We start from the raw sequence: 54926 nt of genomic DNA on the forward strand, positions 1-54926 counted from the left end.
GCGGTTTAGTTTCTAGTCAGCAAAGCGTATAGTTCTATTTAAAAAGAACTTCACCAGACATCTCAGCAGGAATCGCTGTATCTGTTAGAGCTAGCATAGTTGGAGCTAGGTCAGACAGTTTACCGCCTTCTTTAAACTCAACCGCTTTGCTACCTACGTAGATTAGAGGTACTGGAAGGTTAGTGTGAGCTGTGTGAACGCCGCCTGTTTCAGGGTCGATCATCATTTCAGCGTTACCGTGGTCAGCAGTGATAAGTAGTTGGCCATCAACTTCTTTGATTGCGTCAACCACTTTACCGATACACTCATCTAGAGATTCAACTGCTTTAACTGCCGCATCGTATACGCCAGTGTGGCCAACCATGTCACAGTTAGGGTAGTTACAAACGATAGCGTCGTATTTACCAGACTTGATAGCAGCAACTAATTTTTCAGTTAGTTCAGGAGCGCTCATTTCAGGTTGTAGATCGTAAGTCGCTACTTTTGGAGAAGCAACTAGTTGACGTTCTTCACCTTCAAACTCGTCTTCAATGCCGCCATTGAAGAAGAAAGTAACGTGTGCGTATTTTTCAGTTTCAGAAATACGTAGTTGAGTTTTACCTTCTTTAGATAACCACTCACCGTATGTGTTTTCTAGAGACGCAGGAGCGAATGCACAAAGAAGAGGGATATTTGCTGCGTATTGAGTCAGCATAACAAAATCGATTGCTGGGAATACGTTACGAGCAAAACCATCGAAATCAGGAACGAATGCACGTGTAATTTCACGAGCACGGTCAGCACGGTAGTTCATGAAGATAACAGCATCACCATCAACGATAGCTGCTGATTCTTCGCCTTCCGCTTTGATTTCAGTTGCTTGAACAAACTCATCGTTCTCTTCACGAGCGTAAGCCGCTTCAAGACCTTCAACTGCTGTTGCAAAAGTAAATTCAGCTTTTGCTTCCGTCATTAGTTCGTAAGACTTTTGTACGCGATCCCAGTTGTTGTCACGGTCCATTGCGTAGTAACGACCAATTAGAGAGGCAACACGGCCTTTACCTAGTTTAGCGAATAGCTCTTGGAAGTTTTTCAGAGAGTTTTCAGCTGAACGTGGTGGTGTATCACGACCGTCTAGGAAGCAGTGTAGGTAGATTTTCTCTGCGCCACGCTCTGCTGCCATTTCAACTGCAGCGTAGATGTGATCTTCATGAGAGTGAACGCCACCTGGAGACATAAGTCCCATGATGTGAACGGCTTTGTCTGCTTTAACTGCTTTGTCGATAGCGTTTACAAGTGTTTCGTTTTGTTGGAACTCACCATCAGAAATTGCTTTAGTGATACGAGTAAGGTCTTGATATACAACACGACCAGCGCCGATGTTAGTGTGACCTACTTCAGAGTTACCCATTTGACCATCAGGTAGACCAACGTCCATACCAGATGCTGAAATTAGCGTGTTTGGTTGATTAGCCATTAGGCCATCAAGAACTGGAGTTTTTGCGTTTGTAATTGCGTTATCTGCTTGAGTTTCACGGTGACCGTAACCATCAAGAATAACTAGAGCCATAGGCTTCTTAGCTGACATAAAGGTGTTCCTCGTCAATAACTTAATAAATTCGAATAAATAACTTTGTGTAATTTTACTACAAAGTTTGAAAATGGGCCATAGTGGAGCGAGGAAGAGCAGGATTAAGGTTTCAGGAAGAGCGTAAAGCAAGATCAGAGTTCAGAGGTGAATGGTGGCTACAGTGATCGCAATACAGTTCCTCCCCTTGATAGATGCATTGTTGAGATTAGAGATGTTGATATAAGGGGAGGTTAGGAGGGGTTGTTAGTGATGAGCTAGGTTTCAGGGCGCTGCGCTTGCAGGTTTCAGGGGGACTCGCTTTTGATCTTCCTGATTTGACCCCAATAAAGTGGACACTCGATCACGAGGATTGAGTGACATGAAAATCAAATCACAACGAAAGTTTTCTAATGAGTTCAAAAGAAACGCAGTTCAACAGTCATTAGACTCTCCAGATACAGTAAAATCAGTGGCGATCTCTATTGGGATCGCTCCTCAGCTATTGGTAAAATGGAGAAGCCAGATGACATCTAAAAAACACACAGTAGCGCCCATTCCTAATAAAGGCCCTGAAAAATCGCTAAAAGAACTAGAGCGTGAGGTTGTCGAACTTAAAAAACGCTTAGCAGATGCGGAGTTGGAGAACGATATCTTAAAAAAGGCGACGGCCTACTTCGAAAGACGAAGAGAATAAGATTTGAGTTTATTTCCAAGTACTCAAGCCCAGTAAGGCCGGTAGTAAAACTTTGTCGCTATCTTGATGTGTCCACTTCAGGGTATTATAAGTGGTTAAATAGAGAGCCTACGCTTCGCGATAGATATAACGCTGAATTGAAGTGTTTTTTAAAAGACGAAAGCGAACGTCAACACTGTGTCCCTGGCTATAGAAAACTCTATGAAGCCGCTATCTCTTATGGTTTTATTTGTAATAAGAAACGGATCCAACGTCTGCTTCAAAGTCTTGGTTATCGTTCCAGAGCGAGTAAGAAGAGGCATGGGTGTGCGCCTAAGCAGAAATTAGGCTTTCCAGCTTTTAATTTACTGGACCGAAAGTTTTCAGTATCACAGCCAAACAGGGTTTGGACTTCAGACATTACTCAGGTCCGATGTAGTGAGGGTTGGCAGTACTTATGTGTTGTATTAGACCTTTACTCAAGAAAGGTCATCAGTTGGTCGACGAGTAGGATTAACAACGCAGAGCTTGTAGTTCGTAGTTTAAAGAAGGCTTGGGAAAGACGTAGACCTGATGGTAGTCAATTGATGTTTCATTCAGACCAAGGAGTTCAGTATACGTCAGAGATGACGATGCGTTGGTTGTACAAGAGAGGAATAACAATCAGTATGTCCCGTAAAGGAAACTGTTGGGATAATGCTTGTTCAGAGAGTTTCTTTGCTCAGTATAAAAAGGAATGGATAAGCTGTTTAGGGCAACTATCAAGAGAAGAGATGACAATGCAAAGTCGACTTTATATCGATGGCTATTATAATCCGATAAGAAGGCATGGGACTCTAGGAGGAAAGAGCCCCATAGATTTTGAGTTAAGTAACTAAAACCCCGTGTCTACTTTTAAGGGGTCATATCATCCTTAAACCTTAAACCTTAAACCTGAACCCTGCTCTTCCTAACTCTTCGCATCTCCTCGCTCCTTGAGCGCAGCGTCCTCGAACCTGATTCTTGTTCTCGCATACCAAAACGCACTAATACCACCCATCACATTTCCCATTGCAATCCCGATAAATAATCCTTCCATTCCATAAATTTGGCTGCCAACCCATGCGGTTGGTAATGTAAAAACAAACAACCTCATAAAACTCCAACTGAAAGAATATAACGGTTTTTTCATTGCATTTAAGCTACTTACTAGCACCATAACGATACCTTGAAAGCCGTAGCTAAATGGAACGCAAATAAGGTACATCCACAAACCGTGTTGAACTGCATCGTCTTGACTAAATAAGTGAGAGATCGGAATGCTAAGTGGAACAATCAGGATATAAAGAAAGAGCTGAAAGGCGACAGAGAACTTAATAGCTAGAAATATTGCTTCTTTGACACGTTCAGGTTGTTTTGCACCTAAGTTCTGAGCCACTAATGGGCTTAGTGATGACGTTAATGCCATGATAACCAGCAGCATTAATGATTCGACTCGTTGTGCAGCACCATAAGAAGCGACAGCAACGGTCCCTTGACTCGCAAGCATCATCATTAAAATCGCCCCCGATATTGGGTTTAGAGCGTTAGATAATGCGGCAGGGGAACCGATAGTTAAGATCTGTTTCCAATCAGAAATAAGTGTATTTTTATTTGGTAGAGCAAGCAGTTTTACTTTATGAGTGAGTACATAGAATGAAGCGATAAGAGCACCAAACCAACTGATCGCACTTGCAATAGCTGCACCTTGAATTCCAAGCTCAGGGAAGGGGCCATAACCAAAAATAAGTAGCGGATCGAGAATGCCGTTAATTAGCCCTGCTAGCATCATAATTTTGGCTGGGGTTTTGGTATCACCTGTGGCTCTAATTGCGCTATTACTCGACATCGGAATAACGAGTAAAGGTATGGTTAAGTACCAAATAGACATGTATTCATCAATAAGAGGAAGTAATTTGTCTTCAGCTCCGAGAAGGGTAAAGAGTAGGTCGATGGTGAAGAACCCGAGAACACAAGCAATCAGAATTAAGCTGATGGCTAAGATTAACCCATGAGTCGTTAATTCTGCAGCATGTTTGCTATGGCCTTCACCAAGTAAATGACCTATGGATGCTGACAAACCAACACCAATCCCCATGGTGATGCAGTTTACTGCAAAGGTGACGGGGAAAGTAAAACTCACTGCTGCTAAAGCATCGGTGCCGAGTAAGGAGATAAAAAAGGTATCCACCAAGTTGAATAGCAGAATGGCGACCATACCAAAAACCATAGGCGTCGTGAGTTTACGAAGCACGTCGCTGATAGGTTGAGTTAGTAAACCGTGTTTATCTAGCATGGTTTTCTCGTGTGGTGGTGGGATGGCTAGTGTATAGGAAATAGGGGCGAGATTCGAGGGATTAGGGACTAGGAAGAGCAGGATTCAGGTTTTAGGTTTCAGGAAAAGCAGAGCAGAGTTCAGAACGTTTCGCTTGCAGATTTCAGAGGTGAACACGGTGACTATAGCGATCACAATACGGTTCCTCCCCTTGATAGATACATTGTTGAGATTGAAAATGTTGATATAAGGGGAGGTTAGGAGGGGGTGGTAGTGATGAGCTAGGCTTCAGGCCGCTACGCTTGCAGGTTTCAGGGGAACTCGCTTTTGATCTTCCTGAAACCTGAAACCTGAAACCTGAAACCTCCTTTCTTCTTCAAAAAATTAGCGCTAGAGCCCTTGCAATCAATCCCCTACATCCCCATTAATAAATCAAAGCCAAATTATGGCACCTTATTCTTAAATGGAAAATTATCAGGAGAGACGTCCCATGAATATCCGTCCTTTACATGACCGTGTAATCGTTGAACGCCAAGAAGTTGAATCAAAATCTGCAGGTGGCATTGTACTAACTGGTTCTGCTGCTGAAAAATCAACTCGCGGTACGGTTTTAGCTGTTGGCAAAGGTCGTATTTTAGAAAACGGTACGGTTCAGCCTTTAGACGTAAAAGTAGGTGATTCAGTTATTTTTGCTGAAGGTTACGGTACTAAATCTGAAAAGATTGATGGTAAAGAAGTTCTGATCATGTCTGAAAATGACATCATGGCTATTGTTGAATAATAAGCACTCGTTGAGTAATTCGTTTTTCGAATTTTATTAACTAAATAAATTAAAAGATTTTTAAAAGGAAAATAAAGATGGCTGCTAAAGACGTTAAATTTGGTAACGACGCACGAATCAAAATGCTAGAAGGTGTAAACGTTCTGGCTGACGCAGTAAAAGTAACATTAGGCCCTAAAGGTCGTAACGTTGTTTTAGATAAATCATTTGGCGCACCAACTATCACTAAAGATGGTGTTTCTGTTGCTCGTGAAATTGAACTTGAAGATAAGTTCCAAAACATGGGTGCACAAATGGTTAAAGAAGTGGCATCTCAAGCAAACGATGCGGCTGGTGACGGCACAACAACAGCAACAGTTCTTGCTCAAGCTATCATTACTGAAGGTCTAAAAGCGGTTGCTGCTGGTATGAACCCAATGGATCTTAAACGTGGTATTGACAAAGCGGTTGTAGCTGCTGTTGAAGAGCTAAAAGCGCTTTCTGTTCCTTGTGCTGATACTAAAGCGATTGCACAAGTAGGTACTATCTCTGCAAACTCTGACTCAACAGTGGGTAACCTAATTGCAGAAGCGATGGATAAAGTAGGCCGTGATGGTGTTATCACAGTTGAAGAAGGCCAAGCGCTGCAAGACGAGCTAGACGTTGTTGAAGGTATGCAGTTTGACCGCGGTTACCTATCTCCATATTTCGTAAACAACCAAGAAGCGGGTTCTGTAGATCTAGAAAGCCCATTCATCTTGCTTGTTGATAAAAAAGTATCAAACATTCGTGAACTACTTCCAACTTTAGAAGCAGTAGCAAAAGCATCACGTCCTCTTCTTATCATCGCTGAAGATGTAGAAGGTGAAGCACTTGCAACTCTAGTTGTGAACAACATGCGTGGTATCGTTAAAGTTGCTGCTGTTAAGGCGCCTGGTTTTGGTGACCGTCGTAAAGCAATGCTACAAGATATCGCTGTTCTGACTGCAGGTTCTGTAATTTCAGAAGAGATTGGTCTAGAGCTTGAAAAAGTCGTTCTTGAAGATCTTGGTCAAGCTAAGCGTGTAACTATCACAAAAGAAACAACAACTATCATCGATGGTTCTGGTGAAGAGACAATCATCCAAGGCCGTGTTTCTCAAATTCGTCAACAAATCGAAGACGCAACATCTGATTACGATAAAGAAAAACTTCAAGAGCGTGTAGCTAAGCTAGCTGGCGGTGTTGCAGTAATCAAAGTAGGTGCTGCTACTGAAGTTGAGATGAAAGAGAAGAAAGACCGTGTTGAAGATGCACTTCACGCAACTCGCGCAGCGGTTGAAGAAGGCGTTGTAGCTGGTGGTGGTGTTGCACTTATCCGTGTTGCTTCTAAAGTAGCTGGTCTTGTTGGTGATAACGAAGAACAAAACGTAGGTATCCGTGTAGCACTTCGTGCAATGGAAGCACCTATTCGTCAAATCACTAAGAATGCGGGTGAAGAAGATTCAGTTGTTGCTAATAACGTTAAAGCGGGTGAAGGTAGCTACGGTTACAACGCTGCAACTGGTGAATACGGCGACATGATTGAGATGGGTATTCTTGACCCAACTAAAGTAACGCGTTCTGCACTTCAGTTTGCTGCATCTGTTGCGGGTCTTATGATCACAACTGAAGCGATGGTAACTGATAAGCCACAAGACTCAGGTTCTGCAATGCCAGATATGGGTGGCATGGGCGGAATGGGTGGTATGGGCGGCATGATGTAAGCCATCCCCATAAACCAATTCGCTTGATAGCGTAATGTGTTTGAAGAGCCGAGGCAGAGATGTCTCGGTTTTTTTGTGCTTTGAAACTAGAAGCTATACGCTGCGCTAACTAGAGACTATAAAAGCGAGTATTATTAGCGCGACAATGAATTAGGTTTCAGGAAGAGCCGGTTTTAGAGATGATCGCTGTGATAACAGCGATCACAATACGATTCCTCCCCTTGATTGATGTACTGTTGAGATTGGAGGTGTTGATATAAGGGGAGGTTAGGAGGGGTTGTTAGTGATGAAGTGTAGTTTATCTATATCATTAAATATGGTGCAACCAACCCCCTCTAACTCCCCCTTTTATTAATTATGCTGCTCTCATAATTCCAGTAATTAAGGGGGAGAATCGTTCTTTGTCGCTGTAATTTTAGCGATCATCATCCCGTTCCTTCCCTTGAATGATTATTTATTGAGATTGATGATGGTGATATAAGGGGAGGATAGGAGGGGGTTGTAACTAAATATACTTTTTTATACAAAGAAGCACATTTTCACAGTTATCTAAAACATCTTGATTAGTAAATCTAACAACTCTTATTCCTAAGTTTTTTATAAACAAGTTTCTAATTTCATCATACTTCTGAGCTTCAATAGAAAAATGGCTATCACCATCAAGTTCAATGACTAACTTTCTTTCACTACAAAAGAAGTCAACAACATACTTTCCAATTCCATGTTGCCTTCTAAATTTAACTCCTAATTGCTTCTTTCTTAAATAGAACCATAATTTTTTCTCTGCACTTGGCATATCATTTCGTAAGTTTTGTCGTAGTGTGCAGTATTTCTTCTGATTAAAAATATTCGGCATATTGATTACTTATAGAAAAATTAGTATCAATAAACAGTAAGGGATAAGAAATCAATAGGATGAAAAAATCAGAGTAATTGCGATCATATTCAAAGTTACTTATTAACAACCCCTCCTAACCTCCCCTTATATCAACATAGTCAATCACAATAAATTATTACTCAAGGGGAGGAACAGTATCGTGATAGCTGTAATTACAGCGACCACCTCTGAATCCTGCAAGGGAGCTTGCGACCGATCTGAAACCTGCTCTTAAAACAAAAAAAACCGCAGATGTTTTCACATCCACGGTTTCAAATTATTCACGGAACCAAGTTTTCCTCGTCCCTAGAGCGAAGTGTCCTCGTTCCTAGAATTTATAATTAAGCTTTTGCTTCAGCTGCTGCTTTAGCGATAGCTGCAAAGCTTTTCGCGTCAAGAGCTGCACCGCCAACTAGAGCACCATCGATGTCTGGTTGTGCGAAGTAAGCTGCAGCGTTTTCAGGCTTAACAGAACCGCCGTATTGGATAACAACGTTCTTAGCAACTTCTTCAGATTTCTCAGCAATGTGAGCACGGATTTGAGCGTGGATGCGTTGTGCATCTTCAGCTGTAGCAGCTTTACCAGTACCGATAGCCCAGATTGGTTCGTAAGCGATGATTGCGCCGTTTAGAGCGTCAACGCCTTGAGTGTTGATAACTGCGTCGATTTGACGTGCACATACTGCAACAGTTTCACCAGCTTCGTTTTGAGCTTCAGATTCACCGATACAAAGAACAGGAGTAAGACCGTTTTCTTTTAGGAAAGCGAATTTCTTAGCAACGAACTCGTCTGATTCGTTGTGGTATTCACGACGCTCAGAGTGACCGATGATGATGTGAGTTGCACCGAACTCTTTAAGCATAGCTGGAGACATGTCGCCAGTGAATGCACCGCTGTTGTTTAGATCAGTGTTTTGAGCACCTAGGATGATTGCGCTACCAGCTTCAGTAAGCGTACGCTCAGCAAGGTCTACAAATAGTGCAGGTGGAGCAACTGCTACGTCTACGCCTGTAACGCCTTCAAGTTCAGCGTTAAGACCGTTTAGTAGTTCAACAACCATTTCTTTGCTGCCGTTTAGTTTCCAGTTACCCATAACTACAGGATGACGCATAGGATTCTCTCCAATTCAAATTAATGTAAAAAACTTGCGTAAAAATATAACAGATTTTGCGACAGATTTAGTGTCTAAAATCATTTTTATACCTCATTTTAGTGCTTTTATTTCGGAATGCGAAAAATTATGAGCTGTAATGTAGAAATAAATGGCCGATTTTAAGTGTGATTACTTAGGCACTTTTCTATTGAGGAGATTGTAACTAATTCACTTTCACTGAATGATGGAAAAGTAATCATTTTTGGTACATTAAAAGGACGTTGTTATGCCGCACTTAGTTATGGAATATTCAAATTCAGCAGAAGATAGGCTTAATATGCAGGGCTTATTAGAAGACTTGCATCAAGTGGCTATTGCCTCAGGACTGTTTTCAGCAAAAGATGTGAAATCAAGAGCGGTAAGAGTGCATTCTTGGCTTGTTGGAGAGCAGGGAAATAGTGTCGACTTTATTCATATTACGTTAGAGCTATTAGAAGGAAGAAGCTCTGAGCAGAAGAGAGAGTTAAGTCGTGCATTAATGGATGTGCTTGCTGAACAGGCCAGCCACATTGATAGCTTAACTATCAACGTGCGTGACATGGAACATGAGAGTTTTCAAAAAATAGGTTAGAGCTTTCGTCTTACCTAATGCTTCGTATTATTTGAGGGGCGAGAAGTGGCATTAGGAAATTGAATAATATCTGCAGCTTGATGCTCATCAATGGGTTTGTTGAGTGAATCAGCAAAGCGAACGAATTGCTTTCCAAGCTCTCGCCCTAGAAGAATATTTACATGATTTGGGTTATTGCCTCGCTCAATAATGCGTTCAATATGACTTTGCTGTGCAAGCAGGGGTCCTTGATGTTCTTCCGGAACACTTTCAATAAACTCCATACTTAGTTGATGACGTAATGCTTCCAGTTGTTCTGGATCTTTTTCTGCTAATGCTTTTAGCTCATCAAATGAGGGGATGGATAGGTTGCGATGTGATTGCGGCATAAACTGATTCCTTGTTTTTGCTTTTATAGATTCAGCTTAGTTGAAGTTTTCAGGTTTTGAGAAAGTAGAGCTGGGGGGATTTAATGGGAGTCTCTTTTTTGAGATGAGGGGGTAGGGACGAGGGGCGAGAACGGACTTCGTCCTGCGAGAAGCGAGTGAAGGCAAGAGCAAGGTTTCAGGACGCTGCGCTTACGGCTTCAGGTTCACTCGTTTTTACTTTTCCTGAAACCAAATCCTCGCTTTGGCTCTTATAGAAGCGTATTGTCTCTAGCTTTACAGCGATCACCCCTGAACCCTGCAAGGGAGCTTGCGACCGATCTGAAACCTGAACTCTTTAAAATAAAAAACCGCAGATGCTTTCACACCCACGGTTTCAAATTTATCACAGACCTCGGCTCTTCCTCGCTCCTTAAGCGAAGCGTCCTCGCCTCTCGCGCCTGCTCTTCAATAAGCGTTCTAGCTAGCGAAACGTATAGTCTCTAGCCTTACAGCGATCACCTCTGAACCCTGCAAGGGAGCTTGCGACCGATCTGAAACCTGAACTCTCTTAAAACAAAAAACCGCAGATGTTTTCACTCCTACGGTTTCAAAATAATTCACAGAACTTAGCTCTTCCTTATCCCTCGAGCGAAGCGTCCTCGCCTCTCGCGCCTGCTCTTCAATAAGCGTTCTAGCTAGCGAAGCCTATTGTCTTCTAGCCTCATAGCGATCAGCCCTGAATCCTGCAAGGGAGCTTGCGACCGATCTGAAACCTGAACTCTTTAAAACAAAAAACCGCAGATGCTTTCACTCCTACGGTTTCAAAATAATTCACAGAACTTAGCTCTTCCTTATCCCTCGAGCGAAGCGTCCTCGTCTCTAGTCCCTGCTCTTAAAGAATAATATCTCTAATCTCAGCGTCTTTACGCTCTAAGTAGTGAATTGACTTAATACGACGAATCGTACGACAACGACCACGGATAAGTAGCGTTTCAGTTGTCGCAATATTACCTTGGCGAGTAATGCCTTCTAGTAGATCACCTTTTGTGATACCAGTAGCTGCAAAAACAACATCATCACTGCGTGCCATGTCTGTCATTTTTAAGATAACGTTCGCTTTTACGCCCATTTCTTCACAACGTTTAAGCTCGGCTTCACCGTGGATACGGTTTTCTTCTGTATCGCCTTTCACTTCATGACGAGGAAGAAGACGTGCTTGCATGTCGCCATCTAATGCACGAATAACTGCAGCAGAAACAACACCTTCAGGTGCTCCACCGATACAGTACATCACGTCCACTTCGCTATCAGGCATACAGGTTAGAATAGAAGCCGCAACATCACCATCTGGCACAGCAAATACACGAACGCCCATCTTCTGCATGTTTGCAATTACTTCATCATGACGAGGTTTAGCCAGTGTTGTCACAACAAGCGTTTCTAACGGTTTACCTAATGCTTTTGCAATATTTACTAGGTTGTCTTCTAGAGAAAGACTTAAATCAATTGCCCCTTTTGCACCAGGACCAACAACCAATTTTTCCATGTACATATCAGGTGCTTTTAAGAAACTGCCTTTTTCACCAGCAGCCAATACAGCAAGAGCGTTTGATTGACCCATCGCAGTCATGCGAGTACCTTCGATTGGATCAACCGCGATATCAACAGCATCGCCACCTGTACCTACGTTTTCACCGATGTATAGCATAGGTGCATCATCGATCTCACCTTCACCAATAACAATCTCACCACTGATATCAGTTTTGTTCAGAAGAGTACGCATTACTTCAACAGCTGCACCGTCAGCAGCGTTTTTATCGCCACGGCCAAGCCATTTGTAACCAGCCAGTGCGGCACCTTCAGTAACTCGAGAAAAAGCCATTGCTAAATCGCGTTTCATAATTGCTCCGAATAAATCGATGAATAAGTAAAAATCGAGGGGATTTTAGCATAACAAAAAGGGAAACGTTTGCTTTTTCCCGCGAGAATGAAATTTTTTCAGCGAAGAATAAAAATATCAAGGAGCTAAAGGTGTGGTTTAATTCAAATAACGAAGGTAAATACCTAGTTTTGGTATGTAGTTCGTTTTAATCTTAAGAAAGTACGTCAGATGTTGGTAAAAACTGCTGCTTTTTTGTTCATATGATGCAATTTAATGAATAACACTATGGCAGAATTACAATTGCTGAGTAGAATAGAAAACAAGTTTGTAGTGAGTAATAAATTCGCTACATATTCAATGAAGAATATAGTTAAGGTGGCAGGAATGTCTTTAGAAATATTAGAACAACTAGAAGCTAAAGTTCAGATGGCAGTAGATACAATCGCACTGCTACAAATGGAAGTTGAAGAATTAAAAGAAACGAACGCAGCGCTAACTCAAGATCTTGAGCAAGCAAACAACGGTCGTTCAGAAGTAGAACAAGAAGCTCAACGTGCACGTGATGAGCAAGCTCAATTTGAAGCTCGCATCCGTGGCCTACTTGGTAAAATGGACGAAGTAGAGTAATAGAGCAGGGACGAGAGGCGAGGACGCTTCGCTCGAGGAGCGAGGGAGAGCTAAGTTCTGTGAATTATTTTGAAACCGTAGGTGTGGAAGCATCTGCGGTTTTTTTTAACTAGAGACTAGAGCGCTTCGCTTCTATAAGAGCAAAAAGCGAGGGTTCAGGTCTCAGGTTTCAGGAAGAGAAAAAGCGAGTACTCCTGAAACCTGCAAGCGCAGCGCCCTGAAACCTAGATATCACTACACCAACTATACTCGCTCTTATAGTTTCTAGTTAGCGAAGCGTATAGCCTCTAGTTCTTAAATCTCTTCCTCACCCATCTCTTCTAGCGGTTCTTGAGAGATAATCACTCCAGTCGAATCCGCGTAAAGATGATCTTCAGGTAAGAAAGTCACACTACCAAAGTTAACCGCAACATCCACTTCACCAATGTTTTGTCTTGCTGCACCAACAGGAATAGAAGCGAGAGCTTGAATGCCAATCTCAATCTCTTCTAGGTAATCCACTTCACGGACACAACCATAGATAACTAAGCCTTCCCAACCATTGTGGGCTGCTTTTGCTGCTAGGTCTGCATCCACTAAAGCACGACGTAAAGAACCGCCGCCATCAACTAATAAAACACGACCTTCGCCTTTCTCTTCTAATAGTTGATGAATCAGACCATTATCTTCAAAACATTTAATTGTTGTGATTTGGCCTGAAAATGATGTCTTAGCGCCAAAGTGGCTGAACATCGGTTCAACAACATCAACTTGATCTAAATAGATGTCACAAAGTGCTGAAGTATTGTATTCCATAGTGAAACTTACCTTTTATTGGTGTTTGTAACTGTTCAATATACGTGCTTTTTTAGGCAATACTATGACAAACCGCAAATTTATCCTGATTTACTTAGGTCAGTGAGATAAGCCGCTTTCGTTTTTAAACGGATAAGTACAAGCCAACAGCAAATAGTACATTGGTAAATAGTGCGCATTGCACAACGGTGCCCATCATAGGTCTGATTGCTTCACCATTTGGAGATCGCATTACTGACATAACATGATTGAAGACGAAAGGTGCAATTGCTAAAAATAACCAACCAGTTAGTGAATGAATTTGAGTCGCACTAAAAACAGCAAGACAGATAAAACTCGCGGCCATTAATACTGCATGATATTTACGACCCCAGTTTGCGCCCATGCGAACGACCAGTGTCATTTTTCCACATGCTTCGTCATTTTCTATATCACGTAGGTTATTAATATTTAATACTGCGACAGCTAATAAACCGCAGGCAGTCGCTGGTAAAAATAGAGCAGAAGATAAGTGACCTGTATGAAGGTAATACGTACCAGCAACCCCTAATAAACCAAAAAAGATAAAAACAGAGGTATCCCCTAAGCCACGGTAACCATAAGGCTTATCACCCATGGTATAAGCAATAGCAGCGCCAATAGCTAATAACCCAAGAGCGATGAATCCAATAATATCCATGGTTTGGTGTAATGAGCTAAATACTAAAATTAAGCCACTAATGATCGTCAGAACAATATTAATGCCAATGGCTTTTTTCATTGTTTCTTGCGTTACAAGGCCGGTTTGCATTGCTCGTTGTGGACCAAGGCGTTCTTCGTTATCTGTTCCTTTCACTGCATCGCCGTAGTCATTTGCCAGATTCGACAATATTTGCAATAACGTTGCGGTGATAAATGCCATTAACGTAATAGTAAAAGAGGCGTGGTTATTCCAATATGCCAACACAGAGCCTGTCATGATTGAGGCTAGGGCAAGAGGTAGTGTTTTTGGACGAGCGGCGCTGAGCCAAATGGAAAAAGGAGAAGTTTTCATAGCATCGCAAAAATAGTGAATAGAGTCTCTATTATTCACTATTTTTGGAAGAACCCCAAATTTGGCGCAAAAGATAGCGAAATTAATTTATTTTCCCAGTATCAATTAGCTGCTGAAGTAGTGGTCTAATAATTAACTCCATAGCAAAGCTCATTTTGCCTCCGGGAACAACTAGCGTGTTATGACGAGACATAAATGAACCATCAATCATTGCTAATAAGTAAGGAAAGTCAACTTTACTCAACCCCCTAAAACGGATGACAACAAAGCTTTCATCTAAACTCGGAATGCCTTTTGCGTTGAGTGGGTTAGAGGTATCTACGGTTGGTACTCGTTGGAAGTTAATATGAGTTCGAGAAAATTGTGGGGTAATGTAATTTAAATAGTCGTCCATTGAACGAACAATTGAGTCCATTACGGCTTCACGAGAATGCCCACGATCACGGGTATCACGAACAAATTTCTGTATCCATTCTAAGTTTACAATTGGCACCATGCCGATAAGTAAATCCACATGTTGAGATACGTTAATATCACCATCAACAACGTCACCGTGTAGACCTTCATAAAAAAGGACATCGGTATCATCGGGTAGGTCTTGCCATGGCGTGAACGTGCCAGGCATTTGATTAAAAGGAACCGCTTCATCGAACGTATGTAAATAGCGACGATATTGCCCCGTTCCATCTTCTCCGTATTGACGGAAAAACTGTTCTAGTGCCGGAAAGTCATTTGCTTGAGGACCAAAGTAACTGATGTGTTTACCTTGTTCTTTTGCTTTACGGATCTCCACGTCCATTTCAGGACGAGTGAAACGATGGAAACTGTCCCCTTCAAGCCAAGATGCTTTTATGTCCATCATATTGAACATTTTTCGAAATGCTTCAGATGTGGTGGTAGTGCCTGCTCCGGATGACCCCGTTACGGCAATAATTGGATGTTTTGCTGACATGACAAACCCTGTCTAATTTCCTTATTCTCGTCGGATGTTATAACAGGGTTGCTAAAAATGATACTGTTCGGTTTGAAAATTGTGAGTATCTTGGTGGGTCTATTAGTCGTAATTATGGTTGGTTAAATTAGGATTAAAGCGAGCTTTGGTTTGAATATCAACGGTTTCATGAAGCTCGGAAAAGACCACCATTGCTTCACCATTTTTCAATAGAACTTTAATTTGGTCTACTTTTTCTTGATGGCTGATTTCAACTTCACCGTAATCTGTCCCTTCACGTAATACAAATTCAGAAATTAAGTTTTCTAATGTGTCAGGAGCGATGTCTTGCCAAGGAATGATCATACTACTTATCTCATCCATTAAATGAATTGCCAATAGGCGCTAAAGTTAGAGAATTTTTTGGAACCAGTGGTTAACGGTACTTTCTAACCAAAAATTGGGCTTAGTGATAGATCCATTAATAAAACCTACATGGCCACCGTGTTCTGTTAGTTGATAGTGTACACAGTTAGGCAGTGGATGAGTAGGTATCACCGCATTTGTCATAAACGGGTCGTCTTTAGAATGAATAATTCGAGTTGGTATATCGATACGATCTAAAAACTGTAAACCACTGCATTGTTGATAATAATCTTGAGCGTGGGCGTAACCATGCATTGGTGCTGTGATGAGATTATCAAAGGTGATTAAATCAGGTATGGCTTTGATCATCTCTTTATTTAAACCAACAATCTCTTTACGAGAGGCGTTGAGTTTTTTAATGCTGTTGTTTTTTAATGATCCTAATAAATAACCCTGATACAAACGAGAAAAACCTTGTTGAATACGTTCAGAACAGGCGCCTAAATCCAGAGGTGCGGAGATAACCGTTGCGGCGTTCAGTAGGGTATCGTTTTGATATTTGGCGAGGTAGTTTACTAGCATATTACCGCCAAGAGAGATCCCGGTGGCGACCTTTTCTTGATTAGGGAAGCGAGCATCCAACATCTCAATAAAAAAACGTGCGTCTTCGGTTTCACCTGAGTGGTACGCTCTTGCTAAACGGTTAGGCACATCACTGCAACCACGGAAGTGCATCATCACACCAAGCCAACCTTGCTCTTTTGCAGCGGCTAATAATCCATTGGCATAAGGGCTGTCGAAACTGCCTTCTAAACCATGAAAAAGAATAAAAAGCGGTTTTTCTCCTGCTTTATTTGGGTTTTCACTCCAAGCGAGATCAACGAAATCACTGTCTGGTAACTCAAGGCGTTGCCAATACGCATTAAACAATGGACTACGACGCAGAAAGCGAGGAAGCAGTGTCTGAATATGAGCGTTAGATAAACCGGTAGCCGGTGTAAAGTTATCCATCATCTTAGTTACTCTGTGTTGTTATGTTGATTACTTTCTAGAGCTGGAAGTAAGGCGTCTGCCTGCAAAGAGCGGCAATAATGCGTTAATAAACTTATCTGATTATTATCGGTTTTTATTACTAAAGGAATACGTATTAAAGCAGTGATTAGATCGCTTTGTTGTTGCTTTTCTAGCTGTAGCTCAAACTGTAAGGCTTCTTGATAAAGAGCTTTATTTTGTGTCGATTTGATCTGTTTTCTTAACTTGCGATAAGAGTGAAGTAGAGTGTCGCTTTTGTGTAGAGCTGCTTCAAGAAGCGGTAAGTCAGATACCGAGAATGAGAGGTTTAGGCTATTAAGCCAGATAAGTAATAATGCTAAATTCACATTACCAAAGTAGGTGTCTTGTAGTGCCAGTGCTGCTTGTTTTACCCCACCTTTCTTATAATGGGATAATGAGAAACACCAAAAGGCTTCTTGGGTAATAGAAGCCAATTGGTGCTTATTCAAAGGAATGTTACTGCTTGGCAGCATTCTCTTTTTCTTCAATTTGTTCTTGAAGAGCCATCCATTCCATTTCAACTTCTTCGAGTTCAGATTTTGCAGATGCTTGAATGGCAAGAACTTCCGTTAAACGCTTTTTGTTTTCTGTTTCATATAATGAAACGTCACCAAGCTCTTCTTCTGCTTGGCTTAATGCTTCATTAAGCTTATCCATTCGAGTTTCAAGTTTAGTTACTTCTTTTCGTAATGGGGCAATTAGCTTTCTGAATTCGGCTTCTTTGCGTTTTTGTTCTTTTTTCTCAGCTGCACTTAAGCTGGTTGATGTGCTTGGATTATCTTGTTTTTCTTGTTGCTGTTGTTCTTTACGCTCGCTCTTATTCTGCTCGGTTAGCCATTTGTAGTAATCCGTTAAATCACCATCAAAAGGAACCACTTGGCGATCATGCACTAAGTACAAGTCATCGGTTGTCGCGCGAAGTAAGTATCTGTCGTGGCTGACAATAACCATTGCACCTTCAAAGGTTTGTAGTGCCATCGTTAGGGCTTGACGCATATCTAAATCAAGGTGGTTGGTCGGTTCATCAAGCAATAGCATGTTTGGTTTTTGCCATACCACAAGTGCCAGTACTAAACGGGCTTTTTCACCACCAGAGAAAGGACCAATTTTTTCTAACGCTTTATCACCTTGGAAACCAAAACTGCCTAAATAATCACGTAGTTGTTGTTCTGTATGATTAGGGGCAATTTGCATTAGGTGCTGAAGAGGAGTTTCTTCTACGTGTAAGGTTTCCAGTTGGTGCTGTGCGAAGTAACCAATTTTAACCCCTTGAGAGTAAGTAAATACGCCACTCTGCGGAGCTAACTCACCTGAAAGTAATTTGATAAGCGTTGATTTACCTGCGCCGTTTCGGCCTAACAGGCCAATACGACTTCCCGGAACTAGGTTTAAGCGAATTTGCTCTAAAATCGTATTGTTTTCATAACCTGCGCTGACTTCATCCATCATTAAGATTGGGTTTGGCAGTGCATCTGGCTCTCTAAAATTAAAGCTGAATGGGTTATCTAATTGTGCCGGTAGCACTTTTTCCATCTTTTCTAATGCTTTAATTCGGCTTTGTGCTTGGCGTGCTTTTGATGCTTTATAACGAAAGCGGTCAATGTATGACTGCATGTGCGCCATGTTTTTCTGTTGTTTCTGGAACTGAGCTTGTTGCAGGATCAGTTTTTCAGAGCGTTGAACTTCAAACGATGAATAGTTACCTGTGTATTCATTCAATTTTTGGTTTTCAACGTGAATAATACGGTTTACTACTGGGTCTAAGAAATCACGGTCGTGCGAAATGAGTAATAGAGTACCTGGGTAGTTTTGTAACCAACGCTCAAGCCACATTACGGCATCTAAGTCTAAGTGGTTGGTCGGTTCATCAAGTAGTAATAAATCAGAGCGACATATTAATGCTTGTGCTAAGTTTAAACGCATACGCCAACCACCAGAGAATTGGGTTAAATTCCATTCCATCTGTTGTTGTGAGAAGCCTAAACCATTAAGTAATTCTGCAGCACGAGAATTGATGGTGTAACCACCTACGGTTTCCAGTTTACCGTGTAATTCAGCAACAAGAGTTCCGTTATCGGCTTCTTCTGCTTTTGCTAGTTGTTCTTCTAAACCACGAAATTCACGGTCGCCATCAATAACATAGTCAATGGCTTTGCGCTCTAATGCTGGAGTTTCTTGAGCAACCCAAGCCATTTCCCAGTTATGTGGGACACGGTTTGAACCAGCATCAACACTCAATTCACCTTTGATTAAGGCAAAAAGTGTGGATTTACCACAGCCATTTTTTCCGACTAAGCCGACTTTGTCACCAGGGTGAATAGTGGCAGAGGCTTGCTCTAGTAATGGCTTTCCGCCACGAAGTAATTGAATGTCTGAAAAGGTAATCATGCTGTGGTTTGCTTCTCTTAATCTGACTGAATCTTGAAGTTATTTGAATACGATGAGCATAGTAGGCGTAAGAGGGATGATTGTCGACATTGAAATTGTCTGTATGATAGATAATACCAACCGCAGTAACCTTTTTCTTTTGCTATCTCTGAGCACTTAGTTACAGTGATTGGTATAAGATAAAAATAAAACAATAAAGTCAGAAAAGGGAATACATGACTCAGTTGCCTAAAATATTAGTTATTCTTGCTCATCCAGATCCTGAGCATTCTATCGCCAATAAAGCCATTTTATCGGCTTATTCTCATTTAGAACATGTGACTGTGCATGATCTTTATGCTCATTATCCTGATTTCTTTATTGACGTTGTGTTTGAGCATGAACTGCTAGCACAACACGATATTATTATTTTTCAACATCCACTTTATCTTTATTCTTGTCCAGCACTATTAAAAGAGTGGATGGATTGCGTTTTAGGTAAAGGGTTTGCTTATGGTAATGGTGATGCTTTAAAAGGTAAGCAGTGGCGAAGCGTGATCACTGCTGGTGGTATTGAAGAGGCCTTTTCAAAAACAGGATACAACCAACATTCAATGGATGACATTTTGGTTCCATTTAAAATTACCGCTGCATTGTGTCAGATGGAATGGTTACCGCCCTCTATCCAATACTGGGCACGTAAAATTACGATAGAAAAACGACAGCAATATATTGATGAATATAAAGCTTGGTTGCTAAACCCGAAAGGAGGCATCTAATGGCTGGTGATTGGTTACATACAAGTTCAATATTTTTAGCCGCAGCAGTGGTAACCGTACCTTTAGCACAGCGTTTTGGTCTTGGTGCGGTACTAGGCTATTTATTAGCAGGAATCGCAATTGGTCCATGGGGGCTAAAATTAATTTCAGATGTGGATGCGATTCTTCATTTCTCCGAATTTGGCGTGGTATTGCTGCTCTTTTTGATCGGTTTAGAGTTGAATCCCAGTAAATTATGGAAAATGCGAAAACCAATAATCGGATTGGGAGGCAGCCAGGTTGTGGTGTCATCTGTGGTGATTACTGCTGCGATGATGTTTTTTGGTTTAGCATGGCAAGTCAGTTTGGTTATCGGTATGGGATTGGCCTTGTCATCGACCGCGATTGCCTTAAGAGTGATAGAAGAACGTAAACTGTCTGATTCTGAAAGTGGGCAATCTGGTTTCGCGGTTTTGCTGTTTCAGGATATTGCGGTTATTCCTATGTTAGCGATATTGCCTGTTTTAGCCGGTGGTGCGAGTGGTAATTGGCTCGACGGACTATGGGTTCTTGCTGGTGTTATTTCTATTTTTACTCTTGCCCATTTTCTATTGCGTCCACTTTTTAGTTATGTAGTGAAAAGTGGAGCGAGAGAATTATTTACTGTTGCCGCATTATTACTGGTGATTGGCGTATCTGCTGCGATGAAACAGTTAGGACTATCAATGGCTCTTGGAGCTTTTCTAGCAGGGGTATTGCTAGCTGAAAGTGAGTTTCGTCATGAGTTAGAAGTGGCTATTGAACCTTTTAAAGGGTTATTGCTTGGTTTGTTTTTTATTGCAGTAGGAATGTCAGTTAATTTAGGACTATTACTACAGTATCCATTTGAGATCTTAGCTGCTGTATTGTCACTTGTAGTGGTGAAAGGGTTGCTGATTTATGGATTAGCAAGAGCGTTTGGTACTCGAGCGAAAGCACGTAGTCAAATGGCGATGATATTAAGTCAAGGTGGCGAGTTTGCTTTTGTTTTGTTTACGGCCGCTCAAATGGAAGGTTTATTAAGTCGAGAATTAATGGCGTTTTTATTGGTGGTTGTCAGTATCTCTATGATGACAACACCGCTGTTTTTAATTGCTCAAGATAAATGGTTTGCGAGAACGTTAAACAGCGAAGAAGAGATGCCTTTATCGGACTTTACACACGCAACTCAACCAGAAGTTATTATTGCTGGCTTTGGACGATTTGGTCAGATTGTTGGACGATTACTTTTCGCTAATAAGATAAAACTGACTATTTTAGAGGCTGACCCAAGTCAAATTCGTCTACTGCGTAAATTCGATTATAAAGTGTATTACGGCGATGCTACGCAAGTCGAACTCTTACGAGCGGCGGGAGCCGAAAAAGCCAAAGCCATTGTAGTGTGTAAAAAAGATCCACAAAAAGTAATGGAAGTCGTGGCGTTATGCCAAAGACATTTTCCTCATTTAAAAATATTAGCCCGTGCACGCAGTCGAGTAGAGGCTTATGAGTTATTGAGTGAAGGCGTTGATAACTTTTCACGAGAAACTTTCTATGGTGCCCTTGATTTAGGGCGACAAACCCTCACATCTTTAGGTATGCATCCTTATCAAGCTAAGCGAGCAGAATCTCATTTTAAAAAGTTAGATGTTGCTATGCTAAAAGAATTGTTACCATTACATTCAGATGATAAATCTCTGGCTTCAAAAGCGAAGGCTGCTCGAATCGAGTTAGAAGAGATTTTTAGCTTAGAAATGGAAAACGAACGCTCAAGCCAGAACCATTGGGACTGATGTTATAAAGAGTTAATAGCACAAGGATAATAACCGTGAAAAAACGATTTATTGCAGGTGCAGTTTGTCCATCATGTAGCAAAGAAGATACGCTACGCTGGTGGCAAGAAAGTAATATCGAGTATGTTGAGTGTGTTGATTGTGGTCATACAGACCGCCGAACGCCTAAATCACTCGAAAAAACCAAACATGCGCAAGATGATGTTATTGGTGTTTTTAAGCCTGAATAGTATTATGTTGCCATACTGAATACCATCCACTAATGCTAAGTGCATCCGGAGTTAAAATGAAAATTGAAAAGAACGTTGTTGTAAGTCTAGCTTACCAAGTGAAAACAGAAGAAGGCGTAGTTGTAGACCAATCAACAGTTGACGCTCCTCTTGATTACCTACACGGTCACAACAACCTAATCGTTGGTCTTGAAAAAGCACTTGAAGGTAAAGTTGAAGGCGACAAATTCAGCATCACTGTAACTCCTGAAGAAGCGTACGGCGAGCACATGGATGAGATGGTTCAACGTGTTCCTGCAAACGTATTCCAGGGCGTTGACCAAATTGAAGTTGGCATGCGTTTCCTTGCTGATACAGACCAAGGTCCAATCCCTGTAGAAGTAACAGAAGTTGATGGCGACGAAGTTGTTGTTGATGGTAACCACATGCTTGCTGGTCAAACTCTAGATTTTGATGTTGAAGTAGTAGCACTACGTGCAGCAACAGAAGAAGAAGCAGCTCACGGTCACATTCACCAAGAAGGTGGCTGTGGTGGTCACGGTCACGACCATGATCACGAAGGCGGTTGTTGTGGTGGCGAAGGCCATTCTCACGATCACGAAGAAGAGCATGTATGTTGTGGTAACGGCAACTGTTCTAAGTAATTTTAAGAGCAGGGACGAGGACGCTTCGCTCAAGAGTTTAGGGGCGAGAAAGATCTTCGTACTGTAGAAATTAAAAACCGCAGGTGTGTAAGCATCTGCGGTTTTTTGTTTTTAGGCTTCTGAGAGCTCGATTTGCTCTTCCTCGTTCCTAGAGCGTAGTGTTCTCGATTCTCGCCCCTGCTCTTAGTAATGCGGTGGTGGTGTTTCTTCCGATGCATCCGCCATATTCGACGAATCCATGGTTTTCATCTTACCTACCATAAACTTCATCTGAACTTGCATATTAGTGATTAATAGCTGTTGCTGAGATAGGGCGTCGTTTAGTTCATCAATGGTTTGCTCTTGAAACGCCATTTGACACTCTAAATCACTGATCTTTTGTTCTAATTGTTCAATTGTTGTTGTCATTATTCTATTAACCACGCTTGGGCGATTCCTGCTGATGTTGCTGAAACCACTCGTTGTTGTTTATCAATGGCGACATCATACACTACTGCTGTTGGTGGACGTGCATCTTTTAATGGTTCTGAACGCCATTGTTCGAGCTTTTTACCTGATGTGGTATTCCATACATTTACGGTTCCAGAGGGAGAACCTGTAACCAGAAGTTGGCCATCATCGCTAAAGCGAGCGGTAGAATATACCTGTTGGCGAGCTAACGTACTAAGTTCCGTTATTTTTTCACCGGTTTTTAAATCCCAAATAAACCCTTCATTACCACCATCGGCAGTAAAAGCATATTTACCGTCGCGCTGAAGTGCAGTTCGACTTACTCGTTTTTCATGTTCAAAGGTACGGAGTATTTGTCCAGTTTCGGTATCCCATAAATAAGCAAAGTAATCATTACCTCCAGATAGGGCAAACTTACCATTTGCAGAAAGGGCGACAGAATTAACTTTTTCTCTGTGAGCAAGAAATTCTAAGCGACGGCCGGTAGCCAGATTGATATAAATGGCTTTACCATTTGAAAGCCCAAGTAGAACTTGTTGTCCATTACTTGCAATGGCTACATCTCGAATAATACCGTCAGAGATAGACCATAACCCTTCCGATATTCCCATCCCCAAATCCCAAACCGCAAAGTTAGTTTGAGTGGCGGTTATTGCAAATCGCGAGTTATCAGAGATTCTGATATAGGAAACTGTTGATTTATTTTGGTCTTGGTCACCAAAGAAAGTCAGTTCTTTATTTTCTACAAGATCCCAAAAATGAAGACCAGATTTTACTTGTGGTTCATTTTTTTCAGGAATAGAGTCATTCTTAACAAAGAAAAGAGCAAAGCGAGCATCACGACTTAACGCAAAACTTGTTGTTCCTTGGGGAGCTAATTCCCAGCGTTGGTCGTCTGCATTTTGGAAAAAACAGCCCGATAATGTCAGCGTAATGACAAAAATAGCGATGTATTGAGATATAGCGCGCATCAAATTGAACTACTCGTTTGTAATGTGTCTATAAGTACTAGTATATTGTGATGAACAGTATTTCGCATCTATATACCAATCTAAATAAGTATTCGATCACTATTGCTGGTGAAAATCGATGATAACTAGCAATAATCTTATCAACTACTTATCCAGATTGGTATGATCTAAAAAATTGAATAAGAAAATTGAGGCAGGACCTCAAATAATCTGGAGTTTTGAAATGAAATCTATCTTTAAAGTGTCGTTACTTGCTGCAACTGTTGCATTCGTTGTTGGTTGTCAAAAAGAAGAAGCACCAAAAACTGAAGCAACAACATTACCTGCAAAAATCGAAGCATCTACTGAATCTGCTACAGCAGCAACATTTGCATCAGAAGATGAAAAAGCAGGTTACGCAATCGGTGCATCTTTAGCTAAATACCTAAACTCAAACTTAGAGAAGCAAACAGAGCTAGGCCTTGACCTGAAGAAAGCGGATGTACTTGCTGGTGTAACAGATGTATTTAATGGTAAAGAGCGTCTAACTGATGAAGAGATCCAAGTTGCTCTTCAAAACCTAGATCAACGTGTTGCTGAAATTGCACAAAAGAAAATGGCAGCAGAATCTGAAGCTAACGCAAAAGCGGGTGCTGACTTCCGTGCTAAATTTGAAAAAGAAGATGGCGTGAAGAAAACAGAATCAGGCCTTCTATACAAAGTAATCACACCTGCTGACGGTCCTAAGCCAAAAGACACTGATACAGTAGTGGTTCATTACTCTGGTACATTAATTGATGGTACTAAGTTTGATAGCTCTTACGATCGTAACCAACCTGCGACGTTCCCACTAAACGCAGTAATTCCTGGCTGGACTGAAGGTGTTCAATTAATGAATGTTGGTTCTAAGTACAAGTTCGTTATTCCTGCAGAGTTAGGTTACGGTGCACAAGGTAACCAAGCAATTCCTGCAAATTCAACTCTAGTATTTGATGTTGAGTTGTTAGAAATCAAAGATGCAGCAAAACCTGCAAAATAATCTGATTGAAGATTAAATAATCTAAACTTTGTTTTAGATCACTGAATTAGCCCCGGCACTTGCTGGGGTTTTTTATTTTCATGCAAATATTCTGATAAACTTGATGTAATTATTTTAAGCCGTAAGTCTTAGCATGAGTGTTAAGCAAGCAAATATTAAGTTGGTAGATTATGAATATTGAGAATACTGCGGAAGAAAGTTTTTCTGAAGTGGTGCCATTTACAGAGTTTGACCATCACATTTTGCGCTCTTATGAAGCAGTGGTGGATGGAATTGCCAGTTTAATCGGTAACTATTGTGAAATCGTTTTACACTCATTAGAAGATATCAATAAATCAGCAATTCGAATTGCTAATGGCGAGAATACAGGACGTAAAGTTGGCTCTCCAATCACCGATTTAGCGTTACAAATGTTGAAAGATATTGAACGTTCTAAACGTAATTTTTCTCGCTCTTATTTCACCCGAGCAAAGGGTGGAGTGCTAATGAAGTCAATCACTGTTGCAATTCGTAACGGGGATGAAAGAATCATTGGTTTACTGTGTATTAATATCAATTTGGATGCACCTTTTTCACAAGTATTGCAATCATTTATGCCAAGTGAAGAAGCCAATGAAGCAGCATCAAGTGTTAACTTTGCAAGTGATGTAGATGAGCTTGTTGATCAAACAGTAAAACGCACGATTGATGAGATTAATGCAGATAAAGAAGTCGGCAACAATGCTAAGAATAAACAAATCGTAATGGATTTATACGATAAAGGCATTTTTGATATTAAAGACGCGATTAACCGTGTTGCTGACCAATTGAATATTTCTAAACACACCGTGTATCTTTATATTCGTCAAAGAAAAACAGAGGACGGTGAAAAGTGAGTTTGGTGTATGGACTTGTTGTAAATGGGCCTGCCTATGGTTCACAGGCATCAAGAAAAGCCTTTCAATTTGCAGAAGCAGTATTAGCTCAAGGACACAGCATCAAAAAGGTGTTCTTTTATCAGGAAGGGGTGTTAAATGCGTCTTCTCTGATTTTACCTGCTAATGATGAAGTTGATATCACTAAGCAGTGGCAGGATCTAGCACAACGTCATGATATTGAATTAGAAACGTGTGTCGCTGCAGCATTACGACGTGGTGTTATTGGTGAAGACGAAGCAAGTCAGCATCAATTAAAGCAACATAATTTAGCTGTTGGGTTCCAGCAAGCAGGGTTAGGTGGTTTAGCTACGGCGCTATTGAAGTTTGACCGTGTTGTTCAGTTTTGACCGTGTTGTTCAGTTTAAATAAAACGGAAATATTATGAATCGACTTGGATTTGTATTTCAATCGGCACCACACTCAACATCAAAGGGTAGAGAAGGGCTAGATGCAATATTAGCAGCCTCTGCTTACAGTGAAGATATTCAAATCTTCTTTATTGGAGATGGTGTGTTACAGCTACTTAAGAATCAAGAACCCGAAAAGATTTTATCTAGGGATTATATTTCAGGATTTAAAATGCTTGAACTTTATGATCTTGAAGAGATATTTGTTTGTCAGAATGCAATGAGTAACCGCGGCATAAAAGAAGAATACCTTTTGATTGATGTTGATAGCATTTCAAATAAAGACATAAATGAAAAGCTGTCTCAATGTGATCAAGTTATGGTGTTTTAAATGATGCTACATATACTAACAAGTACCGATAATCTCCAATCACTTCATAATAAAGAATTACCTGTCAATAATGAGAATGACGTCATCATTTTTACGCAAGACAGTGTATACGCAGCAATTAAAGATCATAAAGATCATTCATTGATCTTATCATTTAAACACTGCTATTTTTTACAAGAAGACATCGAAGCAAGAGGCGTAACTAAACTTATTGATGATAAAATTCAACGAGTTAATTACAGCGCTTTTGTTTCTTTAACCCAAGATCATTTTCCTATAGTGACTTGGTAAGCGTGATCTATGGTTAAGAAAGGCAAATTATTTTTAAATTGTTTATTAATAGTGCTGTATATTTCTTGACACATATCACGTTCAGCCTTAGAATTTCGCGTCCCTATTTCTGTAGGGCTAGATTTTTCAAAAGTTTTCGAACCTCTAATCAGGAGCTATTTTAATGGCAACTATTAACCAGTTGGTACGTAAGCCTCGTGCAAAGCAAGTTGTTAAAAGCAACGTGCCTGCGCTAGAAGCGTGTCCACAAAAACGTGGTGTATGTACTCGTGTTTACACTACTACACCAAAAAAACCGAACTCAGCTTTACGTAAAGTATGTCGTGTTCGTCTAACTAACGGCTTTGAAGTTACTTCATACATCGGCGGTGAAGGTCACAACCTTCAAGAGCACTCAGTTGTTCTTATCCGTGGTGGTCGTGTTAAAGATTTACCAGGTGTGCGTTACCACACTGTTCGCGGTGCACTTGACTGTGCAGGCGTAAATGACCGTAAGAAAGGTCGTTCTAAGTACGGTGTGAAACGTCCTAAGTCTTAATGGATTCCGTTAAGTAAGGCCAAACACTAAATATTTGTAATTTGAAGAAACTGAAAAGTTTTGGATAACCTGAAGACAACAACGGAGATATTCCATGCCACGTCGTCGCGTAATTGGTCAGCGTAAGATCCTTCCAGATCCTAAGTTCAAATCTGAGCTGCTGGCAAAATTTGTAAACATCGTAATGGTTGACGGTAAGAAATCAACTGCTGAAAAAATCGTTTACGGTGCACTAGATCTTATGGCTGAGAAGTCTGGTAAAGACCACTTAGCTGTATTTGAAGAAGCTCTTGAAAATGTTCGTCCTGCGGTAGAAGTTAAATCTCGCCGTGTGGGTGGTTCAACTTACCAAGTGCCTGTAGAAGTACGTCCGGTTCGCCGTAACGCACTTGCTATGCGTTGGATGGTTGAAGCTGCGCGTAAGCGTGGTGAAAAATCTATGGCTCAACGTCTTGCTAACGAAATGTTAGACGCGTCTGAGAACAAAGGTACTGCGGTTAAGAAACGTGAAGACGTTCACCGTATGGCTGATGCTAACAAAGCATTCGCTCATTACCGCTGGTAATACCGAAGGTGCAGCAGTCCTTGCTGCACCTTACTTTTTCCCCTATTTAGTAAAACACTTAGCCATTATCGCTATTTCAATGCATAAGCGTTGGGTAATAGCAATAATCCCTAAGATAAGAGGATACAACCGTGGCTCGAAATACACCTATTGAGCGCTACCGTAATATCGGTATCTGTGCTCACGTAGATGCAGGTAAAACTACTACTACTGAGCGTATTCTGTTCTATACTGGCCTTTCTCACAAAATCGGCGAAGTTCACGATGGTGCAGCAACCATGGACTGGATGGAGCAAGAGCAAGAGCGTGGTATCACAATTACCTCAGCGGCAACTACCACATTCTGGCGTGGTATGGATGCGCAATTCCAAGATCACCGTATTAATATCATCGATACTCCTGGACACGTTGACTTCACAATCGAAGTGGAACGTTCTTTGCGTGTACTTGATGGTGCAGTTGTTGTGTTCTGTGGCTCGTCTGGTGTTGAACCTCAATCTGAAACTGTATGGCGTCAAGCTGATAAATACGGTGTTCCACGTATCGTGTTCGTTAATAAAATGGACCGTGCTGGTGCAGATTTCTTACGTGTTGTAGATCAAATTAAAAATCGTCTTGGTGCTACTCCTGTTCCAATCCAATTAAACATTGGTGCTGAAGAGGACTTTAGTGGTGTTGTTGACCTTATCAAGATGAAACGAATCAACTGGAATGAAGCCGACCAAGGCATGACCTTCACATACGAAGAAATTCCAGCTGATATGCAAGAGCTTGCTGAAGAATGGCGTCAAAACCTAGTTGAAGCAGCAGCAGAAGCGTCTGAAGAGCTGATGGACAAATACCTTGAAGGTGAAGAACTGTCTGAAGCAGAAATCAAAGAAGCACTACGTACTCGTACATTAAATAACGAAATCGTACTGGCTACTTGTGGTTCAGCGTTTAAAAACAAAGGTGTTCAAGCTGTACTTGATGCTGTTATCGAATTCTTACCTGCACCAGTTGACGTTCCTGCGATCAAAGGTGTGGATGAAAATGATAACGAAGTTGAGCGTCATGCAGACGACAACGAACCGTTTGCTGCACTTGCATTTAAAATTGCAACAGACCCATTTGTTGGTTCATTGACCTTTATGCGTGTTTACTCTGGTGTGGTTAACACAGGTGACGCAGTATATAACTCAGTGAAACAAAAGCGTGAACGTTTTGGACGTATCGTTCAACTTCATGCTAACAAGCGTGAAGAAGTGAAAGAAGTACGTGCTGGTGATATTGCTGCTGCAATCGGCCTTAAAGACGTAACAACAGGTGATACTCTGTGTGACCAAAACGCAAAAGTAATTCTTGAGCGTATGGAATTCCCAGAACCTGTTATTCAGATCGCTGTAGAACCAAGAACACAAGCTGACCAAGAGAAAATGGGTATCGCACTAGGTAAACTAGCGGCAGAAGATCCATCTTTCCGTGTAGAAACTGATGAAGAATCAGGTCAAACACTGATTTCTGGCATGGGTGAGCTACACTTAGATATTATCGTTGATCGTATGAAGCGTGAGTTCAGTGTTGAATGTAACGTAGGTAAGCCTCAAGTGGCATACCGTGAAACTATCCGTGGTACTACGGAAGTTGAAGGCAAATTCGTACGTCAATCTGGTGGTCGCGGTCAATACGGTCACGTATGGCTAAAAATCGAACCATCAGAACCAGATGCTGGTTTCGTTTTTGTTGACGAAATTGTAGGTGGTGCTGTTCCTCGTGAATACATCAGCTCAGTAGCTAAAGGTATCGAAGAGCAAATGCATAACGGCGTGTTGGCAGGTTATCCTGTACTTGACGTTAAAGCTACGCTATTTGATGGCTCATACCACGATGTTGACTCCAGTGAAATGGCGTTCAAGATCGCGGGTTCAATGGCATTCAAGAAAGGTGCACTAGAAGCGCAACCTGTTATTCTTGAGCCAATGATGAAAGTTGAAGTAACCACTCCAGAAGACTGGATGGGTGATGTTGTTGGTGACTTAAACCGTCGCCGCGGCATGATTGAAGGTATGGACGATGGTGTTGCTGGATTGAAAATTATCCGTGCACAAGTTCCGCTTTCAGAAATGTTTGGTTATGCAACATCTCTACGTTCTGCGACTCAAGGTCGTGCGTCTTATTCTATGGAATTCGCCGAATATGGTGAAGTTTCTAAGAATATTGCCGACAGAATCATCGCTGAGCGTGGATAATATACTCAATACCCTTGCGTCAAGAGCAATTGACGCATAAAATAGCAAATTCTGGCGCGCCTTATCACTGTTCGATAAGGCGAATCATAACTAGGAAGGAACACGATCGTGTCTAAAGAAAAATTTGAACGTACGAAACCGCACGTAAACGTTGGTACTATCGGCCACGTTGACCACGGTAAAACAACTCTAACAGCTGCTATCTGTACTACACTTGCAAAAATCTACGGCGGTGTAGCTAAAGATTTCGCATCAATCGATAACGCTCCTGAAGAGCGCGAGCGTGGTATCACAATCTCAACTTCTCACGTTGAGTACGATACTCCTGCACGTCACTACGCACACGTTGACTGTCCTGGACACGCCGATTATGTTAAAAACATGATCACTGGTGCTGCTCAAATGGATGGTGGTATCCTAGTTGTTGCTGCAACAGATGGTCCAATGCCACAAACTCGTGAGCACATCCTACTTGGTCGTCAAGTTGGTATCCCTTACATCATCGTATTCATGAACAAATGTGACATGGTTGATGATGAAGAGCTTCTAGAACTAGTTGAAATGGAAGTTCGTGAACTTCTTTCTGAGTACGACTTCCCAGGTGATGATCTACCAGTAATTCAAGGTTCAGCTCTTGGCGCTCTAAACGGCGAAAAAGAGTGGGAAGACAAGATCGTTGAGCTTGCAGAAGCACTAGATTCTTACATCCCAGAACCAGAGCGTGCTGTTGACCAACCGTTCCTACTACCAATTGAAGATGTATTCTCAATCCAAGGTCGTGGTACAGTTGTAACTGGTCGTATCGAGCGCGGTATCCTACGCGTAGGTGACGAAGTAGAAATCGTTGGTATCAAAGAAACAACAATGACTACTTGTACAGGTGTTGAAATGTTCCGTAAACTGCTTGACGAAGGTCGTGCAGGTGAGAACGTTGGTGCACTACTACGTGGTACTAAGCGTGATGACGTTGAACGTGGCCAAGTACTTGCTGCTAAAGGTTCAATCAACCCACACACTAAATTTGAGTCAGAAGTGTACGTTCTTTCTAAAGATGAAGGCGGCCGTCACACTCCTTTCTTCAAAGGTTACCGTCCACAGTTCTACTTCCGTACAACTGACGTAACAGGCGACATCACTCTACCTGAAGGCGTAGAAATGGTAATGCCAGGTGACAACGTTCAAATGACGGTTGAGCTAATCGCTCCAATCGCAATGGACGAAGGTCTACGCTTCGCGATCCGTGAAGGTGGCCGTACAGTTGGTGCTGGTGTTGTTGCTAAAATCTTCGCTTAATAGCTAAAGATTTTGCGATATACCGCATGACTAAAAAAGGAAGCTTCGGCTTCCTTTTTTGTTGCTTGTAAGAAAAGATGATTTTTTTCGTTTGTTTTTCAAACAATGCTTGCAACTGAAAGTGTGATCTGTATAATGCATCGCACTGGTTAAGCCAGTTGTGAACCAATGAGCAGCGAGGAAAGTGCTTATTCCTACAGAGTAGGGTAAGTTACTTAGAATGTATACTCAGCTTATGTTCGCGGTTAATATTATTAGAACTTAAACTTTTAGATTAATTTCTAATATAAGTTAACTGACAATGTGTCCTAATTTTGGACCTATGGTTTCACATAAATCAATCGGCATTCTCTCGTTCTTACGGGATTGAGTGGCGATATTGTTTGTGTATTTATTATTGGAGCTCTGTCTCATGCAGAACCAACGTATTCGTATCCGCCTAAAGGCATTCGATTATAAACTAATCGATCAGTCTACAGCGGAGATCGTTGAAACAGCTAAGCGCACTGGCGCTCAGGTTCGTGGTCCTATTCCACTACCTACTCGTAAAGAGCGTTTTACTGTTCTTACTTCTCCTCACGTTAACAAAGACGCACGTGACCAGTACGAAATCCGTACTCACAAGCGTTTAATCGACATTGTTGAGCCAACAGATAAAACTGTTGACGCACTAATGCGTTTAGACCTTGCTGCTGGCGTTGATGTTCAAATTAGCCTAGGTTAAGGGGAGATTATTATGATTGGTCTAGTCGGTCGTAAAGTGGGCATGACCCGCATCTTTACCGAAGAAGGCGTTTCTATCCCAGTAACTGTTGTTGAAGTTGAAGCTAACCGTGTTTCTCAAGTGAAAACTGTTGAAACTGATGGCTACAATGCAATCCAAGTTACTTGTGGTTCTAAGAAAGCTAACCGCGTATCTAAACCTGAAGCTGGTCACTTTGCGAAAGCAGGTGTTGAAGCAGGTCGTGGTCTTTGGGAATTCCGTTTAGAAAACGGTGAAGAATTCGCAGTAGGCGCTGAGCTAACTGTTGAAGTTTTCAACGAAATCAAAAAAGTAGACGTTACTGGTACATCTAAAGGTAAGGGCTTCCAAGGCGCTGTTAAGCGTTGGAACTTCCGTACTCAAGATATGACTCACGGTAACTCTTTGTCTCACCGTGCACCGGGTTCAATTGGCCAATGTCAAACTCCAGGTCGCGTATTCAAAGGCAAAAAAATGGCAGGTCACATGGGTGCTGAGCGTGTTACGACTCAAAACCTAGAGATCGTACGTGTTGACGCTGAGCGCAATCTGCTTCTTATTAAAGGTGCAGTACCAGGCTCAACAGGTGGCAACGTGATCGTTAAACCAGCTGTTAAAGCATAACGTCTTAGGAGTAAGTAATGGAATTAATGGTTAAAGGTGCTGATGCACTAACTGTTTCCGAAACTACTTTCGGACGTGAGTTTAACGAAGCTCTTGTACACCAAGTAGTTGTTGCATATGCAGCAGGTGCTCGTCAAGGCACTCGTGCTCAAAAAACACGTTCAGAAGTATCTGGCGGTGGCGCTAAGCCATGGCGTCAAAAAGGTACAGGCCGAGCTCGTGCGGGTACTATTCGTAGCCCAATCTGGCGTACAGGTGGTGTTACTTTTGCTGCGAAACCACAAGATCACAGCCAAAAAGTAAACAAAAAAATGTACCGTGGTGCTCTTAAGAGCATTCTTTCTGAGTTAGTTCGTCAAGATCGTCTGATCGTTGTAGACAACTTCTCAGTTGAAGCACCAAAAACTAAAGAGCTAGTTGCTAAGCTTAAAGAGCTTGAGCTTAACGATGTTCTTATCGTAACTGGCGAAGTAGACGAGAATCTATTCTTAGCTGCTCGTAACCTATACAAAGTTGACGCACGTGACGTTGCTGGTATTGATCCAGTATCTCTAGTTGCATTCGACAAGGTTCTAATGACTGCAGCTGCAGTTAAGCAAGTTGAGGAGATGCTGGCATGATCAATGAAGAGCGTCTACTAAAAGTTCTACGTGGCCCACTAATCTCTGAAAAAGCAACAATGGCTGCTGAAGGCAATAACACTATTGTTTTCAAAGTAGCAATTAATGCAACTAAAAAAGAGATTAAAGCAGCTGTAGAAAAGTTGTTTGAAGTTGAAGTTAAGTCTGTAAATACTCTTATCACTAAGGGTAAAACTAAACGTCAAGGTTTACGCCAAGGCCGTCGTTCTGACGTGAAAAAAGCGTACGTAATCTTGAAAGAAGGTCAAGACTTAGACTTCGTTGGCGGCGCGGAATAACAGGAGTAGTTAAAAATGGCTATTGTTAAATGTAAGCCGACTTCCCCTGGTCGTCGTCACGTTGTTAAAATCGTTAACGCTGACCTACACAAGGGTAAACCATACGCACCACTTCTAGAGAAAAACTCTAAGAACGGTGGTCGTAACAATAACGGTCGTATCACAGTACGTCACGTTGGTGGTGGTCACAAGCAACACTACCGTCTAATTGACTTTAAACGTACAAAAGATGGCATTCCAGCTGTTGTTGAACGTTTAGAATACGATCCAAACCGTAGTGCAAACATTGCACTAGTTCTGTTCGCAGACGGTGAGCGTCGTTACATTATCGCACCAAAAGGCATTCAAGCTGGCGATACAGTACAATCAGGTGTTGATGCGCCAATCAAAGCAGGTAACTGCTTACCATTGCGCAACATCCCAGTAGGTTCTACTGTTCACTGTGTTGAATTAAAACCTGGTAAGGGCGCGCAAATCGCACGTTCTGCTGGTGCTTATGCACAGATCATTGCACGTGATGGCGCTTACGTTACATTACGTCTACGTTCTGGTGAGATGCGTAAAGTTCTTTCTGAAGGTCGTGCGACTATCGGTGAAGTTGGTAACTCTGAACACATGCTACGTGAGCTAGGTAAAGCTGGTGCTACACGCTGGCGCGGTGTTCGTCCAACAGTTCGCGGTGTTGCAATGAACCCAGTTGATCACCCACACGGTGGTGGTGAAGGTCGTACATCAGGCGGTCGTCACCCAGTATCACCATGGGGTATGCCAACTAAAGGCTTCAAGACTCGTAAGAACAAATCTACTGACAAGTACATTGTACGTCGTCGTAACAAATAATCTATAAAGAGGAATCGCCATGCCACGTTCTCTCAAGAAAGGTCCTTTTATTGACCTACACTTGCTGAAGAAGGTAGAGAAAGCGGTGGAAAGCGGAGACAAAAAGCCTGTTAAGACTTGGTCCCGTCGTTCAATGATCATTCCAACAATGATCAACTTGACCATCGCTGTCCATAATGGTCGCCAACATGTACCAGTTTTCGTAACAGAAGACATGATCGGTCACAAGTTGGGCGAATTTGCACCTACACGTACTTATCGCGGCCACGCTGCTGATAAGAAAGCGAAAAAGCGTTAAGAGGTAGAATATGGAAGCTATTGCTAAACATCGTTTTGCCGGTATTTCACCACAGAAAGCTCGCCTAGTTGCGGACCAAGTACGTGGTAAATCTGTAGACCAAGCTCTAGAAATCCTAACTTTCAGCAACAAAAAAGCTGCTGTATTAGTGAAGAAAGTTCTTGAGTCTGCAATCGCAAACGCTGAACACAACGAAGGTGCAGATATCGACGATCTAAATGTCGCTAAAATCTTCGTAGATGAAGGCCCTATCATGAAGCGTATTATGCCTCGTGCTAAAGGTCGTGCAGATCGCATCTTGAAGCGTTCAAGCCACATCACTATCGTTGTAGCTGATCGTTAAAGACTAGGAGATTAAGCAAATGGGTCAAAAAGTACATCCTAATGGTATTCGTCTTGGCATCGTTAAGCCTTGGAATGCTACATGGTTTGCTAGTAGCCAAGAGTTCGCTGACAACCTAGACGGCGACTTCAAGGTACGTCAGTATCTTACTAAAGAACTGAAAAAAGCATCTCTATCACGCATCGTTATCGAGCGTCCTGCTAAGAGCATCCGTGTGACTATTCACACTGCTCGTCCAGGCGTTGTAATCGGTAAGAAAGGTGAAGACGTAGAGAAACTACGCGCAGGCGTAGCAAAAATCGCAGGTGTTCCAGCGCAAATTAACATTGCTGAAGTACGTAAACCTGAGCTTGACGGTCAGCTAGTTGCTGATAGCATCGCGTCTCAACTTGAGCGTCGTGTTATGTTCCGTCGTGCTATGAAGCGTGCTGTACAAAATGCAATGCGTCTTGGCGCTAAAGGCATCAAAGTGGAAGTAAGCGGTCGTCTAGGCGGCGCTGAAATTGCACGTTCTGAGTGGTACCGTGAAGGTCGTGTGCCTCTACATACTCTACGTGCTGACATTGATTACGCAACTTCTTCGGCTCACACTCAATACGGTGTGATCGGCGTTAAAGTTTGGATCTTCAAAGGTGAAGTTCTAGGCGGTATGCCAGCTGCTAACGCAGTAGAGCCTAAGGCTGACAAGCCTAAGAAGCAGCGCAGAAGCCGTAAGTAAGGAGCCGACTGATGCTACAACCAAAACGTACTAAGTTCCGTAAGGTTATGACTGGTCGTAACCGTGGTCTTGCTAAAGGTACTGAAGTAAGCTTCGGCGACTTCGGTCTTAAAGCTGTAGGCCGTGGTCGTCTAACTGCTCGTCAGATTGAAGCGGCTCGTCGTGCTATGACGCGTCACATTAAGCGTCAAGGTCAAATCTGGATCCGTGTGTTCCCAGACAAACCTATCACAGAAAAACCGCTTGAAGTTCGTCAAGGTAAGGGTAAAGGTAACGTTGAGTACTGGGTAGCCCAAATCCAACCTGGAAAGGTTATGTACGAAATGAACGGCGTACCTGAAGAGTTGGCACGTGAAGCGTTCCGCCTAGCGGCACGTAAACTGCCTATCAAAACTACTTTTGTAACTAAGCAGGTGATGTGATGAAAGCACAAGATCTACGCGAGAAAAACGTTGAAGAGCTAAATGAAGAGCTTCTGAATTTGCTACGTGAACAGTTCAACTTGCGCATGCAAGCTGCGACTGGTCAACTACAGCAAACTCACACTCTGAAAGCTGTACGTCGTGATATCGCACGTGTTAAAACTTTACTGAATGAGAAGGCTGGCGCATAATGAGCGAGAAAATTCGTACTATGCAAGGTCGTGTAATTAGCGACAAAATGGACAAGTCTATTGTTGTTGCTATTGAACGCATGGTGAAACACCCGATCTACGGTAAATACATCAAGCGCACGACTAAGCTTCACGCACATGATGAAAACAACGAATGTGGCCTAGGCGACACAGTTGAGATTCGTGAATGTCGTCCACTATCTAAGACTAAGTCTTGGACATTGGTAAACATTGTAGAAAAAGCAAAAGCTTAATTTGTTGATTCTATAGCGACTTTAAGCGGCTCCGAATTTTTTTTGGGGCCGTTTATTTTTTGACTACCTTTATTTAAAAAATGGTGATACAATCCCCATCCCTTTTAAAGAGGCAGCCCGACCCGTGATGGGTCTAGTTTTAAATATTTAGCGGAGCACTAACAATGATCCAAATGCAAAGTACACTTGACGCTGCAGATAACTCTGGTGCGCGCAAGGTAATGTGTATTAAGGTTCTGGGTGGCTCTCACCGCCGTTATGCACATATCGGAGATATCATCAAAGTTACTGTTAAGGAAGCAATTCCTCGCGGTAAAGTTAAAAAAGGTGATGTTCTGAAGGCGGTAGTAGTGCGCACCCGTAAAGGCGTTCGTCGCCCAGACGGTTCTATCATTCGCTTCGACCGTAATGCTTGCGTATTGTTGAATGACACTACTGAGCAACCAGTCGGTACACGTATCTTTGGTCCAGTGACTCGTGAACTTCGTAATGCGAAATTCATGAAAATCGTTTCACTAGCACCAGAAGTTCTGTAAGGAGCGGCACAAAATGGCAGCTAAAATCCGTCGTAATGACGAAGTAATCGTTCTTGTCGGTAAAGATAAAGGCAAGAAAGGTAAAGTAACTAAGGTTCTTGAAACTGGTAAAGTTATCGTTGAAGGTATCAACCTTGTTAAGAAGCACCAAAAGCCTGTACCGGCTCTTGGTCAACAAGGCGGTATTGTTGAGAAAGAAGCAGCTATTGATGCTTCTAACATCGCAATCTACAACGAAGCAACTGGTAAAGCGGACCGTATCGGTTTCCGTTTTGAAGAAGGCAAAAAAGTGCGTTTCTTCAAATCTAACGGTGAAACAATTAAGTAATTTGGAGTTCTACTATGGCGAAACTGCATGATTACTACAAGTCGTCTGTAGTCGCTGAGCTTACCAAAGAGTTCAGCTACACAAGCGTCATGCAAGTCCCTAGGGTTGAAAAGATCACCCTAAACATGGGTGTTGGTGAAGCAATCAACGATAAGAAACTACTAGAAAACGCAGCTGCCGATATGGCAATTATCTCTGGTCAAAAACCATTGATTACTAAAGCGCGTAAATCTGTAGCTGGTTTCAAAATCCGTGAAGGCTACCCAATCGGTTGTAAAGTAACCCTGCGTGGCGAACGTATGTGGGAATTCTTAGAGCGTTTAATCTCTATTGCACTTCCACGAGTACGTGATTTCCGTGGTGTTAGCGCGAAGTCTTTTGACGGTCGCGGTAACTACAGCATGGGCGTTCGCGAGCAAATCATCTTCCCTGAGATCGACTATGATAAAGTTGATCGTGTACGCGGTCTTGATATTACTATCACGACGTCTGCGAATACAGATGCGGAAGGCCGAGCTCTGCTGGCTGCCTTTAACTTCCCATTCCGTAAGTAAGGTGAAGGGTTACTGTTATGGCTAAACAATCAATGAAAGCACGTGAAGCTAAACGTGCGAAACTTGTAGCTAAGTTCGCTGAAAAGCGCGCTGCGTTAAAAGTTCTAATTAGCGATGTAAATGCTTCTGAAGAAGAGCGTTGGGATGCAGTTCTTAAACTGCAAGCTCTACCTCGTGATTCAAGTGCATCTCGTCAGCGTAATCGTTGCAACCAAACTGGTCGTCCACACGGTTACCTACGTAAGTTCGGTTTAAGCCGTATTAAGGTTCGTGAAGCTTGCATGAAAGGCGAGATTCCGGGTCTTCGTAAGGCTAGCTGGTAATTGCCACTTAATCATTTGGAGTAAATCTTATGAGCATGCAAGATCCGATTTCGGATATGCTGACCCGCGTTCGCAACGGTCAATCAGCAAACAAAGTTGCTGTTAAAATGCCTTCTTCAAAGCTTAAAGTTGCAATCGCTGCACTACTTAAAGCTGAAGGCTACATCGCTGATTTCGCTGTTGAAGGCGACATCAAACCTGAGCTAGAAATCACTTTAAAGTATTTCCAAGCTAAACCAGTTATCGAGCAAATCCAACGTGTTTCTCGTCCAGGTCTTCGTGTTTACAAGAAGAACGACGCGTTACCATCTGTAATGGGTGGTCTTGGTATTGCTGTTGTTTCTACATCAAAAGGCCTTATGTCTGACCGCGCTGCGCGTAAAGCTGGTCTTGGTGGCGAAATCATCTGCTACGTAGCTTAATAGGAGTAGGATATGTCTCGTGTTGCTAAAGCACCTGTAGTAATTCCTGCTGGCGTAGAAGTGAAACTGAACGGCCAGGAAATCACTATCAAAGGTGGTAAAGGTGAACTAACTCGCGTTCTTAACGACGCTGTAGTTGTTTCACAAGAAGATAACACTATTGTATTTGGTCCACGCGAAGGCGTTACCAATGCTTGGGCTCAAGCTGGTACAGCTCGTGCACTAGTAAACAATATGGTTATCGGTGTAAATGAAGGCTTTACTAAGAAGCTAATTCTTAAAGGTGTAGGTTACCGTGCTGCTATGAAAGGCAACGCTGTAGGCCTAACTCTTGGCTTCTCACACCCAGTAGAGCACGCTCTACCAGAAGGTATTAAAGCTGAGTGTCCAACTCAAACTGAGATCGTTGTAACTGGTTGTGATAAGCAATTAGTTGGTCAAGTTGCTGCGGACCTTCGTTCATACCGTCAGCCTGAACCTTACAAAGGTAAAGGTGTTCGTTACGCCGATGAAATCGTGCGTACTAAAGAAGCTAAGAAGAAGTAGGGTATCACTATGGATAAGAAAGCATCTCGCATCCGTCGTGCTACACGTGCACGTCGTAAGATCGCTGAACTGTGTGCAACTCGCCTTGTAGTACACCGTACTCCGCGTCATACGTACGCTCAGGTAATCGCACCAAACGGCTCAGAGGTTATCGCTGCCGCTTCTACTGTAGAAAAGGCAATCCGTGAGCAACTTGGAAACACTAGCAACAAAGCTGCTGCTGAAGCAATTGGTAAACTAATTGCTGAGCGCGCTATCGAAAAAGGCATTACTAATGTTGCTTTCGATCGTTCTGGTTTCCAATACCACGGCCGAGTAGCGGCGCTAGCAGAATCTGCTCGCGAAGCTGGTCTGAAATTCTAAGGTAGGGTTGGAAGATGGCTAAAGAACAACAACAAGCTACAGATTTGAACGAAAAGCTAATTGCTGTTAACCGTGTTTCTAAAACGGTTAAAGGTGGTCGAATCTTTAGTTTTACTGCACTAACAGTTGTTGGTGACGGTAACGGTCGCGTAGGTTTCGGTTACGGCAAAGCTCGTGAAGTACCTGCTGCGATTCAAAAATCAATGGAAAAAGCACGTCGTAACATGTTTACGATTGCACTTAACGAAGGTACTCTTCACCACGCTGTTAAAGGTCGCCACACTGGTTCTAAAGTGTACATGCAACCAGCTGCAGAAGGTACTGGTATCATCGCTGGTGGTGCGATGCGTGCAGTACTAGAAGTTGTGGGTGTCCGCAACGTACTAGCTAAAGCTTACGGCTCTACTAACCCAATCAACGTTGTTCGCGCAACGATCGCTGGTCTAAGTAGCGTTAAGTCACCTGAGATGGTAGCTGCTAAGCGTGGTCTAACTGTTGAATCTATTTCGGAGTAAGAACCATGTCTAAAACTATCAAAGTAACTCAGACTAAAAGCTCAATCGGTCGCCTACCTAAGCACATCTTGTGCCTTAAAGGTCTAGGTCTTCGTCGCATCAACCATACAGTAGAAGTTGAAGATACACCGTGTACTCGCGGCATGATCAACAAAGTTTACTACATGGTTAAAGTTGAGGAGTAATCAGAATGCGTTTGAATACTCTATCACCGGCTGCTGGCTCTAAACCTTCTAAGAAGCGTGTAGGTCGTGGTATCGGTTCTGGCCTAGGTAAAACTGGTGGCCGTGGTCACAAAGGCCAAAAATCACGTTCTGGCGGTAAAGTTCGCGCTGGTTTTGAAGGCGGTCAAATGCCTCTAAAACAACGTCTACCTAAATTTGGCTTTACTTCACGTAAGAGCCTAGTAACTGCAGAAGTTCGTCTAAGCGAACTTGCTAAAGTTGAAGGTAACGTAATCGATCTAAACAGCCTTAAAGCTGCTAACGTAATCACTAAGAACATTGAGTTCGCGAAAGTTGTACTTTCTGGTGAAATCGCTACTGCTGTAACTGTTAAAGGTCTACGCGTAACGAAAGGCGCTAAAGCTGCGATCGAAGCTGCAGGCGGTAAGATCGAGGAATAATCCTCGAAGGATGAGGTACAATGGCAAAGAAACCAGGAAAAGAAGTAAATAGTGCTCAGAGCGGCCTAGCTGAACTGAAATCGCGTCTGTTATTTGTTATAGGTGCGCTTTTAGTGTTCCGAGCAGGCTCATTTGTGCCAATTCCTGGGATTGACGCTGCTGTCCTTGCTGATCTTTTCGAACAGCAGCAGGGTACCATCATTGAACTGTTTAACATGTTCTCTGGTGGTGCACTGTCGCGTGCCTCAATTCTAGCTCTAGGTATTATGCCGTATATTTCGGCATCTATCGTTGTTCAACTGTTAACAGTTGTTCATCCACCTCTAGCTGAATTGAAAAAAGAAGGTGAGTCTGGTCGTCGTAAGATTAATCAGTACACACGTTATGGCACTTTGGTGCTGGCTACATTCCAAGCAATTGGTATTGCAACCGGTCTACCAAGCATGATTCCAGGGTTAGTTGCTAACCCTGACATGATGTTCTATCTGACAGCTACAGTAAGTTTAGTAACTGGTACCATGTTCTTAATGTGGTTAGGTGAACAAATTACTGAGCGTGGCATCGGTAACGGTATATCTTTGATTATTTTCACAGGTATCGTTGCAGGTTTACCACCAGCTATCGGTGAAACGATCCAGCAGGCGCGTCAAGGTGAACTGCACGTGCTTCTTCTATTACTAATTGCAGTGATCTCATTTGCAGTTATCTACTTTGTAGTGTTCATGGAGCGTGGTCAACGTCGTATCGTCGTTAACTATGCGAAACGTCAGCAAGGCCGTAAGGTATTTGCAGCTCAAAGTACTCACTTGCCACTTAAAATTAATATGGCTGGTGTGATTCCTGCAATTTTTGCATCAAGTATTATACTATTCCCTGGGACATTGGCTCAGTGGTTTGGTGGTAACGGTGAAGGAACATTCGGTTGGTTAACTGATGTTTCAATGGCATTAAGTCCAGGTCAACCGTTATACGTAATGCTTTATGCAGCAGCAATTATCTTCTTCTGTTTCTTCTATACTGCGTTGGTGTTTAACCCGCGTGAAACAGCTGATAACTTGAAGAAGTCTGGTGCATTCGTACCCGGAATCCGCCCAGGTGAACAGACTACGAAATATATTGATAAAGTTATGACACGTCTAACCTTAGTTGGTGCGATGTACATTACCTTTATCTGTCTGATTCCCGAGTTTATGATGATCGCTTGGAACGTACGCTTCTATTTTGGCGGTACTTCCCTACTAATCGTAGTTGTTGTTATCATGGACTTTATGGCACAGGTTCAGACTCATCTGATGTCTCAACAGTATGAGTCCGTGTTGAAGAAGGCTAATCTGAAAGGCTACGGCCGTTAATTTCAGATTCCAATTTTACGGAGTTTAGCAATGAAAGTTCGTGCTTCCGTTAAAAAAATCTGCCGCAACTGTAAAGTTATTAAGCGCAACGGTGTTGTGCGTGTAATTTGCGTTGAACCAAAGCATAAGCAACGCCAAGGTTAATTAGCAGAAATTTTTACTTGATATATTAAGTTAGGCCGAGTATTATTCTCGGCCTACCTTTTGTGTGCAAAAGAAGTAGTTATAGTCGCAACGTATCCTCAACGGGCTTTGTTGCGGCTCTTCTTAAGAAAAAGTACTAGGAGTGAATAGTGGCCCGTATAGCAGGCATTAACATTCCTGATCATAAACACGCTGTAATCGCTTTAACAGCGATCTACGGCATCGGTAAAACTCGCTCTCAAGCTATCCTAGCTGAAGTGGGTATTGCTGAAGATGTTAAGATCAGTGAACTGAATGATGAGCAGATTGATATTCTGCGTGATGGTGTTGCCAAATACACTGTAGAAGGCGACCTACGTCGTGAAGTATCGATGAACATTAAGCGTCTTATGGACCTTGGTTGTTATCGTGGTCTTCGTCACCGTCGCAGTCTACCGTTACGTGGACAGCGTACTAAAACCAACGCACGTACCCGTAAAGGTCCGCGCAAGCCGATCAAAAAATAATCGGATAAGGTAGAGAGTACAATGGCAAAACAACCTACTCGCGCTCGTAAGCGCGTTCGCAAGCAAGTAGCGGATGGCGTAGCGCACATCCATGCTTCTTTCAACAACACAATCGTAACCATTACTGACCGTCAAGGTAACGCACTAGCTTGGGCTACTGCAGGTGGTTCTGGTTTCCGTGGTTCTCGTAAATCTACTCCGTTTGCTGCACAAGTTGCTGCTGAGCGTTGTGGTGAAATGGCCAAAGAATATGGCGTTAAGAACCTAGAAGTTATGGTTAAGGGCCCTGGTCCTGGTCGTGAGTCAACTATCCGTGCATTAAACGCTGCTGGATACCGCATCACAAACATCGTTGATGCTACTCCGATCCCTCATAACGGTTGTCGTCCACCTAAGAAACGTCGCGTTTAAGTTTCGTTTCTAGGAATATTGGAGAAAGAACATGGCAAGATATTTGGGTCCTAAGCTGAAGCTTAGCCGTCGCGAAGGCACAGATTTATTCCTTAAATCTGGTGTACGTGCGATCGATACCAAGTGTAAAATTGATAACGCTCCAGGTGTACACGGCGCTCGTCGCGGTCGTCTATCTGAATATGGCGTTCAGCTTCGTGAGAAGCAAAAAGTTCGTCGTATGTACGGCGTTCTAGAAAAACAATTCCGTAACTACTATAAAGATGCTGCTCGCCTTAAAGGCAACACAGGTGAAAACCTGCTTCAGCTTCTTGAAGGTCGTCTAGATAACGTAGTTTACCGTATGGGCTTTGGCGCAACTCGTGCTGAATCTCGTCAACTAGTTAGCCATAAGTCTATCCTAGTTAATGGTAAAGTTGTTAACGTTCCTTCTTTCAAAGTTGCGGCTAACGACGTTGTTTCAATCCGTGAAAAAGCTAAACAGCAATCACGTATTAAAGCTGCTCTAGAAGTTGCTGAACAACGCGAAAAACCAACTTGGATTGAAGTAGATGCTGGCAAAATGGAAGGTACGTTTAAGCGTCTTCCAGAACGTTCTGATTTGTCTGCCGACATCAACGAACACTTGATCGTCGAGCTTTACTCTAAGTAAGGCTTAAATAAAGAGAGGACACAATGCAGGGTTCTGTAACAGAATTTCTAAAGCCACGTCTTGTTGACATTGAACAAGTCAGCACGACTCATGCAAAAGTAACTCTTGAGCCGTTAGAGCGTGGTTTCGGCCACACTCTAGGTAACGCTCTACGTCGTATTTTACTATCTTCAATGCCGGGTTGTGCCGTAACTGAAGTGGAAATCGAAGGCGTATTACACGAGTACAGCACCAAAGAAGGTGTTCAGGAAGATATCCTTGAAATCCTTCTGAACCTTAAAGGCCTAGCCGTTAAGGTTGAGGGTAAAGATGAAGTTATCATTACTCTTAACAAGTCTGGTGCAGGCCCTGTTGTTGCAGGTGACATCACCCATGATGGTGATGTTGAGATTGCGAACCCAGAGCACGTAATCTGCCACTTGACTGATGACAATGCTGAAATCAGCATGAGAATCAAGGTAGAGCGTGGTCGCGGCTACGTACCATCAACAGCTCGTATCCATACTGAAGAAGATGAGCGTCCAATTGGTCGTCTGCTTGTCGATGCAACTTACAGCCCAGTAGATAAAATTTCTTACGCGGTTGAAGCGGCACGTGTTGAGCAACGTACTGACTTAGACAAACTTGTTATCGATATGGAAACAAATGGTACGCTTGATCCTGAGGAAGCTATCCGTCGTGCAGCTACAATTTTAGCTGAACAACTGGATGCATTCGTAGATCTTCGTGATGTACGTGTTCCTGAAGAGAAAGAAGAGAAGCCAGAGTTCGATCCGATCCTACTGCGTCCTGTAGACGATCTTGAACTAACGGTTCGCTCTGCTAACTGTTTGAAAGCAGAAGCGATTCACTACATTGGTGATCTGGTGCAGCGCACTGAGGTTGAGTTACTTAAGACTCCAAACCTTGGTAAGAAATCTTTAACTGAAATTAAAGATGTTCTAGCTTCACGTGGACTTTCTTTAGGTATGCGCCTAGAGAACTGGCCACCAGCGTCTATCGCTGAAGATTAATCAGTTCACTAATTATCTAGTTAGAAGGATTAGGTCATGCGCCATCGTAAGAGTGGTCGTCAACTCAACCGCAACAGCAGCCATCGCAAAGCGATGTTTAGCAACATGGCTAGCTCATTAGTTCGTCACGAAATTATCAAGACGACTTTGCCAAAAGCAAAAGAGCTACGTCGCGTAGTTGAGCCTTTGATTACATTAGCTAAGACTGACAGTGTTGCTAACCGTCGTCTAGCATTTGCTCGCACTCGTGATAACGAAGTTGTAGCAAAACTATTCACCGAGTTAGGTCCACGCTTTGCACAACGTGCTGGTGGTTACACTCGTATTCTGAAGTGCGGTTTCCGTGCAGGTGACAAAGCTCCAATGGCATACATTGAGCTTGTAGATCGCCCAGAAGTAGAAGCAGACGCTGAGTAATCAGAATAAGCTTTAAGAAAAAACCGAGTCTTAGGACTCGGTTTTTTTGTATCTGTACATTATAGATTACTGTTTTAATTTATTAATTAGTCTCGCCATTCATCTAAAAACGCATGAACCTTATCGACCATATTTGTTGAACCAACAAAGAAAGGCACCCGTTGATGCAGTTCACTTGGTTTTATATCTAAGATACGCTGTTCACCATCTGTCGCTTTACCACCCGCTTCCTCAATTAACATTGCCATAGGATTGCATTCATAAAGTAATCTTAATTTTCCATTGGGGTAGGCTTGAGTGCTTGGGTATAGATAAATACCACCTTTTAAAAGGTTTCTATGGAAATCTGCAACTAAAGAACCGATATATCGAGAGGTATAGGGACGATTATCTTCAGGTTTACTTTCTTGGCAAAATTTAAGGTATTGCTTAATGCCTTCAGGAAAGCGAATGTAGTTACCTTCATTTATTGAATAGATGTTGCCATCTTTTGGGACTTGCATATTTTCGTGGGATAAGCAGAAAACTCCAAGTGAAGGGTCGTAAGTAAAACCATGAACACCATTTCCTGTTGTATAAACAAGCATGGTTGATGAGCCATAAATAATGTAACCAGCAGCGACTTGTTTGTGTCCCGGTTGTAGGAAGTCTTCTTCAGTGGCGGGTGTTCCTATTGGTGAAATTCGGCGGTAAATAGAAAAGATAGTACCAACAGAAACATTCACATCAATGTTTGAAGACCCATCCAATGGATCCATCAACACAACGTATTTTGCATTTTGGTTGAGCTCTTTATTGAAAGCAACCGCTTCATCTTCTTCTTCACTAGCAACGCCACACACTTGGTCACGAGCTTCAAGTGCTGCTTTAAACTTATCGTTGGCGTAAACATCTAATTTTTGTTGTTGTTCACCTTGAATATTCTCTTCACCAGAGGCACCAGTGATATCAACTAAACCTGCTTTATTAATTTCACGGTTTACAATTTTGGCGGCTAATTTTATGGAACCGATTAATGAAGAGAGTTCTCCACTGGCATGAGGGAAGTCATGTTGTTTCGCAACAATGAACTCACCTAAAGTTCTTATTTCAGACATAGTTATTCCTTTAATTCTCTGTTATTAGATATCAACGCGAAGTCGGGTCAGGTACTGATTTATTTTTATAATAGTTGTGTTACTGTTTGCTGTAATTCATTCTATAGCATAGAACTTTTTAAGAGTATTGAAGTAACTTTGTATAAAAGTTGCTCACTTAATTTAATATAAGACGGTTTTTATTATGCATATTCATATCCTTGGAATTTGTGGAACATTCATGGGTGGCGCTGCAACACTAGCACGTCAACTCGGACATAAAGTAACTGGTTGTGATGCTAACGTTTATCCACCAATGAGCACATTATTAGAGTCTCAAGGCATTGAGATTATTGAAGGCTTTGATCCAAGCCAATTAGACCCTGCACCTGATTTAGTCGTCATTGGTAATGCCATGAGTCGTGGAAATCCATGTGTTGAATATGTATTAGATAAAAATCTTAAATACACATCTGGTCCTCAGTGGTTACAAGAGTTTTTACTGCAAGATCGTTGGGTGATGGCGGTTGCTGGTACACACGGTAAAACAACAACATCAAGTATGTTAGCTTGGGTACTAGAAGAGTGTGGTTATAAGCCAGGCTTCTTAGTTGGCGGTGTATTAGGCAATTTTGGTGAGTCAGCTCGCTTAGGTGAAAGCATGTTCTTTGTTGTTGAAGCAGATGAATATGACTGTGCTTTTTTTGATAAGCGTTCAAAGTTTGTTCATTACCGTCCTCGTACGCTTGTATTAAACAACCTTGAGTTTGACCATGCCGATATTTTTGATGATTTGGCTGCGATTCAGCGTCAATTCCATCACTTAATCAGAACGGTGCCAAGTACTGGTCGCATTTTTGCACCTAAGCAAGATAAACCTTTAGAGCAAGTATTAGAACAAGGCTGCTGGAGTGAATTAGAGTTCACTGGTGAAGATGGTCAATGGAAAGCCATCAAACTTCAAAAAGATGGTAGTCAGTTTGATGTATATTTTGAGGGTGAAAACGTTGGGCAAGTTAATTGGGACTTAGTTGGCGATCACAACGTAAGTAACGCGCTTATGGTCGTTGCTTCTGCTCGCCACGTGGGTGTTACCCCTGATTTAGCTTGTGAAGCTTTGGGTAAATTTATCAATACTAAGCGTCGTCTTGAGTTGAAAGGCGAAGTAAATGGTGTGACGGTTTATGATGACTTTGCTCATCACCCAACAGCTATTGATCTAACATTAAATGGTCTACGTAATAAAGTCGGTGATAAAAAGATTATTGCCGTATTAGAACCTCGCTCAAGTACAATGAAGCTTGGCGTTCATAAAGATACATTAGCGGCTTCATTGCATGCCGCAGATTCAGTTTATCTTTATCAACCAGATAATATCGCATGGTCAGTTGATGACGTTGCACAACAATGTACTCAACCTGCTCACACGCATAATAACATTGATGCGTTCGTTGATATGATAGTGAACGAAGCACAGCCAGGCGATCAAATTTTGGTAATGAGCAATGGTGGCTTTGAAGGTATTCACGGTAAATTGCTTTCACGCTTAGGTGATGCCGTAAAACATATAGAAATGGTGGATTAACATGAGTAAGCAAAAAGCAATTACGTTAGCTATGACAGGGGCTTCAGGAGCGCCTTATGGATTGCGTTTGCTCGAGTGTTTACTTGCTGCTGATTATCACGTGTATTTTCTTATCTCTTCTGCTGCTAGAGTTGTAATGGCGACAGAACATGATTTGAAATTACCAAGTGGACCTGATGCTATGAAAGCGGCATTAGTTGAACACTTAGGTTGTAATGCAGATAAGCTAACTGTTTGTGGTAAAGAAGACTGGTTTTCTCCAGTAGCTTCTGGTTCTGCTGCACCTAAACAAATGATTGTCTGCCCATGTTCAGCTGGTAGTGTTGCTTCAATTGCTCATGGTATTTCTGATAATTTAATCGAAAGAGCGGCTGATGTGGTTTTAAAAGAACGAGGTCAGCTGATTCTTGTGGTTCGAGAGGCGCCATTCTCAACATTACATTTAGAGAATATGCTTAAGTTATCGCAAATAGGGGCGACAATTATGCCTGCGGCCCCAGGTTTTTATCATCAACCTAAATCCATTGAAGATTTAATTGATTTTATGGTAGCAAGAATTTTGGATCATTTAGGTGTAGAGCAAGGGCTTGTACCTCGCTGGGGTTATGACCATCGATAGCTGCACAATAAAAGCTCTGGCTCATTAAGCTATTCACACTTACAATACGACTTCTCATCGGGGAGCTTTGGCTGAGATTAATGAAGATTGGATAATGTTCATTTAAACCCGTATCACCTGAACCAGATAATGCTGGCGTAGGAATTGAGATGACATTCTCCTATGAGTATTTCAACTCTAGCCTGTGCCGCTCAAAAGGACGAAAGAGCGCATAATGAAAACAACAGTAACTTCATTTCCAGTTAAAAAGCTATCTCTCGCTATTGCATTAGCAAGCATATCTTCTTTTTCTGTATCCGCATCAGAAACACTAACGGTATACACTTATGATTCATTTGCAGCGGATTGGGGCCCAGGACCTAAAGTTGAAGCGGCATTTGAAGCTAAATGTGGCTGTAATTTAGAGTTGGTTGCATTAGATGATGGCGTATCAATTTTGAATCGTCTACGTCTTGAGGGAAAGAATGCTAAAGCTGATATTGTATTGGGTTTAGATAATAACTTAATGGCGGAAGCGAAAAAAACGGGGTTACTCGCTCAACATCAAATAGATACAAGTTCGGTACATTTACCTAATGGGTGGAGTGATACAACGTTTATTCCTTATGACTTTGGTTATTTTGCTTTTGTTTACAACAAAGAGAAAGTAACTAATCCTCCAAAGAGTCTAAAAGAGTTGGTTGAACAGCGCGACGATTTAAAAGTGATTTATCAAGATCCTCGAACTTCAACACCGGGACAAGGTTTATTGCTTTGGATGAAGTCCGTATATGGTGACGATGCCGCTCAAGCATGGAAGCAACTATCTAAAAAAACAGTGACAGTCACAAAAGGTTGGTCAGAAGCTTATAGTATGTTTTTAGAGGGGGAGTCGGATCTCGTTTTATCTTATACAACATCTCCTGCTTATCATATTATTGCTGAGAATGATCAACGATTTGTAGCAGCTAATTTTTCAGAAGGCCATTACACTCAAGTTGAGGTGGCTGCAAAAGTGAAATCAACAAAGCACAATAAACTTGCCGATGAGTTTTTAGCATTCATATTAAGTGATGAGTTTCAATCTGCGATGCCAACAGGGAATTGGATGTATCCAGTCACTCAAATTGAGTTACCAAAGGGATTTGAAACACTGACGGTTCCTAATAAAGCATTATCATTCAGCTCTGAAGATATCGCACAAAAGCGAAAATCTTGGATTCGTGAATGGCAACATGCATTAACTTTTTAATTGGTGTAATAAGGAGCCAATAGTGCTCCTTTATCTTATTTCATGAAATCTCGAACTCTCTTTAATTCTACGCCTTTCATCGGTTATATCGTTGCGGCAACTATTCTCTGCTTTGTTGGTGGTGCAATTAGTGCACTTTTAATTGAATCACCGAGTTTAGACTTACGTATTATTTGGTCTGATCCATATTACCGCTACATCACTCAATTTAGTTTATATCAAGCATTTTTATCAACAATAATCAGCGTTGGTTTAGCTATACCAACAGCCTATGCTTTATCTCGCCGTCAATTTATAGGTCGAGGGTTACTGCTAAAGCTCTGTGCAACCACATTAGTGTTACCTGTGCTTGTTGGTGTTTTTGGTTTATTGGCTATTTATGGAAATAGTGGATTAATTGCTGATGCTTTTGCTTGGTTTGGATCTTCTTTGCCATTTTCGATTTATGGCCTAAATGGTATTTTATTGGCTCATGTTTTTTTTAATTTCCCTTTTGCAACTCGGCTCTTACTGCAATCATTAGATTCTATTTCCATTGAACAACATCAGTTATCTGCACACCTTGGATTAATGGGGTGGAGTAAGTATCGTCTTGTTGCATGGCCAAGAATAAAACAGCAATTGCCACATGTTGCTGGGTTGGTCTTTATGCTTTGCTTTACGAGTTTTGCTACCGTAATGGCGCTAGGTGGTGGCCCTAAGTCCACAACAATAGAGTTAGCAATATACCAAGCAATTAAGTTTGATTTTGATTTGCAATCAGGTGCCATTTTGGCTTTATGGCAAATGTTATTATGTGGATTATTATCATTGTGTATTCAACGGTTCTCAAAATCAGTTTCTGTTGATTCAGCATCGTTATCACAGGTGGTTTTATATCAAGATACCAATAGAGCAAGGTGGTGGGACTGGGCGTGGATAACGGTTTTAGGGATTTTTATGTTACCGCCCTTATTTATGGTTGTCCTTAGTGGGCTTAATTCACAATTATTTGTTGTCATCACATCATCGGAGTTTTGGTCTGCATTAATCAACTCTTTAATTGTGGCCTTTGGTGCCGCTGTGATTGCATTACTTCTTGGTGTTCTGCTTTTACATACAACTCGGTCTTTACGTTTAAAACAAAAAAGATTATTAGCAGATAAGTTAGATCTGATTGGTGTGATGATTTTAGTCACGCCAGGGTTGGTGATCAGTACGGGGCTTTTTTTATTATTAAGAAACATAACCGATGTCTTTAGTATCGCTATTTGGATTGTCATCTTAGTCAATGCATTAATGGCATTACCTTACGTAATAAAAACATTAGCTCAACCTTTGTTGCATATTGCACAGCAGTATCATTTACTGTGTGCAAGTTTGGGATTGTACGGATTGTCACGGTTTAGAGTGATTGAATGGAAAGCATTAAGAAAACCTTTTGCTCATGCTTTTTCTATTGCTTTTATTATGTCTGTTGGTGATTTAAGTGCGATTGCCTTGTTTGGTAGCCAAGATTTTAGAACGCTACCACTCTATTTATTTCAATTGCTTGGCAGTTATCAGATGGAAGCGGCAGCCGTTATTTCATTGAGCCTTTTATTATTGAGTGTGGGTGTGTTTGTTGTTGTTGAATGGCTATTTTTATCAAAGAAAAGGAAACAGTAATGCTGCGTTTTTCTGATGTGAAATATCGATATTATACTGATTTGTTTGAGTTCGATTTGAATGTAGAGCAGGGAAGCGTTGTTGCTATTTTAGGTCCTAGTGGAGCTGGTAAAAGTACCTTATTGAGCTTATTGGCAGGTTTTATTGAACCTGAAAGTGGTGATATTACAATAAATAACGAATCACAGCTTTCACTTGCTCCTCATCAACGTCCTTTATCTATGTTATTTCAAGAGCATAACCTTTTTGCTCATTTATCTGTTGCTGAGAATATTGGCTTGGGTATTAAGCCTAATTTACGTTTAAATGAGAAAGATAAAAAAACGAATTATGATGCGGCTCGCCAAGTTGGGGTTGATGATTTGCTGCAACGTTTGCCTGAGCAGTTATCTGGAGGACAAAAGCAACGTGTAGCCTTAGCCCGATGTTTAGTTCAGCAAAAACCTGTCTTATTATTGGATGAGCCATTTTCAGCGCTTGACCCTATCTTAAGGGAAGAAATGATTGTGTTAATTCAGGCGTTGATAAAGAGTGAAAAATTAACCGTTTTAATGGTGACGCACAGTTTACAAGATGCAAAAGCCCTTGCTTCTCATTATGCTTTTATTTGCCAACAAAAAGTGCTGAGTCACGGACGTATTTCTGGTTTGCTTACTCAAGAAAATCCACCAGAATTAACGCAATATTTACAAGCGGTAAAGTAAACTTTGTTTATAAAAATGCGTATAATCGACTACACTCATTTTTATAGTAAATTGGCGTGACCTGAGTGCTCTCATACAGTAACATTAGCGCCCTTTTGAGCCTTAACCTTTGCGGGTTGTCTATTCTTGGCTTTCGAAAAAATTCTCATTCCATATCTTATAAAACAAATTAATTTTGAGGTGCGTTACCACTATGTCATTTGCTTTGGGACAACGTTGGATCAGTGATACAGAAAGTGATTTAGGTTTAGGTACGGTAGTGGCTGTTGATGACAGAACCGTATCATTACTTTTTGCTGCATCAGAAGAAAACCGTTTATACGCAAAACACGATGCTCCCGTTACCCGAGTGATGTTCAATAAGGGAGATACCATTGAAAGCCATGAGGGCTGGTCACTTGATGTTGAAGACGTTATTGAAGAAGGTGGTTTATTAACTTATATCGGTACTCGAGTTGATACTGACGAAGCCAATGTGATACTTCGTGAGACGTTATTGAGTCATCAAATCCGTTTTAATAAACCTCAAGATAAATTATTTGCAGGTCAAATTGATCGTATGGATCGATTTGCTTTGCGTTTCCGTGCACTTCAAAACCAATATGAACAACACAAAAGCCCGATGCGCGGTTTATGTGGCATGCGTGCAGGATTGATCCCTCACCAATTATTCATTGCTCATGAAGTGGGCCGTCGTTATGCTCCACGTGTTTTATTAGCCGATGAAGTGGGCTTAGGTAAAACCATTGAAGCGGGTATGATCATTCACCAACAGGTGCTTTCTGGTCGTGCTGAGCGCGTATTGATTGTTGTACCTGAAACACTGCAACATCAATGGTTAGTTGAAATGATGCGTCGTTTTAACCTTCATTTTTCTATCTTTGATGAAGAGCGTTGTGTTGAAGCTTATGCAGATTCTGAAAATCCATTTGATACCGCACAGTTTGTTTTATGTTCTTTGGACTTTATTCGTAAGAGTAAACGTCGCTTTGAGCAAGTAGTAGAAGCTGATTGGGATCTACTGGTTGTTGATGAAGCACATCACTTAGAATGGAATCAAACGAAGCCTAGTCGTGAATATCAAGTTATCGAAGCGATTGCAGAAGAAACGCCAGGGGTATTACTGCTAACAGCGACACCTGAGCAATTAGGCCATGAGAGTCACTTTGCTCGTTTACGTCTATTAGATCCTGATCGTTTTTATGATTATGACGCATTCGTAGAAGAAGAACGTCAATATCAACCTGTAGCTGATGCAGTAACGGCATTAATGAGCGGTGAAAAACTATCAAATGATGCGAAAAACCGTATTACTGAATTGCTTTCTGAGCAAGATGTAGAGCCGCTATTTAGAATTATTGAATCATCAGCAGCTGAAGATGAACAAGCTCAAGCTCGCCAAGAATTAGTGGATAACTTAATGGACCGTCATGGTACGGGTCGTGTGTTATTCCGTAATACTCGTGCAGCTATTAAAGGTTTCCCACAGCGTAACCTTAATTTAATGCCAATGCCTTTACCATCTCAGTATGCTACGTCTATGCGTGTTGCAACCATGATGGGTGGACGCATGACGGATGAAGCTCGTGCAATGAAGATGCTTTATCCAGAAGAGATCTTCCAAGAGTTTGAAGGTGATAGTGCGACGTGGTGGCAGTTTGACCCGCGTGTTAACTGGTTGCTTGAGCTACTGAAAGAAAACCGTAATGAGAAGGTGCTTATTATTGCATCTCGAGCTTCAACGGCATTACAACTTGAGCAAGCATTACGTGAGCGTGAAGGTATTCGTGGTACGGTTTTCCATGAAGGTATGTCAATTATTGAACGTGATAAAGCGGCAGCTTACTTCGCACAAGAAGAAGGCGGTGCACAGGTATTGATTTGTTCTGAGATTGGTTCTGAAGGTCGTAACTTCCAGTTTGCTAATCAGCTTGTTATGTTTGATTTACCGTTTAACCCTGACTTACTTGAGCAACGTATTGGTCGTTTGGATCGTATTGGTCAAAAACGCGATATTGAAATTCATGTTCCTTACCTACAAGGTACATCTCAAGAATTGCTTGCTCGTTGGTTTGATGAAGGTTTGAATGCCTTTGGCGAAACTTGTCCAACAGGTCGTGCTGTTTATGACAAATTTGCTGATGCAATTATTGCTATCTTAGCAACAGGTAAATCTGATGGCTTAGAGTCATTAATTGAAGAGTCGGCTGCATTAAATAAAGCGCTAAAAGCACAATTAGAGCAAGGCCGTGACCGTTTATTAGAAGTTCATTCTAATGGTGGCGATAAAGCGAAAGAAATTGCAGAGCAAATTGCGGCAACCGACGGCGATACAAATCTTGTTAATTTTGCATTAAACCTATTTGATACCATTGGTTTAAACCAAGATGATAAAGGTGAAAATGCCATTGTTGTCACTCCAGCGGAAAACATGTTGGTATCAAGCTACCCAGGTTTACCTTATGAAGGTTGTACTATTACGTTTGACCGTGAAACAGCGCTTTCTCGTGAAGACATGAACTTGATCAGTT

General features: G+C 41.9%; 68 protein-coding genes and 1 riboswitch (1 of these 69 cut by a window edge). Of the genes, 52 read left to right on the plus strand and 16 right to left on the minus strand.

Features of this window, described 5'->3' with window-relative positions:
* Positions 1-34: 34 nt before the first annotated feature.
* Positions 35-1567, minus strand: coding sequence for a 2,3-bisphosphoglycerate-independent phosphoglycerate mutase (gpmM, locus tag AVFI_RS01010; RefSeq protein ID WP_054776340.1), 1533 nt, complete (start codon positions 1565-1567; stop codon positions 35-37).
* A gap of 361 nt (positions 1568-1928) precedes the next feature.
* Here gpmM and AVFI_RS01015 point away from each other — a divergent pair.
* Positions 1929-3100, plus strand: a protein-coding gene (locus tag AVFI_RS01015; RefSeq protein ID WP_139073841.1) for an IS3 family transposase whose coding sequence is annotated in 2 segments (ribosomal slippage) — positions 1929-2199 and positions 2199-3100 — 1173 coding nt in all. Because the reading frame shifts where the segments join, the coding sequence is not laid out codon by codon here.
* Between the two features lie 71 nt (positions 3101-3171).
* Here AVFI_RS01015 and AVFI_RS01020 read toward each other — a convergent pair.
* Positions 3172-4536 carry an MATE family efflux transporter gene (locus tag AVFI_RS01020; protein WP_188863851.1) on the minus strand — a complete coding sequence of 455 codons (1365 nt, stop codon included), beginning with the start codon at positions 4534-4536 and terminating at the stop codon, positions 3172-3174.
* A gap of 469 nt (positions 4537-5005) precedes the next feature.
* Here AVFI_RS01020 and AVFI_RS01025 point away from each other — a divergent pair, with 469 nt between their 5' ends.
* Both AVFI_RS01025 and groL read left to right on the plus strand, forming a co-directional pair.
* The gene (locus AVFI_RS01025) at positions 5006-5296 is read left to right on the plus strand and encodes a co-chaperone GroES (protein ID WP_005417156.1); all 291 of its coding nucleotides are present in this window, start codon (positions 5006-5008) and stop codon (positions 5294-5296) included.
* Positions 5297-5373: 77 nt separating this feature from the next.
* Positions 5374-7020 (plus strand): chaperonin GroEL, encoded by a 1647-nt coding sequence (gene groL / locus AVFI_RS01030; protein WP_005417158.1) that lies wholly within the window; start codon positions 5374-5376, stop codon positions 7018-7020.
* Positions 7021-7525: 505 nt separating this feature from the next.
* Here the strand turns inward: groL and AVFI_RS01035 are convergent.
* Together AVFI_RS01035 and tpiA are read right to left on the minus strand one after the other, a co-directional pair.
* The gene (locus AVFI_RS01035) at positions 7526-7876 is read right to left on the minus strand and encodes an endonuclease domain-containing protein (protein ID WP_005417160.1); all 351 of its coding nucleotides are present in this window, start codon (positions 7874-7876) and stop codon (positions 7526-7528) included.
* Positions 7877-8238: 362 nt separating this feature from the next.
* Positions 8239-9009, minus strand: coding sequence for a triose-phosphate isomerase (gene tpiA / locus AVFI_RS01040; RefSeq protein WP_011261058.1), 771 nt, complete (start codon positions 9007-9009; stop codon positions 8239-8241).
* 268 nt (positions 9010-9277) lie between these two features.
* Here tpiA and AVFI_RS01045 point away from each other — a divergent pair, with 268 nt between their 5' ends.
* Positions 9278-9622 (plus strand): 5-carboxymethyl-2-hydroxymuconate Delta-isomerase, encoded by a 345-nt coding sequence (locus AVFI_RS01045; protein ID WP_063669809.1) that lies wholly within the window; start codon positions 9278-9280, stop codon positions 9620-9622.
* A 14-nt stretch (positions 9623-9636) separates the two neighbouring features.
* Here the strand turns inward: AVFI_RS01045 and AVFI_RS01050 are convergent, their stop codons facing one another.
* Together AVFI_RS01050 and glpX are read right to left on the minus strand one after the other, a co-directional pair.
* Positions 9637-9990, minus strand: a complete 354-nt coding sequence (locus AVFI_RS01050; RefSeq protein ID WP_012532863.1) for a DUF3135 domain-containing protein — start codon at positions 9988-9990, stop codon at positions 9637-9639.
* An 871-nt stretch (positions 9991-10861) separates the two neighbouring features.
* Positions 10862-11869: a class II fructose-bisphosphatase gene (gene glpX, locus AVFI_RS01055; protein ID WP_017018392.1), complete on the minus strand. Its 1008-nt coding sequence runs from the start codon at positions 11867-11869 to the stop codon at positions 10862-10864.
* Between the two features lie 366 nt (positions 11870-12235).
* Between glpX and zapB the strand changes: the two genes are divergently transcribed.
* Positions 12236-12478 (plus strand): cell division protein ZapB, encoded by a 243-nt coding sequence (gene zapB, locus AVFI_RS01060; RefSeq protein WP_005417172.1) that lies wholly within the window; start codon positions 12236-12238, stop codon positions 12476-12478.
* Positions 12479-12772: 294 nt separating this feature from the next.
* On the opposite strand, the gene rraA is transcribed toward zapB, so the two are convergent.
* The 7 genes from rraA to AVFI_RS01095 form a co-directional block, all read right to left on the minus strand.
* Positions 12773-13273, minus strand: a complete 501-nt coding sequence (gene rraA / locus AVFI_RS01065; RefSeq protein WP_012532714.1) for a ribonuclease E activity regulator RraA — start codon at positions 13271-13273, stop codon at positions 12773-12775.
* Positions 13274-13397: 124 nt separating this feature from the next.
* The gene (locus AVFI_RS01070; protein WP_188863850.1) at positions 13398-14306 is read right to left on the minus strand and encodes a 1,4-dihydroxy-2-naphthoate polyprenyltransferase; all 909 of its coding nucleotides are present in this window, start codon (positions 14304-14306) and stop codon (positions 13398-13400) included.
* 82 nt (positions 14307-14388) lie between these two features.
* The gene (locus AVFI_RS01075) at positions 14389-15258 is read right to left on the minus strand and encodes a phosphoribulokinase (RefSeq protein WP_054776090.1); all 870 of its coding nucleotides are present in this window, start codon (positions 15256-15258) and stop codon (positions 14389-14391) included.
* A gap of 102 nt (positions 15259-15360) precedes the next feature.
* The gene (locus tag AVFI_RS01080; RefSeq protein WP_012532745.1) at positions 15361-15603 is read right to left on the minus strand and encodes a YheU family protein; all 243 of its coding nucleotides are present in this window, start codon (positions 15601-15603) and stop codon (positions 15361-15363) included.
* 45 nt (positions 15604-15648) lie between these two features.
* Positions 15649-16617 carry a hydrolase gene (locus tag AVFI_RS01085; RefSeq protein WP_065621704.1) on the minus strand — a complete coding sequence of 323 codons (969 nt, stop codon included), beginning with the start codon at positions 16615-16617 and terminating at the stop codon, positions 15649-15651.
* Positions 16618-16622: 5 nt separating this feature from the next.
* Positions 16623-17129 carry a TIGR02444 family protein gene (locus AVFI_RS01090; RefSeq protein WP_054776089.1) on the minus strand — a complete coding sequence of 169 codons (507 nt, stop codon included), beginning with the start codon at positions 17127-17129 and terminating at the stop codon, positions 16623-16625.
* On the minus strand, positions 17113-19044 hold the full coding sequence (locus tag AVFI_RS01095; RefSeq protein ID WP_188863849.1) for an ABC transporter ATP-binding protein: 1932 nt from the start codon (positions 19042-19044) through the stop codon (positions 17113-17115). Before AVFI_RS01095 ends, AVFI_RS01090 begins: the two co-directional genes overlap by 17 nt.
* A 215-nt stretch (positions 19045-19259) precedes the next feature.
* On the opposite strand from AVFI_RS01095, the gene kefG reads away from it, so the two are divergent.
* From kefG to slyD, 4 genes are read left to right on the plus strand one after another with little or no spacing between them, the layout of a single operon-like run.
* The gene (kefG, locus tag AVFI_RS01100; protein WP_054776088.1) at positions 19260-19802 is read left to right on the plus strand and encodes a glutathione-regulated potassium-efflux system ancillary protein KefG; all 543 of its coding nucleotides are present in this window, start codon (positions 19260-19262) and stop codon (positions 19800-19802) included.
* On the plus strand, positions 19802-21592 hold the full coding sequence (gene kefB, locus AVFI_RS01105; protein WP_065597072.1) for a glutathione-regulated potassium-efflux system protein KefB: 1791 nt from the start codon (positions 19802-19804) through the stop codon (positions 21590-21592). The genes kefG and kefB overlap by 1 nt, the downstream gene beginning before the upstream one ends.
* Before the next feature lie 29 nt (positions 21593-21621).
* Entirely contained in the window at positions 21622-21822 is a 201-nt protein-coding gene (locus tag AVFI_RS01110; RefSeq protein ID WP_170618929.1) for a YheV family putative zinc ribbon protein, read from the plus strand.
* A gap of 56 nt (positions 21823-21878) precedes the next feature.
* On the plus strand, positions 21879-22466 hold the full coding sequence (gene slyD, locus AVFI_RS01115) for a peptidylprolyl isomerase (protein WP_005417194.1): 588 nt from the start codon (positions 21879-21881) through the stop codon (positions 22464-22466).
* 183 nt (positions 22467-22649) lie between these two features.
* Here the strand turns inward: slyD and AVFI_RS01120 are convergent, their stop codons facing one another.
* Positions 22650-22874 carry a SlyX family protein gene (locus AVFI_RS01120; protein WP_011261071.1) on the minus strand — a complete coding sequence of 75 codons (225 nt, stop codon included), beginning with the start codon at positions 22872-22874 and terminating at the stop codon, positions 22650-22652.
* Complete coding sequence (locus AVFI_RS01125) at positions 22874-23887, minus strand: WD40 repeat domain-containing protein (RefSeq protein ID WP_012532836.1); 1014 nt, start codon at positions 23885-23887, stop codon at positions 22874-22876. The genes AVFI_RS01120 and AVFI_RS01125 overlap by 1 nt, the downstream gene beginning before the upstream one ends.
* 223 nt (positions 23888-24110) lie before the next feature.
* Between AVFI_RS01125 and fkpA the strand changes: the two genes are divergently transcribed.
* The 37 genes from fkpA (at position 24111) to rplQ (ending at position 45533) form a co-directional block, all read left to right on the plus strand.
* A complete protein-coding gene (gene fkpA / locus AVFI_RS01130) occupies positions 24111-24905 on the plus strand; it encodes an FKBP-type peptidyl-prolyl cis-trans isomerase (RefSeq protein WP_005417197.1) in 795 nt (264 codons plus the stop codon).
* 170 nt (positions 24906-25075) lie between these two features.
* The gene (locus tag AVFI_RS01135; RefSeq protein ID WP_005417199.1) at positions 25076-25780 is read left to right on the plus strand and encodes a helix-turn-helix transcriptional regulator; all 705 of its coding nucleotides are present in this window, start codon (positions 25076-25078) and stop codon (positions 25778-25780) included.
* Positions 25777-26169 carry a sulfurtransferase complex subunit TusD gene (tusD, locus tag AVFI_RS01140; protein ID WP_054776087.1) on the plus strand — a complete coding sequence of 131 codons (393 nt, stop codon included), beginning with the start codon at positions 25777-25779 and terminating at the stop codon, positions 26167-26169. The genes AVFI_RS01135 and tusD overlap by 4 nt, the downstream gene beginning before the upstream one ends.
* Positions 26170-26203: 34 nt before the next feature.
* Positions 26204-26560 (plus strand): sulfurtransferase complex subunit TusC, encoded by a 357-nt coding sequence (gene tusC, locus AVFI_RS01145; RefSeq protein ID WP_017018398.1) that lies wholly within the window; start codon positions 26204-26206, stop codon positions 26558-26560.
* Positions 26561-26851 (plus strand): sulfurtransferase complex subunit TusB, encoded by a 291-nt coding sequence (gene tusB, locus AVFI_RS01150; protein ID WP_054776086.1) that lies wholly within the window; start codon positions 26561-26563, stop codon positions 26849-26851.
* A gap of 163 nt (positions 26852-27014) precedes the next feature.
* A complete protein-coding gene (gene rpsL / locus AVFI_RS01155) occupies positions 27015-27389 on the plus strand; it encodes a 30S ribosomal protein S12 (RefSeq protein ID WP_005417208.1) in 375 nt (124 codons plus the stop codon).
* 94 nt (positions 27390-27483) lie between these two features.
* Entirely contained in the window at positions 27484-27954 is a 471-nt protein-coding gene (gene rpsG, locus AVFI_RS01160; protein ID WP_005417210.1) for a 30S ribosomal protein S7, read from the plus strand.
* A 131-nt stretch (positions 27955-28085) separates the two neighbouring features.
* Complete coding sequence (gene fusA / locus AVFI_RS01165) at positions 28086-30182, plus strand: elongation factor G (RefSeq protein ID WP_047863528.1); 2097 nt, start codon at positions 28086-28088, stop codon at positions 30180-30182.
* Between the two features lie 108 nt (positions 30183-30290).
* Positions 30291-31475, plus strand: a complete 1185-nt coding sequence (tuf, locus tag AVFI_RS01170; protein ID WP_005417220.1) for an elongation factor Tu — start codon at positions 30291-30293, stop codon at positions 31473-31475.
* 412 nt (positions 31476-31887) lie between these two features.
* Positions 31888-32199, plus strand: a complete 312-nt coding sequence (gene rpsJ / locus AVFI_RS01175) for a 30S ribosomal protein S10 (RefSeq protein WP_005417222.1) — start codon at positions 31888-31890, stop codon at positions 32197-32199.
* 12 nt (positions 32200-32211) lie between these two features.
* Entirely contained in the window at positions 32212-32841 is a 630-nt protein-coding gene (gene rplC / locus AVFI_RS01180) for a 50S ribosomal protein L3 (RefSeq protein WP_005417224.1), read from the plus strand.
* Between the two features lie 17 nt (positions 32842-32858).
* A complete protein-coding gene (gene rplD / locus AVFI_RS01185; RefSeq protein ID WP_005417226.1) occupies positions 32859-33461 on the plus strand; it encodes a 50S ribosomal protein L4 in 603 nt (200 codons plus the stop codon).
* A complete protein-coding gene (gene rplW, locus AVFI_RS01190) occupies positions 33458-33760 on the plus strand; it encodes a 50S ribosomal protein L23 (protein ID WP_005417228.1) in 303 nt (100 codons plus the stop codon). Before rplD ends, rplW begins: the two co-directional genes overlap by 4 nt.
* Before the next feature lie 15 nt (positions 33761-33775).
* Positions 33776-34600 (plus strand): 50S ribosomal protein L2, encoded by an 825-nt coding sequence (gene rplB / locus AVFI_RS01195; RefSeq protein ID WP_005417230.1) that lies wholly within the window; start codon positions 33776-33778, stop codon positions 34598-34600.
* 19 nt (positions 34601-34619) lie between these two features.
* Complete coding sequence (gene rpsS, locus AVFI_RS01200) at positions 34620-34898, plus strand: 30S ribosomal protein S19 (protein ID WP_005417232.1); 279 nt, start codon at positions 34620-34622, stop codon at positions 34896-34898.
* Positions 34899-34908: 10 nt separating this feature from the next.
* Positions 34909-35241, plus strand: coding sequence for a 50S ribosomal protein L22 (rplV, locus tag AVFI_RS01205; protein ID WP_005417234.1), 333 nt, complete (start codon positions 34909-34911; stop codon positions 35239-35241).
* Between the two features lie 19 nt (positions 35242-35260).
* Positions 35261-35959: a 30S ribosomal protein S3 gene (gene rpsC, locus AVFI_RS01210; protein WP_005417236.1), complete on the plus strand. Its 699-nt coding sequence runs from the start codon at positions 35261-35263 to the stop codon at positions 35957-35959.
* Between the two features lie 11 nt (positions 35960-35970).
* The gene (gene rplP / locus AVFI_RS01215; protein ID WP_005417237.1) at positions 35971-36381 is read left to right on the plus strand and encodes a 50S ribosomal protein L16; all 411 of its coding nucleotides are present in this window, start codon (positions 35971-35973) and stop codon (positions 36379-36381) included.
* Positions 36381-36572 (plus strand): 50S ribosomal protein L29, encoded by a 192-nt coding sequence (gene rpmC / locus AVFI_RS01220; protein WP_005417238.1) that lies wholly within the window; start codon positions 36381-36383, stop codon positions 36570-36572. The genes rplP and rpmC overlap by 1 nt, the downstream gene beginning before the upstream one ends.
* Positions 36572-36826: a 30S ribosomal protein S17 gene (gene rpsQ / locus AVFI_RS01225; RefSeq protein ID WP_005417239.1), complete on the plus strand. Its 255-nt coding sequence runs from the start codon at positions 36572-36574 to the stop codon at positions 36824-36826. Before rpmC ends, rpsQ begins: the two co-directional genes overlap by 1 nt.
* Positions 36827-36990: 164 nt before the next feature.
* Positions 36991-37362, plus strand: coding sequence for a 50S ribosomal protein L14 (gene rplN / locus AVFI_RS01230; protein WP_005417241.1), 372 nt, complete (start codon positions 36991-36993; stop codon positions 37360-37362).
* Between the two features lie 13 nt (positions 37363-37375).
* Complete coding sequence (rplX, locus tag AVFI_RS01235) at positions 37376-37690, plus strand: 50S ribosomal protein L24 (RefSeq protein WP_005417243.1); 315 nt, start codon at positions 37376-37378, stop codon at positions 37688-37690.
* Positions 37691-37704: 14 nt separating this feature from the next.
* Entirely contained in the window at positions 37705-38244 is a 540-nt protein-coding gene (gene rplE, locus AVFI_RS01240; protein WP_005417245.1) for a 50S ribosomal protein L5, read from the plus strand.
* 17 nt (positions 38245-38261) lie between these two features.
* The gene (gene rpsN, locus AVFI_RS01245) at positions 38262-38567 is read left to right on the plus strand and encodes a 30S ribosomal protein S14 (protein WP_005417246.1); all 306 of its coding nucleotides are present in this window, start codon (positions 38262-38264) and stop codon (positions 38565-38567) included.
* A gap of 29 nt (positions 38568-38596) precedes the next feature.
* Complete coding sequence (gene rpsH / locus AVFI_RS01250; RefSeq protein ID WP_005417249.1) at positions 38597-38989, plus strand: 30S ribosomal protein S8; 393 nt, start codon at positions 38597-38599, stop codon at positions 38987-38989.
* 12 nt (positions 38990-39001) lie between these two features.
* Positions 39002-39535 (plus strand): 50S ribosomal protein L6, encoded by a 534-nt coding sequence (gene rplF, locus AVFI_RS01255; RefSeq protein WP_005417251.1) that lies wholly within the window; start codon positions 39002-39004, stop codon positions 39533-39535.
* A gap of 9 nt (positions 39536-39544) precedes the next feature.
* Positions 39545-39898 carry a 50S ribosomal protein L18 gene (gene rplR / locus AVFI_RS01260; RefSeq protein WP_005417253.1) on the plus strand — a complete coding sequence of 118 codons (354 nt, stop codon included), beginning with the start codon at positions 39545-39547 and terminating at the stop codon, positions 39896-39898.
* A gap of 14 nt (positions 39899-39912) precedes the next feature.
* A complete protein-coding gene (gene rpsE, locus AVFI_RS01265; RefSeq protein ID WP_005417255.1) occupies positions 39913-40413 on the plus strand; it encodes a 30S ribosomal protein S5 in 501 nt (166 codons plus the stop codon).
* A gap of 5 nt (positions 40414-40418) precedes the next feature.
* Positions 40419-40598, plus strand: coding sequence for a 50S ribosomal protein L30 (gene rpmD, locus AVFI_RS01270; protein ID WP_005417257.1), 180 nt, complete (start codon positions 40419-40421; stop codon positions 40596-40598).
* A gap of 5 nt (positions 40599-40603) precedes the next feature.
* Positions 40604-41038: a 50S ribosomal protein L15 gene (gene rplO / locus AVFI_RS01275; protein ID WP_005417259.1), complete on the plus strand. Its 435-nt coding sequence runs from the start codon at positions 40604-40606 to the stop codon at positions 41036-41038.
* Between the two features lie 20 nt (positions 41039-41058).
* Positions 41059-42390 carry a preprotein translocase subunit SecY gene (gene secY, locus AVFI_RS01280; RefSeq protein WP_188863559.1) on the plus strand — a complete coding sequence of 444 codons (1332 nt, stop codon included), beginning with the start codon at positions 41059-41061 and terminating at the stop codon, positions 42388-42390.
* A 30-nt stretch (positions 42391-42420) separates the two neighbouring features.
* Positions 42421-42534 (plus strand): 50S ribosomal protein L36, encoded by a 114-nt coding sequence (gene rpmJ, locus AVFI_RS01285; RefSeq protein ID WP_005417265.1) that lies wholly within the window; start codon positions 42421-42423, stop codon positions 42532-42534.
* Between the two features lie 149 nt (positions 42535-42683).
* Positions 42684-43040: a 30S ribosomal protein S13 gene (gene rpsM, locus AVFI_RS01290; RefSeq protein ID WP_005417266.1), complete on the plus strand. Its 357-nt coding sequence runs from the start codon at positions 42684-42686 to the stop codon at positions 43038-43040.
* Positions 43041-43061: 21 nt separating this feature from the next.
* On the plus strand, positions 43062-43451 hold the full coding sequence (gene rpsK, locus AVFI_RS01295) for a 30S ribosomal protein S11 (RefSeq protein ID WP_005303517.1): 390 nt from the start codon (positions 43062-43064) through the stop codon (positions 43449-43451).
* 31 nt (positions 43452-43482) lie between these two features.
* Entirely contained in the window at positions 43483-44103 is a 621-nt protein-coding gene (gene rpsD / locus AVFI_RS01300) for a 30S ribosomal protein S4 (protein ID WP_005417269.1), read from the plus strand.
* A gap of 23 nt (positions 44104-44126) precedes the next feature.
* Positions 44127-45116 carry a DNA-directed RNA polymerase subunit alpha gene (locus AVFI_RS01305; protein ID WP_005417271.1) on the plus strand — a complete coding sequence of 330 codons (990 nt, stop codon included), beginning with the start codon at positions 44127-44129 and terminating at the stop codon, positions 45114-45116.
* 36 nt (positions 45117-45152) lie between these two features.
* Positions 45153-45533, plus strand: a complete 381-nt coding sequence (gene rplQ, locus AVFI_RS01310; protein WP_005417273.1) for a 50S ribosomal protein L17 — start codon at positions 45153-45155, stop codon at positions 45531-45533.
* Between the two features lie 86 nt (positions 45534-45619).
* Here rplQ and fbp read toward each other — a convergent pair whose 3' ends face one another.
* The gene (fbp, locus tag AVFI_RS01315) at positions 45620-46630 is read right to left on the minus strand and encodes a class 1 fructose-bisphosphatase (RefSeq protein ID WP_012532656.1); all 1011 of its coding nucleotides are present in this window, start codon (positions 46628-46630) and stop codon (positions 45620-45622) included.
* Between the two features lie 184 nt (positions 46631-46814).
* On the opposite strand from fbp, the gene mpl reads away from it, so the two are divergent.
* From mpl to rapA, 6 genes are all read left to right on the plus strand, one after another.
* Entirely contained in the window at positions 46815-48194 is a 1380-nt protein-coding gene (mpl, locus tag AVFI_RS01320) for a UDP-N-acetylmuramate:L-alanyl-gamma-D-glutamyl-meso-diaminopimelate ligase (protein WP_188863558.1), read from the plus strand.
* 1 nt (position 48195) lies between these two features.
* Complete coding sequence (locus AVFI_RS01325) at positions 48196-48813, plus strand: flavin prenyltransferase UbiX (RefSeq protein ID WP_005417280.1); 618 nt, start codon at positions 48196-48198, stop codon at positions 48811-48813.
* A gap of 48 nt (positions 48814-48861) precedes the next feature.
* Positions 48862-48974, plus strand: a riboswitch (TPP riboswitch).
* Between the two features lie 53 nt (positions 48975-49027).
* The gene (gene thiB, locus AVFI_RS01330; RefSeq protein ID WP_188863557.1) at positions 49028-50044 is read left to right on the plus strand and encodes a thiamine ABC transporter substrate binding subunit; all 1017 of its coding nucleotides are present in this window, start codon (positions 49028-49030) and stop codon (positions 50042-50044) included.
* A gap of 42 nt (positions 50045-50086) precedes the next feature.
* Positions 50087-51691, plus strand: a complete 1605-nt coding sequence (thiP, locus tag AVFI_RS01335; RefSeq protein WP_188863556.1) for a thiamine/thiamine pyrophosphate ABC transporter permease ThiP — start codon at positions 50087-50089, stop codon at positions 51689-51691.
* Positions 51691-52395, plus strand: coding sequence for a thiamine ABC transporter ATP-binding protein (gene thiQ, locus AVFI_RS01340; RefSeq protein WP_054775574.1), 705 nt, complete (start codon positions 51691-51693; stop codon positions 52393-52395). The genes thiP and thiQ overlap by 1 nt, the downstream gene beginning before the upstream one ends.
* Positions 52396-52588: 193 nt before the next feature.
* A protein-coding gene (gene rapA / locus AVFI_RS01345; RefSeq protein ID WP_188863555.1) for an RNA polymerase-associated protein RapA crosses the window boundary here: on the plus strand, positions 52589-54926 show its 5' portion. 572 nt of this gene lie beyond the right edge of the window; the window shows 2338 of its 2910 coding nt (coding positions 1-2338); the start codon lies at positions 52589-52591; its stop codon lies off the right edge, out of view.

The organism is Aliivibrio fischeri ATCC 7744 = JCM 18803 = DSM 507 (genome assembly GCF_023983475.1).
GTDB lineage: Bacteria > Pseudomonadota > Gammaproteobacteria > Enterobacterales > Vibrionaceae > Aliivibrio > Aliivibrio fischeri.

What these genes read in the sequence shown, in the direction of transcription:
- rplE (WP_005417245.1), top strand. Translation starts at nt 37,705, where the DNA reads ATGGCGAAACTGCATGATTACTACAAGTCGTCTGTAGTCGCTGAGCTT.
- rpsH (WP_005417249.1), top strand. Translation starts at nt 38,597, where the DNA reads ATGAGCATGCAAGATCCGATTTCGGATATGCTGACCCGCGTTCGCAAC.
- AVFI_RS01120 (WP_011261071.1), bottom strand. Translation starts at nt 22,874, where the DNA reads ATGACAACAACAATTGAACAATTAGAACAAAAGATCAGTGATTTAGAG.
- mpl (WP_188863558.1), top strand. Translation starts at nt 46,815, where the DNA reads ATGCATATTCATATCCTTGGAATTTGTGGAACATTCATGGGTGGCGCT.
- groL (WP_005417158.1), top strand. Translation starts at nt 5,374, where the DNA reads ATGGCTGCTAAAGACGTTAAATTTGGTAACGACGCACGAATCAAAATG.
- AVFI_RS01135 (WP_005417199.1), top strand. Translation starts at nt 25,076, where the DNA reads ATGAATATTGAGAATACTGCGGAAGAAAGTTTTTCTGAAGTGGTGCCA.
- tusC (WP_017018398.1), top strand. Translation starts at nt 26,204, where the DNA reads ATGAATCGACTTGGATTTGTATTTCAATCGGCACCACACTCAACATCA.
- AVFI_RS01020 (WP_188863851.1), bottom strand. Translation starts at nt 4,536, where the DNA reads ATGCTAGATAAACACGGTTTACTAACTCAACCTATCAGCGACGTGCTT.
- rplF (WP_005417251.1), top strand. Translation starts at nt 39,002, where the DNA reads ATGTCTCGTGTTGCTAAAGCACCTGTAGTAATTCCTGCTGGCGTAGAA.
- thiQ (WP_054775574.1), top strand. Translation starts at nt 51,691, where the DNA reads ATGCTGCGTTTTTCTGATGTGAAATATCGATATTATACTGATTTGTTT.
- rplN (WP_005417241.1), top strand. Translation starts at nt 36,991, where the DNA reads ATGATCCAAATGCAAAGTACACTTGACGCTGCAGATAACTCTGGTGCG.
- AVFI_RS01035 (WP_005417160.1), bottom strand. Translation starts at nt 7,876, where the DNA reads ATGCCGAATATTTTTAATCAGAAGAAATACTGCACACTACGACAAAAC.
- rpsC (WP_005417236.1), top strand. Translation starts at nt 35,261, where the DNA reads ATGGGTCAAAAAGTACATCCTAATGGTATTCGTCTTGGCATCGTTAAG.
- zapB (WP_005417172.1), top strand. Translation starts at nt 12,236, where the DNA reads ATGTCTTTAGAAATATTAGAACAACTAGAAGCTAAAGTTCAGATGGCA.
- rpsG (WP_005417210.1), top strand. Translation starts at nt 27,484, where the DNA reads ATGCCACGTCGTCGCGTAATTGGTCAGCGTAAGATCCTTCCAGATCCT.
- rpsK (WP_005303517.1), top strand. Translation starts at nt 43,062, where the DNA reads ATGGCAAAACAACCTACTCGCGCTCGTAAGCGCGTTCGCAAGCAAGTA.
- rpsQ (WP_005417239.1), top strand. Translation starts at nt 36,572, where the DNA reads ATGAGCGAGAAAATTCGTACTATGCAAGGTCGTGTAATTAGCGACAAA.
- rplC (WP_005417224.1), top strand. Translation starts at nt 32,212, where the DNA reads ATGATTGGTCTAGTCGGTCGTAAAGTGGGCATGACCCGCATCTTTACC.
- thiP (WP_188863556.1), top strand. Translation starts at nt 50,087, where the DNA reads ATGAAATCTCGAACTCTCTTTAATTCTACGCCTTTCATCGGTTATATC.
- rraA (WP_012532714.1), bottom strand. Translation starts at nt 13,273, where the DNA reads ATGGAATACAATACTTCAGCACTTTGTGACATCTATTTAGATCAAGTT.
- rplV (WP_005417234.1), top strand. Translation starts at nt 34,909, where the DNA reads ATGGAAGCTATTGCTAAACATCGTTTTGCCGGTATTTCACCACAGAAA.
- rplX (WP_005417243.1), top strand. Translation starts at nt 37,376, where the DNA reads ATGGCAGCTAAAATCCGTCGTAATGACGAAGTAATCGTTCTTGTCGGT.
- rplW (WP_005417228.1), top strand. Translation starts at nt 33,458, where the DNA reads ATGATCAATGAAGAGCGTCTACTAAAAGTTCTACGTGGCCCACTAATC.
- rpsD (WP_005417269.1), top strand. Translation starts at nt 43,483, where the DNA reads ATGGCAAGATATTTGGGTCCTAAGCTGAAGCTTAGCCGTCGCGAAGGC.
- rplB (WP_005417230.1), top strand. Translation starts at nt 33,776, where the DNA reads ATGGCTATTGTTAAATGTAAGCCGACTTCCCCTGGTCGTCGTCACGTT.
- secY (WP_188863559.1), top strand. Translation starts at nt 41,059, where the DNA reads ATGGCAAAGAAACCAGGAAAAGAAGTAAATAGTGCTCAGAGCGGCCTA.
- rplP (WP_005417237.1), top strand. Translation starts at nt 35,971, where the DNA reads ATGCTACAACCAAAACGTACTAAGTTCCGTAAGGTTATGACTGGTCGT.
- AVFI_RS01085 (WP_065621704.1), bottom strand. Translation starts at nt 16,617, where the DNA reads ATGATGGATAACTTTACACCGGCTACCGGTTTATCTAACGCTCATATT.
- AVFI_RS01090 (WP_054776089.1), bottom strand. Translation starts at nt 17,129, where the DNA reads ATGCTGCCAAGCAGTAACATTCCTTTGAATAAGCACCAATTGGCTTCT.
- rpsJ (WP_005417222.1), top strand. Translation starts at nt 31,888, where the DNA reads ATGCAGAACCAACGTATTCGTATCCGCCTAAAGGCATTCGATTATAAA.
- tpiA (WP_011261058.1), bottom strand. Translation starts at nt 9,009, where the DNA reads ATGCGTCATCCTGTAGTTATGGGTAACTGGAAACTAAACGGCAGCAAA.
- AVFI_RS01095 (WP_188863849.1), bottom strand. Translation starts at nt 19,044, where the DNA reads ATGATTACCTTTTCAGACATTCAATTACTTCGTGGCGGAAAGCCATTA.
- rpsE (WP_005417255.1), top strand. Translation starts at nt 39,913, where the DNA reads ATGGCTAAAGAACAACAACAAGCTACAGATTTGAACGAAAAGCTAATT.
- rplO (WP_005417259.1), top strand. Translation starts at nt 40,604, where the DNA reads ATGCGTTTGAATACTCTATCACCGGCTGCTGGCTCTAAACCTTCTAAG.
- gpmM (WP_054776340.1), bottom strand. Translation starts at nt 1,567, where the DNA reads ATGTCAGCTAAGAAGCCTATGGCTCTAGTTATTCTTGATGGTTACGGT.
- slyD (WP_005417194.1), top strand. Translation starts at nt 21,879, where the DNA reads ATGAAAATTGAAAAGAACGTTGTTGTAAGTCTAGCTTACCAAGTGAAA.
- rpmC (WP_005417238.1), top strand. Translation starts at nt 36,381, where the DNA reads ATGAAAGCACAAGATCTACGCGAGAAAAACGTTGAAGAGCTAAATGAA.
- fbp (WP_012532656.1), bottom strand. Translation starts at nt 46,630, where the DNA reads ATGTCTGAAATAAGAACTTTAGGTGAGTTCATTGTTGCGAAACAACAT.
- rplD (WP_005417226.1), top strand. Translation starts at nt 32,859, where the DNA reads ATGGAATTAATGGTTAAAGGTGCTGATGCACTAACTGTTTCCGAAACT.
- tusB (WP_054776086.1), top strand. Translation starts at nt 26,561, where the DNA reads ATGATGCTACATATACTAACAAGTACCGATAATCTCCAATCACTTCAT.
- AVFI_RS01045 (WP_063669809.1), top strand. Translation starts at nt 9,278, where the DNA reads ATGCCGCACTTAGTTATGGAATATTCAAATTCAGCAGAAGATAGGCTT.
- fkpA (WP_005417197.1), top strand. Translation starts at nt 24,111, where the DNA reads ATGAAATCTATCTTTAAAGTGTCGTTACTTGCTGCAACTGTTGCATTC.
- AVFI_RS01075 (WP_054776090.1), bottom strand. Translation starts at nt 15,258, where the DNA reads ATGTCAGCAAAACATCCAATTATTGCCGTAACGGGGTCATCCGGAGCA.
- glpX (WP_017018392.1), bottom strand. Translation starts at nt 11,869, where the DNA reads ATGAAACGCGATTTAGCAATGGCTTTTTCTCGAGTTACTGAAGGTGCC.
- rplR (WP_005417253.1), top strand. Translation starts at nt 39,545, where the DNA reads ATGGATAAGAAAGCATCTCGCATCCGTCGTGCTACACGTGCACGTCGT.
- kefB (WP_065597072.1), top strand. Translation starts at nt 19,802, where the DNA reads ATGGCTGGTGATTGGTTACATACAAGTTCAATATTTTTAGCCGCAGCA.
- kefG (WP_054776088.1), top strand. Translation starts at nt 19,260, where the DNA reads ATGACTCAGTTGCCTAAAATATTAGTTATTCTTGCTCATCCAGATCCT.
- AVFI_RS01305 (WP_005417271.1), top strand. Translation starts at nt 44,127, where the DNA reads ATGCAGGGTTCTGTAACAGAATTTCTAAAGCCACGTCTTGTTGACATT.
- rplQ (WP_005417273.1), top strand. Translation starts at nt 45,153, where the DNA reads ATGCGCCATCGTAAGAGTGGTCGTCAACTCAACCGCAACAGCAGCCAT.
- rpsL (WP_005417208.1), top strand. Translation starts at nt 27,015, where the DNA reads ATGGCAACTATTAACCAGTTGGTACGTAAGCCTCGTGCAAAGCAAGTT.
- AVFI_RS01325 (WP_005417280.1), top strand. Translation starts at nt 48,196, where the DNA reads ATGAGTAAGCAAAAAGCAATTACGTTAGCTATGACAGGGGCTTCAGGA.
- rpmJ (WP_005417265.1), top strand. Translation starts at nt 42,421, where the DNA reads ATGAAAGTTCGTGCTTCCGTTAAAAAAATCTGCCGCAACTGTAAAGTT.
- rpmD (WP_005417257.1), top strand. Translation starts at nt 40,419, where the DNA reads ATGTCTAAAACTATCAAAGTAACTCAGACTAAAAGCTCAATCGGTCGC.
- thiB (WP_188863557.1), top strand. Translation starts at nt 49,028, where the DNA reads ATGAAAACAACAGTAACTTCATTTCCAGTTAAAAAGCTATCTCTCGCT.
- AVFI_RS01070 (WP_188863850.1), bottom strand. Translation starts at nt 14,306, where the DNA reads ATGAAAACTTCTCCTTTTTCCATTTGGCTCAGCGCCGCTCGTCCAAAA.
- rpsS (WP_005417232.1), top strand. Translation starts at nt 34,620, where the DNA reads ATGCCACGTTCTCTCAAGAAAGGTCCTTTTATTGACCTACACTTGCTG.
- AVFI_RS01050 (WP_012532863.1), bottom strand. Translation starts at nt 9,990, where the DNA reads ATGCCGCAATCACATCGCAACCTATCCATCCCCTCATTTGATGAGCTA.
- AVFI_RS01025 (WP_005417156.1), top strand. Translation starts at nt 5,006, where the DNA reads ATGAATATCCGTCCTTTACATGACCGTGTAATCGTTGAACGCCAAGAA.
- AVFI_RS01080 (WP_012532745.1), bottom strand. Translation starts at nt 15,603, where the DNA reads ATGATCATTCCTTGGCAAGACATCGCTCCTGACACATTAGAAAACTTA.
- rpsN (WP_005417246.1), top strand. Translation starts at nt 38,262, where the DNA reads ATGGCTAAACAATCAATGAAAGCACGTGAAGCTAAACGTGCGAAACTT.
- AVFI_RS01125 (WP_012532836.1), bottom strand. Translation starts at nt 23,887, where the DNA reads ATGCGCGCTATATCTCAATACATCGCTATTTTTGTCATTACGCTGACA.